Consider the following 51509-nt stretch of genomic DNA (forward strand, 5'->3'; position numbering starts at 1 on the left):
AAGGTCATCAAGCGGATGGCCTACGGCTTCCGCGATGACGCCTACTTCTTCCTCAAGATCCGCGCCGCCTTCCCCGGAATTCCGTGATGAACCAAAAAAGTGGGGCTATACGTCTGACGCGGGAGGGACAGGTCGTGCCGGATGCGGCGTGCTCGCAAGTCTGCGACCAGATCGAGCCGTCCGGGACCGCGCGCCTCGACCGGCTGGGCTGGGGTGTGGCCGAGGCGCCGTTCCGGTCGACGGCGCTCCAGGTGTTGGAGCGGGTCGGGCGCGAGGGGTGGACCCCGGTCGTGGTCGAGGGCACCGACGGCCTTCTTCTGTTCGGCCGCGGTCGGGCAGCGGCGGGTCCGGACGCCGTCCTGGCCTGCCATCTCATCTGGGGAACCACGGCGACCGTCGTCGGCGTCCGGCTGGATCGGCGCAACCGGCCGCTCTCGGACCGGGGCGGCCCGCCGATCCGCGCCGTGCTGCCGTCCATCCGGCTGTGCCTGACCTGTCCCGAGGGACCGTGGCCGCTGCCCGAACGGCAGCGGCAGTGCCTGGCCCTGCTGGCGGCCGGTCTGCGCACGGGGGAGATCGCGGCTCGCCTGGGCATCTCGGCATCCGCGGTGGAGCATCATGTCCGCGCGGCCCGAGGGCGCTTCGCGGCGCGCACACGCGCCGCGGCCGTGGTGGCGGCGTTGCGCCAGGGGGCGTTGCGCAGCGGCGGGGTGTTCGAGACCGTGGAGCGCCTGCGAAGGGTCTCCTACCTCGACGCGCCCCAGCCGGGGGAGACCGATCCGGAGGAGCCGACCGCATGAACAGCGCGGACCTGCACGACCTGTTTCATGGGCTGACCGAGGCCGGCACCGCGGCGGACGCCTACGGCATGACGGTCCGCCTGTTGCGGCGGCAGGGCGTGAGCTGGGTGAACTATACCTACCTTGACCATGACTGGGCGACGGACGGACCCGGCCTGGACTTCTGGACCAACATGCCGCGGCACTGGATGGAGACCTATGACCGCGAGAACATGGTTCAGGATGACTATTCCGTACGCTGGGTGCTGGGCGGCCGCGTGGAGGCCCGGTTGCTGACCGGCAGCGACTATCTGGCCGACATGCCCGATCTGCGCGCGGGCGAGGCTGACGTCCTGGCCGCCGCCCGCGACTGCACCGGGCTGCGGGCCGGCTACTGCGGCCGCCTGGCCGACCTGGTGCCCGGTCGGACGACGGGGTTCATGCTCGGCATCGAGAGCCGGCGTGCGGACTCGGTGCGGCTGGTCGCGACCCATGGCGATTGGTTCGCGTTTATCATGACCGCGCTGCACGAGCGGGTGGCGGCGCTGCGCGAGAGCGGCGGCGCGCCGGCCGAGCGGCCGCTGACGCTCCGCGAGCGCGACGTCTTGTGCGGGGTCGCGCGGGGCGAGGACGGGGCGACCATCGGGCACCGGCTGCGCATCGCCGAGGGGACCGTGGCCGCCTGCCTGGCGAGTGTCCGACGCAAGCTCAAGGCGCGCACCACGGAGCAGGCGGTGGCGAAGGCCGTCCTCGCGGGGTTCCTTGACCCATAGCGGGAGAGGCGTCCGCGGGATGCGGCTCCGGTCGATGGGCCGTCCGCAACATATCCGTAAGATAAAGGAATCCGCAGGATGACCGCGCCGCCGATCCGGCGCATGGTGAAGCCCCGTGGTGTAGGACGGGGTCGCGCCGCCGCGCCGCCGCGCCGGAAGACCGGATCGGTGAGGCGTCGGTGCCCGACGTCGTGCGTTCGGGTGGTGCGTTCGGATGGAGAGGAACGATCGTGGACAGGGGTGACGGACGGGCTGGCGGCGGTGCCGGGGCGGCGGAGCAGGGGGAGGAGAGCGAGGCCGACGCCGAGCGACAGGGGCGCGGAAGCACGGCGCAGGCCGCCGTCGGCGCGCTGTTCGCGGCCTTGTTGTATGCGGTGACCGATGCCTACACCGCCGCCATTCAGGCCGGTGACACGGAGGCGGTGCGCCGGATCGCCCGGTTCCGCGCGGCGCTGATGGCGCTGGAGGCAGCGCTCCTGCGCGACTCCGCGCGCCGCGGTCCGCCCGGGGGGGCCGCGTCACGCGCGCTGCACTGAGGCGCCCGGAGTCCTACAGCCCCATCAGGCTGCTGGCGAACTCGTCGGCGCGGAAGGGGCGCAGGTCCTCCACCGCCTCGCCGATGCCGACGAAGTGGATCGGCAGGGTGAACTCCTGCGCCAGCGAGATCACCACGCCGCCTTTGGCGGTGCCGTCCAGTTTGGTGACGGCGAGACCGGTCACGCCCACCATCTCCTGGAACACCTTGACCTGCTGAAGGGCGTTCTGGCCCACCGTGGCGTCGATCACCAACAGCACGGTGTGGGGCGCGGTCTCGTCCAGCTTCTTGATGACGCGGACCACCTTCTTCAACTCGTCCATCAGTTCGGTGCGGTTCTGCAGCCGCCCGGCCGTGTCGATCAGCAGCACGTCGTCGCCGCGCGTGCGCGCCTCCTGGATGGCATCGAAGGCCAGTCCGGCGGCATCGGCGCCGGTCTGGCGGGCCACCACGGGGCAGCCGGTGCGCTCGCCCCAGATCTTGAGCTGCTCGACGGCGGCGGCGCGGAAGGTGTCGCCGGCGGCCAGCGAGACCTGGATATCCCAGTCGGTAAGCTGGTTGGCGATCTTGCCGATGGTGGTGGTCTTGCCGGAGCCGTTGACGCCCACCACCAGCACCACGTGGGGCTTGGGCTGCTTGCGGATGGCGAGCGGGACGGCGACCGGCTCGATCAGGTGGGCCAACTCGCCGGCGAAGTGCTCGCGCACCTCCTGCTCGGTCGGGTTGGCGGAGAAGCGGGCGCGGGACAGCGACTGGATCAGGTCGGACGCCGTGTTGACGCCGAGATCGGACTGGATCAGGACGTCTTCCAGGTACTCCAGCGCCTCGTCGTCCAGCCGGGCGGTGACCATGTGTTCGGTGATGCCGCGCGAGATCTTGGTCGAGGACCGCGTCAGCCCCTCGCGCAGCCGGGCGAAGAAACCGCCACCGCCCTTCTTCTTTTTCGGGGTCTCGCCCCATTCGATGTGGTGGAAGGCCGCGTCGGGTTCGGCGGCCGGGGTCGGTTCGGCCTTCTCTTCGGCTTCGCGCCGGGCCAGCTCTTCGGCTTCGCGGCGGGCCTTCTCTTCGGCCTCGCGCCGCGCCTTTTCCTCGGCCGCGCGCCGCGCCTGCTCTTCGGCCTCGCGGCGGGCCTGCTCTTCGGCCTCGCGGCGGGCCTGGTCTTCGGCCTCGCGGCGGGCCTGCTCTTCGGCCTCGCGGCGCGCCTGCTCTTCGGCCTCGCGGCGGGCCTGTTCTTCGGCCTCGCGGCGGGCCTGCGCTTCGGCCTCGCGCCGCGCCTGCTCTTCGGCCTCGCGGCGGGCCTTCTCTTCGGCCTCGCGGCGGGCCTGCGCTTCGGCCTCGCGGCGCGCCTGCTCTTCGGCCTCGCGGCGGGCCTGCTCTTCGGCCTCGCGGCGGGCCTGTTCTTCGGCCTCGCGGCGGGCCTGCGCTTCGGCCTCGCGCCGCGCCTTCTCCTCGGCTTCGCGGCGGGCCTGGTCTTCGGCCTCGCGGCGGGCCTGGTCTTCGGCCTCGCGGCGCGCCTGCTCTTCGGCCTCGCGGCGGGCTTGCTCTTCGGCCTCGCGGCGGGCCTGTTCTTCGGCCTCGCGGCGGGCCTGCGCTTCGGCCTCGCGGCGGGCCTGCGCTTCGGCCTCGCGGCGGGCCTGGTCCTCCGTCTCGTGAGCGGCCGCCTTCTCGGCCGTACGTCTTGCCTGCTCTTCGGCCTCGCGGCGGGCGCGGTCCTCGCGGGCGCGGGCGCGGGCCTCGTCTTCCTCGCGGATCCGGCGCTCTTCTTCCTCGCGCTGCTGCTGTTCCCGTTTCTTTCTGCCGAAGCCCCAGATCACGCGGACATCCTTTCCTCAGTCTCTGCGGCCGAAGTCGTTCCGGTCAGCCGCTCCGGGCCGGCGCCGGTCAGGCGCACCCGGACCACGCTGCCGGGCGGCGCGGCCATGGTCGCGGGCAGGTCCACCGGCAGGTAGTCCTCGGTGTGGCCGAAGCCGGGCGTCTCGACCAGCACGTCGGCCCGGCCGCCGACCCGCGCCGCCAGCCGCGCGGCAAGCCGGCGGGCCCCGGCTGCCCGCAGCGCCGCCGCCCGCGCCCGCGCCACGTCGCCGGGCACCGGGGGCATGCGCGCCGCCGGGGTGCCCGGGCGCGGCGAGTAGGGGAAGACGTGCAGGTGCGACAGGTCGGCCTCGTCCACCAGCGCCAGGGTGTTGTCCGCCTGGGCATCGGTCTCGGTCGGGAACCCGGCGATCAGGTCGGCTCCCAGCGCCAGTCCCGGCCGCAGGTCGCGCAGCCGGGCCGCCAGATCCACCACATGGTGGCGCAGGTGGCGGCGCTTCATGCGCTTCAGGATCAGGTCATCGCCGGCCTGCACCGACAGATGCAGATGCGGCAGCAGGCGGGGGTCCTCCGCCACCAGCCGCAGCAGGTCGGCGTCCACCCCCACCGGGTCCAGCGACGACAGCCGCAGCCGCGGCAGGTCCGGCACCAGCGCCAGCAGGCGCCGCACCGCCTCGCCAAGGGAGGGGCGGCCGGGCAGGTCGGCGCCGTACGACGTGATGTCAACGCCGGTCAGCACCACTTCGCGGGTGCCGCCGGCGACCAGGGTGCGTACCTGCTCCACCAGCCGGCCGAGTGGCACCGAGCGGTTCGGGCCGCGTGCATAGGGAATGATGCAGAAGGTGCAGCGGTGGTCACAGCCCTGCTGCACCTGGACGAACGCGCGGGTGCGGGTCTCGAACCCGGTCAGCAGGTGCCCGGCGGTCTCGCGCGCCTGCATGATGTCGGTGACCAGCAGGGGCGCGGTGTCCTCGCGGAAGCTCTCCGCCTCCAGCTTCTCGGTGTTGCCCAGCACCCGGTCCACCTCCGGCATGGCGGCGAAGCGGGCGGGGTCGAGCTGGGCGGCGCAGCCGGTCACGATCAGGCGCGCGCCCGGGTTGTCGCGGCGTAGCCTGCGGATGGCCTGGCGGGCCTGACGCTCCGCCTCCTTGGTGACGGCGCAGGTGTTGACGATGATGGCGTCGTCCAGCCCGGCCGTGCGGGCGTGGTCGCGCATGACCTCGCTCTCGTAACCGTTCAGGCGGCAGCCGAAGGTGACCACCTGCGGTCCGGTCCGGGATCCGGGGGCGCTCATGGCAGCAGGCTTTCGTCCAGGACGCCGGTGAAGGCGGTGGCCACCGGGCCGGTCATCAGCACATGGTCGTCGGCGTCGCGCCAGTCGATCAGCAGGCGGCCGCCGTCCAGCGCGACGGTGGTCGGCGCCCGGGCGATGACGCCGCGACTGACCGCGGCGACGACGGCGGCGCAGGCCCCGGTCCCGCAGGCCCGGGTGATACCGGCGCCGCGCTCCCACACCCGCATGCGCAACAGGCCGGCGTCGCGGCGCGAGACCACCTCGGCGTTGACGCGGTCGGGGAACAGGTCGTGATGCTCCACGATCGGGCCGACGCCGCGCAGGTCCACCGCCTCCGCGTCGTCGACGATGGCGACGACGTGGGGATTGCCGACCGAGACCGCAACGGCATCGGTGAATGGCGGCTGGCCCAGGTCGAGGTGGCGCGGGTCGCGCTCCGCGCTCAGGATGGCGTCGGTGACGGTGGCGCGGCCCATGTCGACCCGCACCGAGTCGCGACCGGCGCGGCGGGCGACCACCGGACCGGCCAGCGTGCCCAGGATCACCGTGTCGGTCCCCGCCTCCTCCATCAGCAGATGGGCGACACAGCGGGTGGCGTTGCCGCAGGCTTCCACCACGCCGCCGTCGGCGTTGCGGATGCCCATGAAGGCGGCGCTGCCCGGGTGTTCGGGGCGCGGCGGCTCGATCGTCACGAGCTGGTCGCAGCCGACGCCGGTGCGACGGTCGGCGATGCGGACGGCGCGGGCGGTGGTCAGGGCGAACGGCCGGGTCCGGGTGTCAACGACGACGAAATCGTTGCCCAGCCCATGCATCTTGCGGAACGGAATCCCTCGCCCTGTCATGGCGCGGGTTATAGGGCGGGGCGGGGAGGCCGTAAAGAGCCGGGGTCGACCCCAACATTAGGGGGATGGCCCCGGGTGCGCGAATCGGGTCCCTAAGACGTATGGCCGATGACCGCACCACCGTTTTCGACCCGGCCAAGGATGCCGTGAACCGGGCCAAGCATGGCGTCTCGTTGGCACTGGCCGCGCAGATGACCGCTGGTGAGGTGATCACCTTTTCCGACCGTCGCTTCGACAACAGCGAGATCCTCAATGTGACATCGGGTGCTATTCGATGTGTGTCCAGAAACCCCCTGCGTTATTGCCGGGAACGATTATTGCCAGCAAAAGCAATTTCGAACAGCGCCGTCAGATGTTGAGCGTTGTGTCTAATGAATTAATAAACTTGGCCAACTATCATCGCATAAGGCTTTGTGTTATAATATGTTTATTTTAACGGTGTAAAATGAAACATAACACTTGTAACACTGCTGCAGGTCATCGTTGTTCCCATTTTTTGCATATTTTTTCAAGTTCTATCCAAGCATTCGGTGAATTGTTTCTGTACCGGCGGCACAGAATGTAAGGCTCGAAAGCTTTGAATGCTCTTTTCATAGCGCCTTCTCTTCCACTCCTAATGACTGTTTCGTCGTATATGCCTGTATGTATTCCACGGGCTAGGCCTTCGTAGTAGTTTAACAAAGCATGAAGCTGCTCTCTTAGGCTGTCGTTGCGATCCAAGTGATTTTCCAATTCTTCAACGCTGATGGTTCTTGGTTCTTCAATGTATTTTAAATCCTTTTGTAGTTCCGTTAATATTACTGAGTTCTTATACAGGCCTAGTGCATCTTGTGCATACTTCTTTTTGTTCCATTCATAGCTATGCTTATTTACTCGGTAGTTCTGCCAAAGGCTAATAATTGTAAACAATAACCCAACTGCCAAAACAATTAGCTGTGCAAGTCCGATGAAAACCTCATATGTCACAGTCCCGTCTATCATGACACTTCTCGCATTATCATGGATCGTGACTCTGATGAAATATATTCATAGATTGCTTTCTGGCTCAAGGTCAACAGCGAGCGTGGCCTGCACCGAATTTCGCAGTCCTCCCCATGTTCCTCGCCATCCGGGCCGGGGTCTGATACAGGCTGGGGCGCCGCCCGATCCCCGCCGCCGCGTGATCCGCCATGACCACCCCCCAGTCCCAGGCCTTTTCCGCCGTCGAGGCCCCGTCGGGCAAGCATGCCGGCACCGAGAACTTCCCGGTCGGCTCCCTCCTGCTGCCGAAGCGGGTGCGGCCGCATGTGGCCCGGTTCTACGCCTTCGCCCGCGCCATCGACGACATCGGCGACGCCCCCGGCCTGAGCCCGGACGAGAAGCTCGCCCGCCTCGACGGCTTCGAGGCCGCCATCACCGGGCGCGACACCGCGACGCCGGGCTACGATAAGGCCCACGCCCTGCGCGAGAGCCTGCGCGAGACCGGGGTGCCGGCGCGGCACTGCGTGGATCTGATCGCCGCCTTCAAGCAGGACGCGGTCAAGGGCCGCTACGCCGACTGGGCCGATCTGATGGGCTACTGTCGGCTGTCGGCGGCCCCGGTCGGGCGCTACCTCATCGACCTGCACGGCGGCTCGCGGATCGGCTACGGCCCGTCGGACGCGCTGTGCCACGCGCTCCAGGTCATCAACCACCTGCAGGACTGCCAGGACGACTACCGGACGCTGGACCGCGTCTATCTGCCGCAGGACTGGATGGCGGCCGCGGGCGCGCGGGTGGACGACCTGGACGGCGCCGCCGCGACACCGGCGCTGCGCCGGGTGCTGGACCGCTGCCTGGACGGCACCCGCGCCCTGCTGGCGGAGGCCCGGGCGCTGCCGGGCGGGGTCATCGACCGCCGGCTTGGGCTGGAGAGCGCCGTCATCCTCGACATCGCCGAGACCCTGGTGCGCACGCTGGCGCGCGCAGATCCGCTCGCCGGACCGGTGAAGCTGTCCAAGGCCCAGGCCGCCGGCTGCGCGCTGCGCGGGGTGGCGCGCGGCCTGTTCGGGCGCTAGAACGGACGGGCAAACCCCCACAGACACTGACCCCCAAGGGACGGGAGGACTCCGAGGTGATGGGCATCGCCGAGACACTGACCCCGGCCGCTGGGGTCTCGCTGGCGGCGGTTCTGGTGTGGCTCGGCCTGCTGTTGGGGCGGGGCGGCTTCTGGCGCGCCGACCAGAAGCTCGACAACACCGGCGCCACGCACGACGAGGCCGAGCCGGTCGTGGCCGTGATCCCGGCCCGCGACGAGGTCTACACCATCGGCCGCACCGTCCACTCGCTGTTGCGCCAGGACTATCCCGGTCCGCTGACCATCGTGGTGGTCGACGACAACAGCAGCGACGGCACCGCCGAGGCGGCGCGCGCCGCCGCCGAACGCGACGACGAGAAGGCGTGCCTGCATGTGATCCAGGGCCAGCCGCTGCCGCCGGGCTGGTCGGGCAAGCTGTGGGCCGTCCACCAGGGCCTGGAGCATGCCCGCCGGGTGGCTCCGGAGGCGCGCTACGTTCTGCTGACCGATGCCGAGATCGAACACAACCCCGGGAACGTCAGCCGGCTCGTGGCGCGGGCGGTGCGCGAGAATCGGGTCCTGGTCTCTCTGATGGTGCGGCTGCGCTGTGTCTCGACGTGGGAGAGGATCCTGATCCCCGCGTTCGTGTTCTTCTTTCAGAAGCTGTACCCGTTCCCGAAGGTCAACGACCCCAAGTCGCGGATCGCGGGCGCGGCCGGCGGTTGCATGTTGATCCGGCGCGATGCGCTGGACGCGGCCGGCGGCATCGACGCCATCCGGCACGAACTGATCGACGACTGCGCCCTGGCCCGCAACCTCAAGCACCAGGGCTCGATCTGGCTCGGGCTGGCGACGCGCACCCGCTCGCTGCGGCGTTACGAGGACCAGGGCGAGATCTGGCGCATCGTCACCCGCACCGCCTTCACCCAGCTCCATTACTCGGCCCTGTACCTGCTGCTCATGATCCTGTTCATGGCCCTGGCCTATCTGTGGCCGCCGGTGGCGGTGGTCCTGGGACTGGCGACCGCGGATGTGGCGGCCGCCGGCCTGGGGCTGGTGGCGTGGCTGTTGATGGCGGTGGCCTACTGGCCCACGCTGAAGGTCTACCACATGCCGCGTTGGCGCAGCCTGACGCTGCCGCTGGCCGCACTGCTGTACAGCGGCATGACCCTGGATTCGGCGCGCCGGCACTGGATGGGTCAGGGCCGGGCCTGGAAAGGGCGCGTCTACCGATGACGGACACCGCCGCTGCCGCCGCGCCCGCGGGAGGGCCGGCGGTGCTGGACGCCGAGGCGCGCGCCGTCGTCACCCGCATCACCACCGAGGCCGGCACCTCGTTCGGTGGCGCGATGCGCATCCTGCCGGCGGAACGGCGCCACGGCATGTTCGCCGTCTATGCCTTCTGCCGGGTGGTGGACGACATCGCCGATGAGCCGGCCCCGATCGCCGACAAGCGGGCGCGGCTGGCGGACTGGCGCGCGCGCGTGGCGGCGATCTGTGCCGGGCGCCCGCGCGCCGGCGTGCCGCTGGACCGTGCGTTGGCCTGGGTGGTGGCCCGGTTCGGCTGTGCCGAGGCCGACTTCCAGGCCGTGCTGGATGGGATGGCGATGGACGCCGGCGATCGGGTGCGCATCGCGGACATGGCCGAGCTGATGCTGTACTGCGACCGTGTGGCCTGCGCCGTCGGCCGACTGTCCAATCCGGTGTTCGGCATTCCCCCCGCCGACAGCGCGGCGCTGGCCGGGGCGGTGGGGACCGCCCTGCAACTGACCAACATTCTGCGCGACGTGGCCGAGGACGCGGCCCGCGACCGCATCTACCTGCCGGCCGACCGGCTGGCCGCGCATGGCCTGGACCCTCTGCCCGACGATGCCGCTGCGATCCTGGACCACCCGGCGGTGCCGGCGGTGCGGGCCGAACTGGCGGCGCGGGCGGCGGCGGCGTTCGCCGAGGCCGATGCCCTGTTCGCCCGCCTGCCGCGCCGGCCGGCGCGACCGGCGCGGGTCATGAAGGAAGTCTACCACGCCCTGTTCCGCCGGCTGGCGGCGCGCGGCTGGGACGCGGTGCGCCGGCCGCCGGCGGTGCCCAAGCCGGTCAAGCTGTGGCTGGCGCTGCGCCACGGGGTGATGCCGTGACCCCGGCGCCGATGGGCCCGCCGCGCGTCCATGTGGTGGGCGCCGGCCTGGCCGGTCTGGCCTGCGCGGTCGCCCTGGCCCTCAAGGGGCGGCCGGTGCATCTGTACGAGGCGGCGGGGCAGGCCGGCGGGCGGGCGCGCTCGTTTGCGGACGCGACGCTGGACCGGCGCATCGACAACGGCAATCACCTGCTGCTGTCCGGCAACCGGTCGGTGTTCCGGTTCCTGGACGCCATCGGCGCCCGCGACCGGCTGGTCGGCCCGCGCGAGAGCCGCTTTCCGTTCATGGACCTGCGCACCGGTCGGCGCTGGGTGGTGCGCATCGGCCCCGGGCGCTGGCCCGGCTGGGTGTTCGATCCCGCGCGGCGGGTGCCGGACACGCGGCCGGCCGACTACCTGGCGGGGCTGCGGCTGGCCCGTGCCGGGGCGCGGGCCACGGTGGCCGACGTGCTGGGGGGGCTCGGCCCGCTGTACGATCGCTTCTGGCATCCGCTGGCGGTCTCCGCGCTGAATACCGAGGCCGAGCGGGCGCAGGCGCGCCTGCTGTGGCCAGTGCTGACGGAGACCTTCGGGCGCGGCGGCCGGGCGTGCCGGCCGCTGTGGGCGCGCGAGGGGCTGAGCGAGACCTTTGTGCGTCCGGCCCTGGGGGCGCTGTCGGCGCGCGCGGCGACGGTGCGCTTCGGCTGCCGGCTGAAGGACCTGGAGGCCGTCGACGGCCGCGTGACCCGGCTGGTGTTTCCCGACGGCACCGAAGAGATTGCGCGCGGCGAGGCGGTGGCGCTGGCGGTGCCGCCATGGGCGGCCAACCTGCTGCTGCCCGGCCTGAAGGCGCCCGACGAGACGCGGCCCATCGTCAATCTGCACTTTCGGTTGCCGAACCCGCCGCCGGCCCGGTTCGCGCAGCCGCTCGGACTGCTGGGCGGCACGGCGGAGTGGCTGTTCCTGCGCGGCGACGTGGCCTCGGTGACCATCAGCGCCGCCGGCCACGTGGTGGACCTGCCGCCGGACGCGATCGCCGCCCCGGTCTGGCCGGAGATCGCGCGCGCCCTCGGCTGGCCCGCCGACACCCCGCAACCGCCGGTCAAGGTCATCAAGGAGAAGCGGGCCACCTTCGCCCAGACCCCGGAGCAGGTGGCGCGACGACCCGGGCCGCGCGGGCCGCTGCGCAACCTGGTGTTGGCCGGCGACTGGACCGATACCGGGCTGCCGGCGACCATCGAGGGCGCGGTGCGCTCCGGTCACAGGGCCGCGGAAACCGTCATTGCAGTGCAACGCGCGCCTTGACGCCGCCAGCCCCGCACGTCACAAGGCGAGGGGTTGCGCGGGGATTGTCTGTTTCGCGTCCCGCTCGGGGTCCTGCTTGCCTGCGCGCGTCGGCGCGATCTCCCGTCGTGAGGGCGCGGGTCAGACAGACACGCCGGGGGCGCTGTGCAGGGGACGCCGCGGAGAACCGGTGCGGAGGAGGGTCGGGGGGATCCTCGTCCGGGCGCGGCCGTTGCGACCGTCTCGTCCGCGCGCGCGCCGGAGGAGTTGACCGATTGAAAAGGCGCAATGCCGTGCACGCCCCTCTCCTGCCATAGCCCCATCCTGTCGACGGTGCCCCGGCTTTTCTGTCTCCAGACCCAGGCCGGTGCTGCGCCGCCCGTCCTGTCCCGCGTCAGTCAAGGGAACGTCGTCACCGATGAATCAAACGCTGCACAAGACACCGGTCATCGACTTCGACACGCAAACCCCCTTCGATGCCTTGATCGCGCACGGCCCCGACGTTGCCGGCGACCCCGCCCGCACGGGCGCGGGCGGCGACCCGGCGGGCGCCGGCGCGACCACCCCGGACAGCAGCGCGCTCGATGCCGCCATCGGCGAGGCCGCCGGGTGGCTTCAAACGCGCCAGCGCGACGACGGCCATTGGATCTTCGAGTTGGAGGCCGACGCCACCATCCCGGCCGAATACGTGCTGCTCAACCACTTCCTGGACCAGATCGACGCGCCGCTGGAGCGCAAGATCGCGGTCTACCTGCGCGGCATGCAGGGGGCGCACGGCGGCTGGCCGCTGTTCCACGACGGCGACTTCGACATGAGCGCCTCGGTCAAGGCGTACTACGCCCTCAAGCTGGTCGGGGATCACCCGGACGAGCCGCATATGGCGCGGGCGCGTGAAGCCATCCTGAAGCGCGGCGGGGCGGCGCGCACCAACGTCTTCACCCGCTTCACCCTGGCCATGTTCGGCCAGGTGCCGTGGCGGGCCTGTCCCGTCAGCCGGGTCGAGGCCATGCTGCTGCCGCGCTGGTTCCCGTTCCACCTCGACAAGGTGTCGTACTGGGCGCGCACGGTCATGGTGCCGCTGTTCGTGCTGTACTCGCGCCGCGCCCGGGCGGTGAACCCGCGGGGCGTTGGCATCCGGGAGCTGTTCGTCACCCCGCCGGAGCGCGAGCGCCGCTATCACCGCAATCCCACCGGGCACTGGATCGGCACGGCGTTCCTGGGGCTGGACAAGGTCGTCCGGGTGCTGGAACCCCTGTTCCCGCGTGCGGTCGAGCGCCGCGCGACCGAGACGGCGCTGCGCTTCGTCGAGGAACGGCTGAACGGCGAGGACGGCCTGGGCGGCATCTTCCCCGCCATCGCCAACTGCCTGATGGTCTACCACATCCTCGGCTACCCGAAGGACCACCCCAACGTCCGCATCGCCCGCCGGGCCATCGACGGATTGGTGGTGGACAAGGGCAGCCACGCCTACGTTCAGCCCTGCCTGTCGCCGGTGTGGGACACCGGACTGGCCTCCATGGCGCTGTGCGAGACCAACGCCCAGGGCGGCGACGATCGGGCGGTCAGCGCCACGCGCGAGACCGCGGTGACCAACGCCTGCCACTGGCTGCGCGACCGCCAGATCCTGGATACTGTGGGCGACTACGCCGCCATGCGGCCGGGGGTGCGCCCCGGGGGCTGGGCGTTCCAGTACAACAACGACCACTATCCCGACGTCGACGATACCGCCGTGGTCAGCATGCTGCTGCATCGCACCGGCGACCCGGCGAACAAGGAGTCGGTGGAGCGCGCGGCCGAGTGGATCATCGGGTTGCAGTCCAAGAACGGCGGCTGGGGGGCGTTCGACGCCGATAACGAGTACTATACCCTTAACAACATTCCGTTCGCCGACCACGGCGCCATGCTGGATCCGCCCACGGTCGACGTGTCGGCGCGCTGCATCGGGTTCCTCAGCCAGATCGGCTACGAGCGCGACCACCCCGTCGTCGCCCGCGGCCTGGCATTCCTGCGGGCCCAGCAGGAGCCGGACGGGTCCTGGTTCGGGCGCTGGGGGACGAACTACATCTATGGCACCTGGTCGGCGCTGTCCGCCTTCAACGCCGTCGGCGAGGATCCGCAGGCCCCGCACGTTCGCGCCGCGGTGGCGTGGCTGCACCGTCGCCAGCAGGCGGACGGCGGTTGGGGCGAGGGCTGCGAGAGCTACTGGTCGGACAAGCGCGACTTCGTGAAGGCGTCGACGCCGACCCAGACCGCCTGGGCGCTGCTGGGCCTGATGGCCGCGGGCGAGGTGGACAGCGAGCCGGTGCGGCGCGGGGTGGACTATCTCCTGAAGGCGCCGCGCGAGGGCGGCCGCTGGACCGAGGACCTGTACAACGCCGTCGGATTCCCGCGTGTGTTCTATCTGAAGTACCACGGCTATCCGGTGTTCTTCCCGCTCTGGGCGCTGTCGCGCTACCGCAACCTGACCCGCGGCAACTCCAAGCACGTCTCCTGGGGCCTTTAGCGCGGTGACGGCCCGATCCGTCGGTGTCGTCACCGGCCTGACCAGCGAGGTGCGGGCGCTGGCCGACTGCCCCGGCCTGGCCGTGCGCTGTCACGGCCCGGGTCCGGCACGGGCCGAGGCGGCGGCCCGGGCGCTGCTCGACGGCGGGGCGGGCGCCTTGATCAGCGCCGGCATCTGCGGGGCGCTGGACCCGGGGCTCGCGCCCGGCGCGGTCATTCTGCCGGCGCGGGTGGTCAACCGCCACGACGACGGTGACTCGTGGCTGGCGGATGCGGTCTGGCATGCGGCGGTGGTGGCGGCTGCGCCGCCCGGGCTGCGTCTTCACACCGGGGCGCTGCTGGGCTCCGACCGGGCCGTGGGGTCGGTGGACGGCAAGCGCCACCTGGCCGCCCGCACCGGCGCGGTGGCGGTGGACATGGAGAGCCACGCCGTGGCGCGGGTCGCCACCGCGGCCGGGGTCCCCTTTCTCGTTCTGCGCACGGTGGCCGACACCGCCACGGACACCCTGCCGCCGTGGCTGGCGGGGGTGCTGAACCGCGATGGTACGCCCAACGCGGCCATGGCGCTGCGGCGGATGCTGCTGGGGCCGTGGCGCCTGCCGAGCCTGATCGCCCTGGCGCGGCGCAGCCGGGCGGCCGAACGGGCGCTCGGCACCGCCGCCCACGCCTTGCGGTTGTCGGCAGGGCCGTAGCCCGTATCGCGTTCTCGGCTTCGCTTTCTCGGTCCTACGGGGGAGCGCGGGACCGCCGGCCCGTGCCTCAACGCCGCGCCGGCTTGCGCAGCACCAGCGTCATCCACTCCGCGATCGGATAGCGCCGCTCCAGCACCAGCCCGTGCCGCCGGTAGGCGTTGGCGACTCGGGCCTCCTGGCTGGCCAGCAGACCCGACAGCACGATGCGCCCACCCGGCGCCAGCGTCCGGGCGGCGGACCGCGCCATCGCGGCCAGCGGGCGGGCCAGGATATTGGCGAGGATGAGGTCGTAGGGGCCGCCGGCGCGCACGCGGCGGTCGCGGAAGCCGTCGGAGCGCAGCACGTCCACACAGGCCGCCAGGCCGTTGCGGCGCACGTTGTCGCGCGCCACTCGCACCGCCTCGGCGTCCATGTCCACCGCCAGCACCGGCCGGTGCCACTGCGCGGCCGCGGCCATCGCCAGCACCGCCGTGCCGCAGCCCATGTCGAGCACGCGGCGCGGCCGGCGCCGGTGTCCCCAGCGCTGTTTGCCCAGGTCATCCAGCGCCCGCAGGCAACCTTCGGTGGTCGGATGTTCGCCGGAGCCGAAGGCGGTGGCGGCATCCACCACCAGGCGGCGGGCGCCGGCGGGCGGCGGCGTGGTGACGTGCGAGCCGCGGAGGTGGAAGCGTCCGACGTCCAGCGGCGGGAAGGCGCGCAGGTTGTCCGCCACCCAGTCGCGCGGCCCCAGCCGCTCCACCGTCACCGGCGGGGCATCGGGCAGGCCGGCCGCGCGGGTCGCCAGCGTCAGTGCCAGGTCCAGGCGGGCGCGGTCGGGGGCCTGCGCGCTCACGCCCTCCAGCCGCCAGGCCCCGCGCTCGGGACCGTCGTCGGCGATCTCGAAACACAGCAGCGCGTCACACTGGTCGTCCAGGGCCGCCTCGAACGTCGGCACGGCCGCCGCCGGCACAACCACATCCACCCGCCACAGGTCCGCCACGCTCGGGTCCTCCTTTTCGGTCAGTGTCCGCCGGGGTCGTCCTCGCCATCCTCGGCGCGGCGGCGACGATGCATCGTCAGGCCGATCTCGTCCAGCACCGCCTGGTCCTTGCGGGCGCGCTCGCGCGCGGTCCGGGCGTCGCGGGCCTCCTGCGCCAGTTCGTAGGTCTTGCGGGTGCGGTACAGCTCGGCCAGATCGTCGCGCATGCGCTCGATGCGCTGGCGCAGGTCGGCCAGGGCCTGGGCCAGGGCGTCCTTACGCTGGCGATGGGCGGCGAGGTAGCCGGGAAAGGTGAAGGCCGCCTCCGGATGGGCGTCGACGTGACCCGACTCGCGGGCCAGGTCGGCGTCGAGCCGGCGGTCCTCCGCCTGGAGCGCCGCCTCCTCCTGGTGCAGCACGCCGAGCTGGCGGCGCAGCTCGTCGATCTCCAGCTTGTTCAGGCGGATGACGGTGTGCAGGTCGCCCTTGGCCATGGCGGCGTGCCCTTCCTGATCGGGGTCGGGCGCACCATAGGGGACCGGCGCCGGCCCCGGCCAGCCCTCACCCCGCCGGGGTCAGGAACGGGACCCGGCGGATCAGCCGGAAGGGCGCGGCGCGCTCCGGCTGGTGGAACACCGCCAGCCCGTCGACCGGCACCGGCGCCGCGATCGCCGGCCCGAACAGGGCCCGCAGGGCCTCGATCACGGCGGCCCGCTCGCCGTCATCGGCGATACGCCCGGTCAGCGTCATGTGGAAGCGGAATGCGTCCATCACGTAGGGGTAGCCCCAGCGCTCCAGCAGCGCCTGTTCCCCGGCGGTCAGCCCGGCGGCGCGGCGGCGCGCCAGCTCGTCCGCCGACGGCGGGGCGCGGAAGGCATCGAAGGTCTCGACGCACGCGGCGGCCAGCTCGTCCAGCGCCGGCGCCGGGGCCGACGGCACCAGGGCGACGAAGCCGCCCAGCGGCGCCACCATCAGCGCGGGCAGATCGAACCCGGTCCGGGTGGCGGCGAAGGTCTCCACGGCGGCCATCAGGTCGTCCGCGGTGGTCCCGGCGCGCAGCGCGAACGGGGCCTTCAGGGTGCCGTGAAAGCCGTAGAAGCGGGGGCTGTCGGTCAGGGTCTCGGCCCGCGCCGGGTCGAGACCGGGCACCATCGGGCGGTCGAGCGCGGCCCCGCTGCGGGCGTCGCGGCCCAGCCATGCCGATCCGAGCCGGTCCAGCGCCGACCCCTCGGGCGGCGCGAAGTAGAGGGCAAAACGATCGTCAACCATAATCGCGAGCCCTAGCACACGCGCCGGCCGTCGCGCCACACCTCGCGCGGCAGCGGCACGCCGTCCGCTCGGGTCACCCGCACCAGGTCGGCGCGCTGGCCGACGGCGATGCGGCCGCGGTCGGGCAGGCCCACCATGTCGGCCACGTTGGCGCTGACCATGGCGACGCCGGTCGGCAGCGGCAGGTCGATCTCGTCCGCCAGGTGAAAGGCCGCCTGCAACAGGCTGGCCGGCACGTAGTCCGACGACAGGCCGTCCAGCAGGCCCTCGCAGGCCAGGTGCACGGCCGAGACGTTGCCGGAGTGCGAGCCGCCCCGGACCACGTTGGGGGCCCCCATAATGGTGCCCAGGCCGGCGGCATGGGCCGTGGCGGCGGCGGTCTCGGTGGTGGGGAACTCACTGATGGTGGCGCCTTCGGCGACGGCCTCCGCGACGTGGGCCTCGGTGGTGTCGTCGTGGGTGGCGAGGACGATGTCGGTGCGGCCCCGCACCATCGCCAGCACCTGCGCCCGGTGCTTGTGGGCATAGCGGGCCTGGTCCTCCAGGCGTTCGCGGATGCGGGCCTCGAACTCGGCGTCGGTCCACCCTTTGTCGCTGTCGAACTGGCGCAGCTTGGAGATGTCGGACCATTGCCGCTGGCCCGGCGTGTGGTCCATGAGCGAGACCAGCCGCACCATCGGGTCGGTGTGGTAGGGCTCGAAGATCTCGACCACGCAGGGGTCGGCGACCTCGCAGCGCAGGTGCAGCCAGTGGTCGGCGCGCAGCACCCCCTCGGCCCGGGCGTGCTTCACGGCGGCGATCTGGTCGGCCAGCATCTGCCGGCGCATGGAGCCCTCGGAATACTGGCCGCAGGAGATGGCGTCGAACACCGTGGTGATGCCGCTGGCGGCGATCTGGGCGTCGTGGGCGACGACGGCGGCCAGCGGCGACGGCCACAGCACGCCCGGCCGCGGCATGAAGTGCTTTTCCATGTGGTCGGTGTGCATCTCGACCAGGCCGGGCAACAGGTAGTCGTCCGCCAGGTCCACGGCGCCGGGGACGCGCGAGGGGGCGTCGTCCACGGCGGCGATGCGGCCGTCGCGCACCACCACGGTGGCGCGGGTCAGAACGTGGTCGGGGGTGACCACGCGGGCGTTGGTCAGGATCAGGTCGCCGGGCGCGGCGGCGGGCGTTGCGGGGCTGCTCATGCGGCTTCGGTCCGGGGGGTCAGGGTGAACAGACGGTCGCACACCGCCGCACGCACGGCGGCGTCGTGGAAGATGCCGACGACGGCTGCGCCGGCCTGCTTGGCCTCGGTGATGAGGGCGAGGACGACGTCGCGGTTGTCGTTGTCGAGGGAGGCCGTGGGCTCGTCAAGCAACAGGATTGGGACATCGGCGACGAAGCCGCGGGCCACGTTGACACGCTGCTGCTCGCCGCCCGAGAACGTCGCCGGGGCCAGCGACCACAGCCGCTCCGGGATGTTCAGCCGGGTCAGCAGGGCGCCGGCACGGGCGCGGGCCTCGGCTTCGGACGCCCCCCGCAGACGCAGCGGTTCGGCCACCACGTCCAGCGCCGGCACGCGCGGGATGACGCGCAGGAACTGGCTGACGTGGCCGACGGTGCGGCGGCGCACGTCCAGCACGACGCGCGCCGGGGCGGTCGCCATGTCGACCCAGTCCGGGCCGTGGCGCACCCACACATGGCCGGTGTCGAGGCGGTAGTTGGCGTACAGGGCGCGCAGCAGGGTCGACTTCCCGGTGCCCGAGGGACCGTGCAGGCCGATGCATTCGCCGGCGTGCACGGTCAGGTCGAGGCCCTCGAACACCGGGATGCGGGCGCCGCCCTGGGTGTGCAGCACGAAGGTCTTGCCCAGGCCCTCGGCCCGGATCATGGGGCGGGCGGCGGCGGGTGTCGGGTCGTGGGTCATGCCTGCAGCACCGAGGAGACGAGGAGTTGGGTGTAGGGGTGGTGCGGGTCGTCCAGCACCTGGTCGGTCAGACCCTCTTCGACCACGCGGCCGTCCTTCATCACCATCAGCCGGTGCGCCAACAGCCGCGCCACCGCCAGGTCGTGGGTGACGATGACCGCCGACAGGCCGAGGCGCGCCACCAGGTCGCGCAGCAGGTCGAGGAGGCGGGCCTGCACCGAGACGTCGAGGCCGCCGGTGGGCTCGTCCATGAACACCAGCCGTGGGCCGTTGACCAGCACGCGGGCGATCTGAAGGCGCTGCTGCATGCCGCCGGAAAAGCTGGCCGGGCGGTCGTCCAGGCGGGCCGGGTCGATCTCCACGCGGCTCAGCCAGTCCAGCGCCCGGGCGCGGATGTGGCCGTAGTGACGGGCGCCGACCGCCATTGGCCGTTCGCCGATGTTGGCGCCGGCGGAAACGCCCAGGCGCAGGCCGTCGCGCGGGTTCTGGCGGACAAAGCCCCATTCGGTGCGCATCAGCAGCCGGCGCCGGCCCTCGGGCAGGGCGTGCACATCGGCCGGGCCCCACGCCTCGCTGTGGTAGGCGACGCGGCCGGTGGTCGGGGTCAGGCCGCCGGACAGGCAGCCCAGCAGGGTGGTCTTGCCGGAGCCGGACTCGCCCACCACGCCCAGGACCTCGCCGGGATGGAGGGTGAACGAGACGTCCCGGCAGCCGAGGCGGGGGCCGTACCACTTGCCGAGGCCCTCGACCGCCAGCAGCGGGGCCGCGGCGGTGGCGGGCACGGCCTGGGGATCGCGCGTGGCGGCGCAGGCGGCGGTCATGCCCGGTCCTCCGTGCGGTCGCGCGCCACGGCCGACAGGGTCGCGCCGAGCGCGCCGGCGGCGGTGCTGTCGGCGGCCGGGCCACGGTGTCCGGCGTCGCGCCGGGTGGTGCAATACTCGCTGTCGGAGCACACGAACAGGCGCCCGCCGGTGTCGTCGGTCACCACCTCGTCCAGGTAGCTGTCGCCGGCCCCGCACAGGTCGCAGACGCGGTCCCAGCGCTGCACCTCGAACGGATGATCCTCGAAATCCAGGCTGACCACCGATGTGTAGGGCGGGATGGCGTAGAGGCGCTTTTCGCGGCCGGCGCCGAAAAGCTGGAGGAACGGGGCGTTGTGCATTTTCGGGTTGTCGAACTTGGGGATCGGCGACGGCGCCATGACGTGGCGGCCGTTGACCCTGACCGGATAGTCGTAGGCGGTGGCGATGCGGCCGTGGCGGGCGATGTCCTCGTAGAGCTTGACGTGCATGACGCCGTAATCGGCCAGGGCGTGCATCTTGCGGGTCTCGGTCTCGCGCGGCTCCATGGACCGCAGCGGCTCCGGGATCGGCACCTGATAGATCAGGATCTGCCCGGTGGTCAGCGGGGTTTCGGGGATGCGGTGGCGGGTCTGGATCAGGGTGGCCTCGGCCGTCTTCTCGGTGGCGGCAACCCCGGTGACACGGCGGAAGAAGCGCCGGATGGAGACGGCGTTGGTGGTGTCGTCGGCGCCCTGGTCGATCACCTTCAGCACGTCGTCGCGGCCGATGATGCTGGCGGTGACCTGGATGCCGCCGGTGCCCCAGCCGTAGGGCAGCGGCATCTCGCGGCCGGCGAACGGCACCTGATAGCCGGGGATGGCGACCGCCTTGAGCAGGGCGCGGCGGATCATGCGCTTGGTCTGGTCGTCCAGGTAGCCGAAGGTGATGGCGTCGGCGCTCATGGCGTGGTCTCCGCGCTGGTGTTGTGCGGGGCGTCTTCCGGAGCGCCCTCCGGAGCGTCGTGGGAGACACCTTCGGCGGCGGCCCGGCGCAGCCGGCGCACCAGGTCCAACTCGGCCTGGAAGTCCACGTAGTGCGGCAGCTTGAGGTGTTGCACGAAGCCGCTGGCCTCGACCACGTCGGCGTGGGACAGCACGAACTCCTCGTCCTGGGCCGGGGCGGTGGCGGCCTCGTCCAGCTCGCGGTGGCGCAGGGCGCGGTCCACCAGGGCCATCGCCATCGCCTTGCGCTCGTTGTAGCCGAGTGTCAGGCCGTAGCCCCGGGTGAACTGGGGCGGCGCCGTCCGGCTGCCGGTGAACTGGTTGATCATCTGGCACTCGCAGACGGTGATGTCGCCGATGACCACCGGGAAGCCCAGGTCCTCGGGCACGATCTCCACCGCGACCTCGCCCACGCGGATCTCGCCGGCGAAGGGGTGGGTGCCGCCGTGGCCGCGCTGGGTGGAGTAGGCCAGCGACAGCAGAAACCCCTCGTCGCCGCGCGCCAGCGCCTGGAGCCGCGTGGCCCGGTCGGCCGGATAGGTGAGCGGGTCGCGGGTCAGGTCCGGCACCGGGGCGGTGGCCTCGTCGGCGGGCGCGGTCTCGGGCTCGATCAGGCCTTCGCCGCCCAGGATGTCGGCGACCCGCGGCATCGGCGCGTCGGGCGCGCGGCCGTCGTCCGGCGCGGCGGGCGCGGCCTCGGACGCCTGACCCTCGGCGGCCAGCGCGAAGTCCAGCAGGCGGTGGGTGTAGTCGAAGGTCGGCCCCAGCACCTGACCGCCGGGCAGATCCTTGAAGGCGGCGGAGACGCGCCGGCGCACCACCATGTGGGCGGTGTCCACCGGTTCGCTGGCGGCCAGCCGGGGCAGGGTGGTGCGATAGGCGCGCAGCAGGAAGATGGCCTCGGCCACATCGCCCCACGCCTGCTTGAGGGCCAGCGCGGCCAGGTCGGGGTCGTAGAGCGCGCCCTCGGCCATGACCCGGGCGACCGCGAACCCCATCTGCGCGCGGATCTGCGCCACCGTCAGGGGCGGCACGGCGGGGTCGCCGCGCCGGGCGGCGGCCATCTGGCGGTGGGCGGCGTCGATGGCGGCTTCGCCGCCCTTCACGGCCACGTACATGGGCTCAGTCCTCCACCATCACGGAGCGGGGCAGGGCGGCCAGCCCGTCGGGGGCGGCCAGGACCACGTCCACCCCGTCGGGATAGAGCGCGGCGTTATCGGCCAGGGCAGGCCAGAACCCGTCCGCCAGTCCGACCGCCGACAGGCGCGCGTGATCGCGGATGCCGGGGCCGCTCAGGCGGTGTCCGTCCGGCCCGGTGCCGAGTCCCGCGACCTGGACGATGAGGGTGGCGGCCCGGTCGGGGTACTCCGGCGGGCCGAGCCGGAAGGGGGTCAGGTCGTCGAGGCTGGCGGCGTCCCCGATCAGGGCGAAGGCGGCGGCGCCGGGATCGTCGACCAGCGGACACCCACAGTGGAAGCGCAACCAGGTGCGCACCGCCGGCCGGTCCAGCACCCGGTCCAGCCACACCGGGGTGTCGCCGTCGATCAGGGTGAGGGCGAGCGCGCCGGCCCAGGGGACCAGCGGCGGCGGCGGCGCCACTGGGACGGGGAGCGGCTGCACGGTGCCCGGCCGGCTCATGGCGTCCAGTGCGGCGCGGAACAGGCGTTGGGTGTCATGCACCGGATCGGCCAGACCCGGGGCGGGGATGGCGGCGGCGTCGGCGTCGGCGAGATCGTGCATCGGGGCCTACTCCCCTCGGACCAGGGTGAAGAAATCGACCCGCGAGGCGGACGCTGCGGCTTGTGCCTGTCGCCGCGCGGCCGCCTGCGCTTCGGTCAGGGGCGTCACCAGGGTGGCGTCCAGCGTGGCGTGACGGGCCGGGTCCTGAAGCAGGGCGTCGAAGCAGGCGGCCAGTTCGGCGTGGCGCCGGTCGCGCCCCGCGACATAGCCGTGCCCGATCAGGGGGGCGCCCCCGACGGCGGGGAGGCTGACCGAGCAGCGGGTCAGGGTCACCTCGCCGAGATTGAAGCGGGGGCCGGTGCCACCGGTGCGGCCGCGGACCATGGCACTGCCGATCTCCGGGGGCCGCAGCAGGGTGACCGCCGGCGGGTCGGCCAGGGCGGCCCAGGCGGCCTCCAGCCGGGCGCGCGGCGCCCGCGCCAGCGCGGCCATCCAGCGCTGGCGCGTCGCCGTCGCCATCGCCATCGGTGCGGCGGGCTCGTCATGTGGGGACAGGGTCATGCCTCGGGTCCTGGCACAGGGGGCCTCCATAGCGGGTGGTCTGGATCGAGCCGGTCGACACGGGGGCATCGCGGCCGGTGCGATGGATGACCGACCATATTTGTATAGACATCCGGTCCACTGGTGATTACCGTAAACGTCCGACGGCCCGGCCCACAAGGACGGGGGTGTGAAGCTTTTGTGGAACGGGGGCGGCCGGCCCGTCGCCCGTGGAGAGTGCGGTGCGATGGTCTTGCCCCGGCGCAGCGGCGTCGCCCTGTGGCGACAGGTCCAGATCCACCTCGAACGCCAGATCTCGGACGGGTCGCTGCAACCGGGCGATCAACTCCCCACCGAGGCCCAGCTTGCGGCGCGATTCGGCGTCAACCGCCATACCGTCCGGCGGGCCCTGGCGGGCCTGGAGGACCGCGGCCTGATCCGGGTGGAGCAGGGCCGCGGCACCTTCGTGCAGGAGCCGGTTCTGGCCTACCGGGTGTCGGTGCGCACCCGCTTCACCGACAATGTGGCGGCCCAGAACCGGGTGCCCACGCGCTCGCTGGTCGAGGTGGGCGAGGGTCCGGCCGGCGCTTCGGTCGCCGCGGCCCTGGACGTTGCGCCACAGACCCGGCTGACACGCATCGTCATCGTCGGTGAGTGCGACGGGCACCGCATCAGCCACGGCGAGCACCTGTTCCCGGCGGCGCGGTTCCCCGGCCTGGCGGAGGCGTTCCGGGCCGAGCAGTCGATCACGCTGGCGCTGCGGCGCCTGGGGGTCCCGGATTACCACCGCAAGTGGACACGGGTGATGGCCCGGATGCCGACGGGGCGCGAGGCCGACCTGTTGGAGCAGCCGCGCTCGCGCCCGGTGCTGGTGAGCGAGAGCGTCAACGTCGACCCCGAGGGCCGGCCGATCGAGTACGGACTGACCCGGTTCAACAGCGATTGGGTGCAGATCGTGTTCGAGCCGTGAGAGGGGCGGCGGGGCGGTGTCTTGCCTTTGGCGGCGGCGGTGCCCACGTCCCTTGCGGTGTCCGCCGAGGCGCGCCGCGCGGCAATCCAACCGGGATGGCGGGCCGTACATGTCGGAACCCTGATCGCAGCCCCTGGAGGCGCTCGCCGGAAGCGCCCGCTCAAGCGAAGGACCCGCCACCATGAGCCTCGACCGACCGATGGGTGCCCCTCGCCCCACCCTGGACTACCGCGACCCTGCTGGTGCCCCCGCCACGACCGACGCGGGCGACGTGGGGCCGCCGTCCCGTGACGAGGCCGAGCGGGCCGTGCGCACGCTGTTGCGCTGGGCCGGGGATGATCCCGACCGCGAAGGGCTGGTGGACACGCCGAAGCGGGTGGCAGCGGCCTTCGAGGAGTTCTTCGCCGGCTACCGGGAGGATCCGGAGGACATGCTTCGGCGTACCTTCGAGGAGGTCGAGGGCTACGACGAAATGGTCGTGCTCCGGGATATCCGGCTCGAATCCCACTGCGAGCACCACATGGTGCCGATCATCGGCAAGGCCCACGTGGCCTACCTGCCGAACACCCGGGTGGTGGGCATCTCCAAGCTGGCGCGGGTCGTCGATGCCTATGCCAAGCGGTTCCAGATCCAGGAGAAGATGACGGCCCAGATCGCCAACACGATCGCGGACGTGCTGCAGCCGAAGGGCGTCGCGGTGGTGATCGAGGCCGCGCATCAATGCATGACGACGCGCGGCGTGCACAAGCCCGGCGTGACCATGGTGACCAGCCGCATGTTGGGCGCGTTCCGCACCTGCTCCGACACCCGCCGCGAGTTCCTGTCCATGATCCACGGCCGCGACTGACCGGCCGCTGGCGCTGGGGCGCCTGCGGCCCCGGCCCACTCCTTGGGCTGTGCCCAGGCTGCTCCACCCTGTTCAAGCGTCCTGCGTTTGGGTAGACTGACGGTCCCCGGTACAAGCAGGATCGCCATGAAAAAGTCAGTCTTCGCCGCCGACCTGCGCGTCCTTGGGGACGTGGTCAGCAAGGGGGACCTGGACGTTCACGGGCACGTCGAGGGGACGATCAGCGTCAAGGACCTCGTGGTCGCCCGTGGCGCAACCGTCGACGGTCGTGTTCGGGCCGCGTCGGCCGATGTGGCCGGCCGGATTCACGGGCGGCTCGACTGCGACCGCGCGGCGATCGAGTCGTCGGGCTGTGTCGAAGGCGACGTCGCCTATAAGAGCCTGTCCATGGTGGCCGGCGGCATCCTGAACGCGCATTGCGTGCCGACGCAGGGCAACGCCACAGTTGCTGAATCGGTGGCCAAGGCGGCCGCGTCGACCGACGCGGCCGATGCAGCCGGCAGCCCACGCGCGCGCTCCGACCGGCCGGGGGCCGCCGCTCCGGTCCAGGCCGCGGTCGGCGCCACGCTCTGATCCACCCGCTGATCGACCGGCAAAGTGGTGAGCGGGGTGGGTCGGCCGTGTGGCGCGGGGCCGCGCCGCGATTCCCGGTTTCGGCGCGCCCGCGCCCGTGATAAGTCCACGCTGCGGGGCCGGGTCCGCGCATCCCGTGTCCGGTCGCCGTTCACCGTCTGACCTCACAAAGGAGGGAGGGGGCGGCTCTCGCGCCGACGATGCCTGCGGGTCTCGGTGTGGCAGGGGCCGGCGCCGCTCCGTCAAGCGCCGATGCGATTTCTGGACTTCGAACGCCCCATCGCCGAACTGGAAGGCAAGATCGCCGAGTTGCGCCACCTGGGCGACGCCGACGGCATGAACATCGTCGAGGAGGTGGGCCGCCTTCAGCAAAAGGTGGAGAAGCAGCTTCATGCCACCTACGCCCGCCTCACGCCGTGGCAGAAGACGCATGTGGCCCGCCATCCGGACCGGCCGCACTGCCGGCATTACATCGCGCGCCTGATTGAGGACTTCACGCCCCTGGCCGGTGACCGTGCGTTCGCCGAGGATCAGGCCATCATCGGCGGTCTGGGCCGTTTCCGGGGTCAGGCCGTGGTGGTGATCGGCCAGGAGAAGGGCCACGACACCGAAAGCCGCGTCGCCCACAACTTCGGCATGCCGCGCCCGGAGGGCTACCGCAAGGCGCAGCGCCTCATGCGCCTGGCGGAGCGCTTCGGGCTGCCGGTGATCTCGCTGGTGGATACGGCGGGGGCCTTCCCCGGCAAGGGGGCCGAGGAGCGCGGCCAGGCCGAGGCCATCGCGCGCGCCACCGAGACCTGCCTGGACCTGCGCGTGCCCCTGCTGTCCTGCATCATCGGCGAGGGCGGCTCGGGCGGCGCCATCGCACTGGCGGCCGGCAACGTGGTGCTGATGCTGGAGCATGCCATCTATTCGGTGATCTCACCCGAGGGCTGCGCTTCCATCCTGTGGCGCAGCGGCGACAAGGCCCAGGACGCCGCCGATGCCCTGAAGCTGACGGCGCAGGACCTGGAGACGCACGGTGTGATCGACGGCATCGTCAAGGAGCCGCTGGGCGGCGCCCATCGCGATCCCGAAGGCGCCATCGACGCCGTCGGTGCCGCCCTGGAGCAGCACCTGGGCACGCTGCTGCCGCTGTCCGGCGATGCCGTGCGGACGCGGCGGCGGTCGCGTTTCCTGGCGATCGGGCGCCAGGGCGTCGCCTGAGGCGGCGTCTCGCCGGTCAAGGAGGTTCCGCCATGGGCGAACCGGTCCGTCTGTCGATCCTGGAGCGGCGCCGCATCGAGGCCGCGTTTGCGCGCCGGATCTTCGAAACGCTGGTCGAGCACGTGGGCGAAGAGGCCGCGCGTGCCGCGCTGCGTGACGCGGTCACGCGCATGGCCGAGGAGACCGGCGCCGCCATGGCGGCCGAGGACCGCGCCCGGGGACCGGTGACGCTGGAGACCTTCGCCGAGCGTCTCGCGCTCTGGCAGCAGGACGATGCCCTGACCCTGGAGGTGCTGGAGCGTCGGCCCGACCGGCTCGCCTTCAACGTGGTGCGCTGCCGCTACGCCGAGGTGTACGAGGACATGGGGGTGCGGCACATCGGCGATCTGCTGTCCTGCAACCGCGACGGCCAGTTCATCTGCGGCTACGATTCCCGCATGACACTGACGCGGACCCAGACCATCATGCAGGGGGCGGACCACTGCGATTTCCGGTATCGCATGGCGCCCGCCGGCGACGAGGACCGGACCCCCGAACAGACAGACGACCGGACGGAGGGGAGTCGATGACCCACACCGGACCGCTCGACCGCCTGGTGGCGCTGCAGTCCGAGATGCAGGCGTGGCGGCGCGACCTGCACGCCCATCCCGAGATCGCGTTCCAGGAGGAGCGCACCAGCCGGATGGTGGCCGAAAAGCTGGCCGCCTGGGGGCTGGAGGTGCACACCGGCCTGGCCCGCACCGGCGTCGTGGGTACGCTGCGCGGGCGGCGGCCGGGCGACCGGGCCATTGGCCTGCGCGCCGACATGGATGCGCTGCCGATCCAGGAAACCAACGGCTTCGCCCATCGCTCGCGCCACGACGGCCGCATGCATGCCTGCGGACACGACGGCCACACCGCCATGCTGCTGGGGGCCGCGAAGGCGCTGGCCGAGGCGCCGGACTTCGCCGGGACCGTGCAGTTCATCTTCCAGCCCGCCGAGGAGGGCGAGGGCGGTGGCCGGGTGATGGTCGAGGAGGGCCTGTTCGAGCGCTTCCCGGTGGAGTCCGTCTGGGGGCTGCACAACTGGCCCGGCCTGGAGGTGGGCCGGTTCGACGTGCGGGTCGGCCCCATCATGGCCGCGTTCGATACCTTCGATATCACCCTGACCGGTCACGGCACCCATGGCGCCATGCCGCACCTGGGCACCGATGTCATCACCGCCGGGGCCGCGGTGGTGACCGCCCTTCAGACCATCGTCGCGCGCACGGTGAACCCGCAGGACGCCGCGGTCGTGTCGGTGACGCAGATCCACGGTGGCGACGCCTACAACGTTATCCCGACCCAAGTGGTGTTGCGCGGTACCACACGGGCGCTCTCCGATGCGGTGCAGGACACCATCGAACGGCGCATGCGCGACATCGTCCAGCATGTGGCGGCGGCCCACGAGGTGACCGGCGCGCTGCACTACCAGCGCCGCTACCCGGCCACGGTGAACAGCCCGGCCGAGACCGCGCGTGCCGTGGAGGTGATGCGCGGGCTGGTGGGTGCGGCCCACGTGGATCCGGACGGTCCGCCGACCATGGGGGGCGAGGACTTCGCCTTCATGCTGCGCGAGCGGCCCGGCTGTTACGTCCGGCTGGGCGCCGGACCGGGTCAGGCGGGGTGCGGGCTGCACAACCCCGGCTACGACTTCAATGACGCCATCCTCCCGCTCGGGGCCAGCTACTGGGTGCGGCTGGTGCACCACCTGCTCGGTGACGGCGCCGCCGCCTGAGCCGGGTCGCTCCCCCCGCGATCCGGGGCGTCGGGCTGGCGCGACGGGTCTCATCTCGCGGCCTCGTACTGGCCGGCCTCGATCCTGACTCGTCAGGATCATGGCCCTACGCGGCTTCGCCGCGCCGGCCGCCTCATCTGGTCAAGCTAGCATCTGGTCAAGCTGGCATCGCAGAGCGATGCCAGAGTCGCGCCGGCCGGCCGACGGAGAGGTCCGTCCTTCCGTCGGCCGCTCTCAGTGCAGCCTCCAGCGGTTCGCCCGGCCCGCTCGGTGGGCGGTGGGCGCTGGCCGGGCGCCGGCGACGGTCGTTGTGCCCTGGGTGCCTCTCCCCCTGGTTGATGGGCGGTGTTGCGGCGAAATCACACTCGGCGCGAACGGATTGCATTCGCATCCGTATAGATCGCTGTCTGGTTGACCCGACCTGAGGCTTCATGAGCTTATCCGTATGAGTACTGCGGGTTTAGACGGCGCCCGTGGTGGGGTCCCCGCGCGGATCCGATCGCCCGCGCCCCAGAGGCCCGTGCAGGACTCCCATCGTGTTGGGTTTTTGAGAGGATATGACATGAAGAAGGTCCTATTCGGGACGACCGCCTTGATCGCGGCCGCCGCCTTCGCCGGCACCGCGCACGCCGAGCGGATCAAGCTGAGTATCGGCGGCAAGCAGGAGGTCTGGTTCGGCGTGGCCGACGTCGAGGACAACGCCGGCGAGACCTATGCGTCCACCGGGATGGCCACCGATACCGAGCTGTACTTCACCGGCGATACCACCCTGGACAACGGCCTGACGGTGCGCGCGGTCATCAGCCTGGAGGCGGATGCCCGCGGGGCCCAGAATGCGGACGAGACCTACATCGTGATGTCCGGCGGCTTCGGCGCCGTGCAGCTCGGCGCCCGCGAGGACGTCGTCATGGGGCAGAGCTGGGCCGCCGTCGAGCTGGGCGGTCAGGACTGGGATGAGGCCTTTGGCTGGAGCCCCGATTTCGAGGATCACTTCGCGCCCACCTACTACTCGGTCGATGACCTCAGCATCGGCTACACCTCGCCGTCGTTCTTCGGCTTCAGTGTCGCCGGCTCGTACGCGCCGGATCTGGCCGAGCCCAACGATGCCACCGGCTTCCAGGACTGGAACAACACGGACGCCGCGTACAAGGATGCCTTTGCGGTCGGTGCGGCCTTCAACAACGAGTTCACCGGCATTGGCATTCATGCCGACGTCGGCTACTGGGATCAGCAGGGCACGCGTGGTGTCAGCGACCGCAATCTGGTCCGCGGTGCGGTGGCCCTGAGCTACGCCGGCTTCGAACTGGGCGGCGCCTATGGCGTCTGGGACTACGAAGACACCGACACCGAAGTCGACACCTGGCTGGTCGGCGCCGGCTATGAGAACGGCCCCTACGGCATCGACGTCAACTACGCGCGTTCGGAGACGGACGACAACGCCGGCGACGTCGAGGCCGACTACTTCAAGGTGGCTGGCAAGTACATCCTCGGCCCGGGCGTGAATCTGAGCGCCTCGGTCTTCCACACCACCTATGACGACGATGCCGGCGACGACCGCGAGGTCACCGGCGGCATCATGGGCGTGGCCCTCAGCTTCTGAGGAAAGCGACCGGTGTCCGGCCGTGGCGGTCCGCCCGAGGCGGGTCGCCACGGACCCCGGACAGGGTGTGTTGCGCCCGCGCCACGCCCTGTCCAATTGCGTGCTTCCGCGGCAGCAGTGCGTTGACGGCGGCGGTTCGTACATGGCTTTATCCGAAAGCGAACCCGGCGGGATCGGCGGGAAACTAGGTTTTCGGTCCTCAGGTGTGGGCGGTCCATCGGTGCCGTCGGCACCGGGCCGACAATACTCAGGTCTCACGAGAGGAGAAGTCATGAAGAAGGTCCTTTTCGGCACGACGGCCCTGATCGCCGCGGCCGCCTTCGCGGGCACCGCGCACGCTGACAAGATCAAGCTGAGCATCGGCGGCAAGCAGGAAGTCTACTTCGGCGTGGCCGACGTCGAGGACAACGCCGGCGAGACCTATGCGTCGACCGGCATGACCACCGACACCGAGCTGTACTTCAGCGGCTCGACCACGCTGGACAACGGCCTGACCGTGCGGGCCATGATCAGCCTGGAGGCTGACGCCCGCGGCGCCCAGAACGCCGACGAGACCTACATCACCATGTCCGGCGGCTTCGGCGCCCTGCAGCTCGGCGCCCGTCAGGACGTCGTGATGAACCAGACCTGGGGCGGCACCAGCCAGGGCGGCCAGGACTGGGACGAGGCCTACGGCAACACCTGGACGCCGAGCCCGGATGGCCATTCCGGCGGCATGTACAGCTACTACTCGCAGGACGACATCAGCGTCGGCTACACCTCCCCGTCCTTCTTCGGCTTCAGCGTCGCCGCGTCGTACGCGCCGGACCTGGCCGAGGCGAACGTCACCGGCTTCCAGGACTGGAACAACACCGGTGCGGCCTACAAGGACGGCTTCGCCATCGGCGGCGCCTTCAACAACGAGTTCAGCGGCATCGGCATCCACGCCGACGTCAGCTACTGGTACCAGCACGGCGTCAGCACCCCGGATCGTGACCTGATCCGCGGCGCCCTGGCCCTGACCTACGCCGGCTTCGAGTTGGGCGGCGCCTACGGCGTGTGGGATCGCGACGGCGACGACAACGACACCCACGTGTTCCAGGTCGGCGCCGGCTACGAGAACGGCCCGTACGGGATCGACTTCAACTACGCGCACACCGACAACTCCTGGGTTGCCGGCGGCGATGAGACCACCGACTACTTCAAGGTGGCCGGCAAGTACATCCTGGGCCCGGGCATCAACCTGACCGCGTCGGTCTTCCATGAGACCAACGACAAGGACAACAGCAACATCGACCGCGACACCACCGGCGGTCTGATGGGCGTCGCCCTCAGCTTCTAAGCGCGGGCAAGCCTGCTGGGTGCGGTCGTCCGATCGCGCCGCGAGAGGGGAGAGGCCACGGCCTCTCCCCTTCTCGTATGGGAGCCGTGCATCCGGCGGGACGCGGGCAGTTTGACCCCGTGCACAGCGGCGGAGGACATGCTATATGGCCAGGAGGTGCCGATGCCGCGCGGCCGTCGCCGGCCGGTTTGACGGGGTCGCACCGCCGCTGTAGGCAGACTGATCAGACGACCATGCGTGATTCCTTTGGGCCGGAACGGGACGGCACCCCGCTATCGGCGCCGGAGCATCGGACTCGGGCCGGCCGGACGTACGGGTGGTGGCGCCAAGGGGCGCGGATGGCGCGCTACCGCTTGGTGATCCCCGTCCTGCGCAGTCCGCATGCGCCGGAGCATACCGCGCGCGGCGTGATGATCGGCCTGCTGTGGGCGATGACGCCGCTGGTCGGGATCCAGATGATGCTGGTTCTGCTCACCTGGATCGTCGCCAGCCGTTTGTTTTCCTGGAACTTCAGCCTGGTTCTGGGCCTGGCCTGGACCTGGGTGACCAATGCGGTCACCATCCTGCCATTCTACTACGGCTATTACGTGACCGGGCAGGTGCTGCTCGGGCACTGGGATGACCTGACCGGATTCGACGCCTTCGCCACCCTGTGGACGAGCACCTTCGCGGCCGACATCGGGTTCTGGGAGGCGGTGCGGACCTACGTCGTCAACATTGTGGCCGGCTGGGGCCTGCCGCTCCTGGTGGGGTCGCTGCCGTGGGTCGTGGTCTCCGCAGCCACCGGCTACTGGATCAGTCTGCGCATCTCGCGCCGGCGGGTGGCGCTGCGGGCGGCGCGCAAGGCCGACGCGGATCGCCGGCGGACCGAACGGGCGCCCGCGGCCCCCACAGATTGACGGCCCGGCGGCGGGACGCCAAGATCGGGCCGCTTCGCAATGGCCCGGGCCGTCCGGGCTCTCATGTGATGGGTGCGCGTCATGCCCTTGGGTCGTCCACGCCGGCGCCGGCGTTCGGGACCGTCCGGTCTTGTCTTCCTTTCGCTGCTCCTGGCCGCGGCGGCCGTGGCGGCCGGCCTGTGGTACGGCTACAGCCTGTTGAGCCAGGACCTGCGGGACCGCCTCGCGGCGCAGGAGCGCCGCCTGCAGGAGGCGCGGCAGACCCTGGCGGCGGCCGAGGCGGCCCGCGGGCGCCTGTCGGTGGAGCTGGAGGAGGCCCGCGCCCGCCTGCGCTACATGGAGACGCGCTACGAGCGTGACGTGCCGTCCGGTGCGGCGCGCCGGCTGCACGACCTGGTGGTGCGGATGCTGGATCAGGGGGTGCCGGCGGACCGGCTGGCCTTCCTCATCGAGGCCTCCGAGGCGGCGCCGCAGTGCGCCGAGACGCCGGAAACCCGCCAACTGCCCGTCGCCCTGCCCGTGACCCTGCCGGGCGGGGTGGTGCCCGCCGAGGCGGTCACGTTCGCGGACCGTCGCATCACGGTGACGGCCGAGGGCGTCATCGCCACCGACGAGCAGGGCCGTCTGGAGGCCTGGTTCGACCCCGCCGAGCCGGTCCAGGTCCGCTTCAGCCGGCTGGGGGGCGAGACGGCGGTTGTCGACGGCCTCCTGCCGCTGCACCATTCCATGGTGGTCGACGGCGCCGAGTACCGGTTCACGGTGACGGCCGGCCGGCCGGGCCTGATTGAGGTGACCGGTCTCGCCTGCGCTTTTCCGTGAGGGCGGCTGGTCCGTGAGGGCTGCCAGCGTCTCCGCCCCGGAGCAGCCCCGGAGCAGTCCCGGCTCAGCCAAGCATCAGCCAAGGGTCAGGCAGAGATGCCCTGCTGGATCGCCATGGCCACGGCCTGGGTGCGGTTGGCCGCGCCAATCTTCTTGAAGATGCTGCGCATGTGCGACTTGACGGTGATCTCCGTCAGGCCGAGGTGCAGACCGATTTCCTTGTTCGACTCGCCGCGCACCAGCAGCGACAGAACCTGCACCTCGCGGTTGGTCAGGTCGGCGAACCGCCCGGTGGGCTGCTGGGCCGGTGCCGCGTCCCCGTCGCCACCGCCGGGGCCGAGCAGGTGCGCGGAAAAATAGGGCTGACCGCTCAGGATCAGGCGCAGGGCATGCACGAACGAGGCCCCGCTCATCGCCTTCGGCAGATACCCGGAGGCGCCGAGTTCCATGGCGCGCAACACGTCCTCGCGGACCACCTGTCCGGTGATGATGACCACCGGGACCTCGGGGCAGGCCTTGCGGAAGGCGCTGACGGTCTCGACCCCCGCCATGCCCGGCATCTTGAGATCGAGCAGAAGCAGGTCCGGCGAATGCTCGGACGCCATGCCGAGGGCACTGTCGAAGTCGACCGCCTCCATGATGTCGACATGGTCGGCCAGGTCGGTCAGGAAGGGGCGGATGCCGTCCCGCAGCAGAGCGTGGTCGTCGGCCAGCAAGACGCGGATGGTCGCTACCTTGTCCATCGCGGGCTCGTCAGGGGGCATTCCCTTGGCGTCCTTTCCTGCTGAAACCGCCGACTCTGCGTCGACACGATAATGCGGGTGGACCGCACGGACGATCGAAAGTGTAACAAATGCCGCCCCATATATCCACCTTTCGCATTGCAGCGTCAAGCCTGATGGCGGATCAGAGGGCGCGGGGCAATCCATCTTTGGAACGGGTGTGTCATGCGGAGGGCGCGAGGCCGCGCCGGTCGTCAGGCGGCCTTGGCGCGCGCCGCCTCGGCCTTGATGCGCTCGATCATGGCGGTCACGCCGTTGCGGCGGTTGGGACTGATGTGCTGGTCCAGCCCCAGCCGCTGCATCTCCGCCTCGGCGTCGGTGGCGAGGATCTCCTCGGGCGTGCGATCGTTGAACAGGATCAGCAGGATCGCGATCAGGCCCTTGACGATGTGGGCGTCCGAATCGGCGCAGAAGTGCAGCCGCGCGGCCGACTCATCGGTCGGGCGCACGGTCAGCCACACCTGACTGAGGCACCCGCGCACCCGGTTGGCGTCGATCATGTCCGCCTCGGGCAGTGGCTCCAGGGTGCGCCCCAGGTCGATGATGTAGCGGTAGCGGTCTTCCCAGTCGTCCAACAACTCGAACGTCTCGGTCAACTCGTCCAGGGTCGTGGTCATGATGGATCGGGTCCGCGTGGCCATGGCATGGGATCGGTTCCCACCCGATGTAAGGCGCGGGCGCCGGTGCGGGAACCCCGAACCTGCATCGGACGGAGGCCGGCACCGGGCGGCCGGATGGCCACCGCCTTGACAAAGCGCGTGGTTCGGTGTGGGTTCCCCCCCGACCAACGCCGACGCCGCCCCCCGGGCCGCGTCCGCTTTCGCCTGTCAGGGGACTCCATCCGTCATGCATGCCTATCGCACGCACACCTGCGGCGCGCTGCGCCGTTCGGACGTGGGCCAGACCGTCCGACTCTCGGGCTGGATTCATCGCAAGCGCGACCACGGCAACCTGCTGTTCGTCGACCTGCGCGACCACCACGGCCTGACCCAGTGCGTGCTGGACGTCTCGTCGCCGGTGTTTCCGGCCCTGGAGGCGGTGCGCGTCGAAAGCGTGGTGACGGTCACCGGCCGGGTCATCGCCCGCAGCGACGAGACCGTCAACCCGCGCCTGCCCACCGGCGAGATCGAGGTCGGCGTGGACGCCGTGGACGTCCTGTCCACCGCCGACGTCCTGCCCCTGCAGGTGGCGGGTGAGCAGGAGTATCCCGAGGATCTGCGCCTGACCTACCGCTTTCTGGATCTGCGCCGCGAGCAGATGCACCGCAACATCGTGCTGCGCGCCCAGGTGATCCAGTCGATCCGCCGGCGCATGACCGATCAGGGCTTCCTGGAGTACCAGACGCCGATCCTGACGGCGTCGAGCCCGGAGGGAGCGCGCGACTTCCTGGTGCCCTCGCGGTTGCATCCGGGGCAGTTCTACGCGCTGCCGCAGGCGCCGCAGCAGTTCAAGCAGCTTCTCATGGTGGCCGGCTTCGACCGCTATTTCCAGATCGCGCCATGCTTCCGCGACGAGGACAGCCGCGCCGACCGCTCCCCCGGCGAGTTCTACCAGCTCGATTTCGAAATGAGCTTCGTCACCCAGGACGATGTCTTCGACGCCATCGAGCCCGTGCTGGCCGGGGTGTTCGAGGAGTTCGCCGACGGCCGCACGGTCACTAAGCCGCCGTTCCCGCGCATCCCCTATGACGAGTCCATGCTCAAGTACGGCACCGACAAGCCGGACCTGCGCAACCCGCTGATCATCCAGGACGTTACCGATCAGTTCCGCGGCGGCGGGTTCGGCCTGTTCGCCAAGCTGATCGACGGCAAGGGCGCCGTCGTGCGCGCCATCCCCGCGCCCGGTGCGGCGGACCGCCCGCGCGGCTGGTACGACAAGCTGAACGACTGGGCGCGCGACACTGGCGCCGGCGGCCTGGGCTATATCATTTTCGGCGCCGAGGGGCCGAAGGGACCGATCGCCAAGAACCTGGAGGCCGATCGGGTCGAGGCCCTCCGGGTCCAGATGGACCTCAAGGCCGGCGACGCCGTGTTCTTCGCCTGCGACAAGCCGCTGGCGGCGGCCAAGTTCGCCGGCCTGGTGCGCACCAAGGTGTGCCACGAGCTGGAGATGCTGGAGACCGGCGTCTTCAAGTTCTGCTGGACCGTCGACTTCCCGCTGTACGAACTCGACGAGGACACCGGTAAGGTCGAGTTCAGCCACAACCCGTTCTCCATGCCCCAGGGCGGCCTGGAGGCGCTGGAGACGCAGGATCCGCTGACCATCAAGGCGTTCCAGTACGATATCGTCTGCAACGGCGTCGAGCTGTCCTCGGGGGCGATCCGGAACCATCGCCCGGACATCATGATCAAGGCGTTCGAGATCGCCGGCTATTCGCGCGAGCATGTGGAAGGCCACTTCGGCGGCATGCTGAACGCCTTCCGCTACGGCGCCCCGCCGCACGGCGGCGCTGCCCCGGGCATCGACCGTATCGTCATGCTGCTGGCCGACGAGCCCAACATCCGCGAGGTCATCCTGTTCCCGATGAACGGCCAGGCCCAGGACCTGCTGATGCAGGCGCCCGGCGCGGTGACCGAGAAGCAGCTCAAGGAACTGCACATCAAGCTCGACCTGCCCAAGCCGAAGCCGCAGGCGAAGACCGCCGGCTGACGGACCGGTCATGGGGGAGCGGGAGCCCGTGACGGCCGTGCCCGCGACCAGCGCCGTGACGGTCGAGTTGACCGCGGTCGTGATCGCGGTCGCGGATGAGAGGCCGGTGGTGCTGGTGCGGCGTCCGCCGGAGGGCGGGTGCGCGGCCCTGCCGGCGGGACCGTTGCAGGCGGAACACGGCACCCTGCAAGCCGGGTTGCGGAGCTGGGTGGAACGCCAGACCGGCCTTCATCTGGGCTACGTCGAGCAGCTTTATACCTTCGGCGACCGACCGCGCCCGCCCGACGAGGGGGGCGGCGCGGACGACCCTGGCCGGCGGCTGTCGATCGCCTATCTGGCGCTGGTGGCCGGGGCAGGGCGGGCGCCGGCGCCGGACGGGCGCACCGCCTGGATGCCGTGGTACGACGCCTTTCCCTGGGAGGATGCGCGCGACGGCCCGGGACCATGGCGCGCCCGCCTCGCCGCTGGACTCGACGCCTGGGTGGCGGCCGCGCCCGACCCGATGCGGATGGCGCGGGACGAGCGGGTCCGTCTGACCTTCGGGGATGAGACAGGCGGGTGGGATGGCGAGCGGGCGCTGGAACGCTACGAGTTGCTGTACGAGGCGGCCCTGGTGCCGGAAGCCTGGTGGGATGGCGCACGGACCCCGCCGTCGGACGTGGCAGCGGGCGGGGGGCGGCCCCTGGTGCTGGACCATCGCCGCATGCTCGCCACCGCCATCAGCCGCCTGCGCGGCAAGATCAAGTACCGCCCGGTGCTGTTCGAGTTGCTGCCCGAGACCTTCACGCTGTTGCGCCTGCAACGCACCGCCGAGGCGATCTCCGGCGTGCACCTGCACAAGCAGAACTTCCGCCGCGTGGTCGCCCAGCAGGGCCTGGTCGAAGAAACCGGGCAGGTGGAGACCGGCACCGGCGGCCGCCCGGCCAAGCTGGTCCGCTTCCGCCGCGAGGTCGTCTCCGAGCGGCCGGCCCCCGGCGTGCGGGTGACGGCGACCCGGCGCGGCGGGTACCCTTGAGAGAGCCATGAGCCGGCCGGGGCGGGGTCAGACCCCGGACCCGGCCGATCCGCGAGACCCGTCGTCGCACCCCCGCCACCCGATCGCCCGCCGCCCCGACAGTCGCATGGTCATGCCCCCCGAGTCCGCGCGCCCGCGCCTCCTGGTCATCAAGCTGTCCGCGCTCGGTGACGTCGTCCTGGCCCTGGGGCCGATGGCGACCATCCGCCGCCACCACCCGGACGCCCATCTGACGGTCCTGACCACGCGGCCGTTCGCACCCCTGCTGCGGGCCAGCGGGCTGTTCGACGCCGTCCACCTCGACCCCCGGGGCGGCGCCGGGCGGCCCCTGGCCTGGGTCGGCCTGATCCGGTGGCTGCGCGCCCAGCGGTTCGAACGCGTCTACGACCTCCAGACCTCGGACCGCTCGTCCGGATACTTCCGCGCCCTGCGGGGGCTGGGCGCGGCGCCGCCGTGGAGCGGCATCGCCTCCGGCTGCGCCTTCCGCCATGCCACGCCGGAGCGCACCCGGCTGCATACGATCGAGCGCCAGGCCCAGCAACTGGCCCTCGCCGGCATTCCCGAGACGTGCTTCCCGGATCTGTCGTTCGCCTGGAGCGGACCGCAGGCGGCGGAGGTGGACCGCTTCGGCCTGCCGGCCCGGTTTGCCCTGCTGGTGCCCGGCGGCTCCGCCCACCGGCCCGAAAAGCGCTGGCCGGCGGACCGCTTCGCCGCGCTGGCGCGGGGGCTGGCGGCGGAGGGGCTGACGCCGGTGTTGCTGGGGACTGCCGCCGAAGCCGCCGTCATCGACGCCATCCGCGCCGCCTGTCCCGGGGCGGTGGCACTGGTGGACCGGACCACGCTGCTCGACATTCCCGCCCTGGGCCGGCGCGCCGCGCTGGCGGTGGGCAACGACACCGGCCCGCTGCACATGATCGCGCTGGCCGGGTGCCCCACGGTGGCGCTGTTCTCGGCGGCCTCGACCCCGGACAAGCACCGGCCGCGCGGGCCGGCGGTGGTCTGCCTGCGCCGTGACCGCCTCGATGCGCTGGCGGTCGACGACGTGCGCGCGGCCATCACCCGGGCGATGACCGACCCGCCGCCCGAGCCGGCGCTGGGCGGGGTGCGGGGGTAGCCGCGCGCCCTCTTCCGCGTCCGCCCGGGATGAGCTATGCAGCGCGCCATGGCCCTGCTTCGCTCCATCGCCACGGTTGGCGGCTACACCCTTCTGAGCCGCGTCACCGGCTTCGCCCGCGACATCCTGGTCGCCGGGATGCTGGGCGCCGGCACCGTCTCGGATGCCTTCTTCGTCGCCTTCCGCTTCCCCAACCTGTTCCGGCGACTGTTCGCCGAGGGCGCCTTCCAGGCCGCCTTCGTGCCGATCTTCGCCGGCCTGCTGGAGACCGAGGGCCGCGACCAGGCGCGCCAGTTCGCGCGGCGGGCGTTCAGCGTGCTGGCGCTGATCCTGCTGGCCTTCACGGCGCTGATCGAAGTGCTGATGCCGGTCGCCATGTACGTCATCGCGCCGGGCTTCGACGCCGTGCCCGGCAAGATGGAGCTGGCGACCGAGCTGACCCGCATCGCCTTCCCGTACCTGCTGTTCATCTCCCTGGTGTCGCTGCAATCCGGGGTCCTGAACTCGCTGGGCTACTTCGCGGCACCGGCGGCGGCGCCCATCCTGCTCAACCTGACCCTGATTGCCGCCCTGGTGGGGTTCACCCCACTGATGGAGACGCCGGGCCATGCCCTGGCCTGGGGGGTGTTCGCCGCCGGGGTGATCCAGTTCGCGTGGCTGGTGTGGCACTGCCGGCGGGCGGGCATGTCGATCCCGCCGATCCGGCCGCGCCTGACCCCGCGCGTGCGCCTGCTGGGGCGGCGCATCGTGCCCGTCGTGCTGGGCGGCAGCCTGTACCAGATCAATCTTCTGGTCGGCACCATCCTGGCCTCCCTGGTCTCGGACGGTGCGGTCTCGTGGCTGTACTACGCCGACCGGGTCACCCAGTTGCCGCTGGGCGTCGTGGGGGTGGCGGTCAGCACGGCGCTGCTGCCGCTGCTGTCGCGCCGCCTCAAGGCGGGACAGTGGGATGCCGCCCGCCACGACCAGAACCGGGCGCTGGAGGTGGCCCTGCTGTTGACCCTGCCGGCGGCGGCGGCCTTGATGGTGATCCCCGGGCCGATCATCGGCACGCTGTTCGAGCGCGGCGCCTTCACCGCCGCCGACACGGCGGCGACGGCGGCGGCGTTGGTCGCCTTCGCCAGCGGACTGCCGTCCTATGTGCTGGTCAAGATCCTGGCGCAGGTGTTTTTCGCCCGCGAGGACACCGCCACCCCGGTGCGGGTGGCGGCGGCGGCGATGGCGGCCAACGTGATCCTGAACCTGATCCTGATGCAGGTGTGGGGTCACGTGGGCATCGCCCTGGCCGCCGCGCTGGCCAACTGGGGCAACGCGGTGGCGCTGGCGGTGATCCTGCACCGGCGCGGCCAGCTCGGTCTGGACGACCGCTTCCGGGCGCGGCTGCCGCGCATCGCGGTGGCCACGGCGGTCATGGGCGGCGGCCTGTGGGCCGGCGCCTGGGCGCTGGCCGACCCGCTGGCGGCGGGCGACGCGGCCCGCATCGGCGCGCTGGCGGCGCTGGTGGTGGGCGGGATGGCCGTCTACGGCGGGGCGGCCCAGCTCACCGGCGCCGCGCGCGTCGGCGAGATCCGCGCCATGCTGCGCCGGCGCACGGTCACCGACCAGGCGCCGGCCGCCGACTGAGGACGGCCGATGCGCCCTTCCGAGCGCCCGCTATGACGGCTTGGTGCTGTCGGAGACCGGGGCCTCCGCCGGGGCCGGAGCGCGGCCCGTGACCTCCTGCACCAGCTTGCGATGCCGGTAGATGGCATAGACGGCCAGCAGGGCGTAGGCCCCGAGTTCGATGAACAGGTATTCCTTGCCGGTCAGCATGGCGGGCGCTCCCCTGGCGGGCTGTTGCGACTGAGAGCGCATATCATGTCGCCGGCGGCACGGATCAAGGCAGCCGCCGGCCGTCGGCGAACAGATTGGTGGCCGCCGGCTCCCAGGTCAGCCCGATGGTCTCGCCCACGGCCCCCGCCGCAGCGGGGGCGAGGCGCGCCACCACCGGCTCCTCCGTGCCCACCTCGACATGCCACAGCACCGACTCGCCCAGGTGCTCGACCAGCAGGAGGCGGCCGGCCAGCAGTCCGTCCGCCGGTGCACAGGGGGTCAGGGCCTCCGGCCGCACCCCCGCCAGCACGGCCGCGCCCGCCGCCACGCCCGCCGCCCGCGCCAGCGTCCCGCCACCGGGCAGCACGACCCCGCCCTCTGCCACCGTCGCCGGCAGCAGGTTCATCGGCGGCGTGCCCAGGAACCGGGCGACGAAGGGGGTGTCGGGCCGCGCATACAGGTCCAGCGGCGGCCCGGCCTGGACGATCCGCCCGGCCTCCATCAGCACCATGACATCGGCCAGGGTCATGGCCTCCGTCTGGTCGTGGGTGACGTGCACCATGGTGGTTCCCAAACGCCGGTGCAGCGCCGCCAGCTCGCGCCGCACCGCCAGACGCAGGCCGGCATCCAGGTTGGACAGCGGCTCGTCCAGCAGCAGCACCGCCGGGTCGCGCACCACCGCGCGGCCGATGGCGACGCGCTGGCGCTGCCCCCCGGACAGCGCGGCCGGGCGGCGGTCCAGCAGGTCCTCCAGGTGCAGCATGCGCGCCGCCTCCTGCACCCGCGCGGCGATGGCCGCCCTGCCCTTGCGGCCGTCGCGCAGGCGCAGGCCGAAGGCCATGTTGTCGAACACCGTCATGTGCGGATAGAGCGCGTAGGACTGGAACACCATCGCCACGTCGCGCGTCCTGGGCGGCAACCCGGTGACGTCGCGCCCGCCGAGGCGGATCGTCCCGGCGTCGGCGTCCTCCAGACCGGCCAGCAGGCGCAGCAGCGTGGACTTGCCGCAGCCCGACCGCCCGACCACCACCGCATAGGCCCCGTCCGGCACCGTCAGCGACACCCCGTCGAGCGCCGTCACCGCGCCGAACCGCTTGACCAGTCCCTCGACCGCGACCCCTGCCATGCCGCCCCCTATCCCTTGACCGCGCCGGCGGTCAGGCCGGAGACGATCCAGCGCTGGAACACCAGCACCAGCGCCACCATCGGCAGCGTCACCACCACCGACGCCGCCATGATGCGCCCCCACGGCAGCTCGAACGCGCTGGCGCCGGAGATCAGCGCGATCGCCACCGGCACCGTGCGGGTCTCCGCCGTCAGCGTGAAGGTCAGCGCGAACAGGAACTCGTTCCAGGCCACGATGAAGGCCAGCAGCCCGGTGCTGACCAGCGCCGGCCACAGCAGCGGCAGGAACACCCGGCCGATGACGGTGAGCGGCCCGGCGCCGTCCATGATCGCGGCCTCTTCCAGCTCCTTCGGGATCTGACGCAGGAAGGTGGTCAGCATCCACACCGTGAACGGCAAGGTCAGCATGAGATAGCTCAGCCCCAGCCCGGCCAGGCTGTTGTACAGGCCGAGCGAGCGGATCAGCAGGAACATGCCCGACAGAACCGCCACCTGCGGGAACATGGCGACGCACAGGATGGTGCCCAGCAGCAGCCCGCGGCCGCGAAACGCCACCCGCGCCAGCGCGAACGCGGCCGTGACCGCCAGCGACAGCGACAGCGCCACCACACCGCCGGCCACCAGGACCGAGTTCAGGATGTTGCGGGCGAACGGCTGTTCTGCGAACACGGCGGTGTAGTTCGCCAGCGTCGGCGCCTCGGGCCACACCCCGGGCGAGACCAGCGCGCTGCCGGTCTCCAGGCTGGTGACCAGGGCATAGCCCAGCGGGCCGATGGAGACCGCCACGATCAGGACCACCGCCAGCGCGAACCCGAGGCGGGCGATCAAGGCCTGGGCGATCATACCGCCCCCTCCCGCCCGCGCAGGCGCGCCGCGGTCAGGATCATGGCCGCGATCAGCGCGATGATGAACACCACCAGCGTCGCCGCCGCCGAGCCGGTGCCGGCGGCCTGGAAGTCGATCAGCTCGCGCCGGGCATAGACCGACATGGTCATGGTCGCCGGGCTGTTGGCCGTCAGCACATAGACCAGATCGAACACGCGCAGGGCATCCAGGGTGCGGAACACCACCGCCACCACCAGCGCCGGCGCGATCAGCGGCAGGGTCACCCGGAAGAACACCCGGACCGGGTGGATGCCGTCCACCCGCGCGGCCTCGTAGATGTCGCGCGGCAGCATCTCCAGCGCCGCCAGCACCAGCAGGGCCATGAACGGCGTCGTCTTCCAGACGTCGACGCCGATGACCGCGATCATCGACAGCAGCGGGTCGGCGGTCCAGGCCAGGGGGGCGTCGATCAGGCCCAGGCCCAGCAGCGCGGCGTTCACCACGCCGACCTGATCGTTGAGCATCCACGCCCACATCTTGGCCGACACCACGGTGGGGATGGCCCAGGGCACCAGCACGGCGGCCCGCACCCAGGCCCGGCCCGGGAACCGCCGGTGCAGCACCAGGGCGACCAGCACCCCCAGCACCGTCTCCAGGCTCACCGAAGCGGCGGTGAACACCAGCGTGTTGGCGACCGCGCGCCACCACTGCGGATCGGCCAGCACGCCGAACGCCTGCCCGTCGAAGACGGCGTAGTAGTTCTCCCAGCCGACGAACGCCGCATCGCCCCCGCCGGCGAGGCTGGCATCGGTGAACCCCAGCCATACGGTGCGCCCCAGCGGCCACGCCGCCACCGCCAGCAGCACCAGCGCCATGGGCGCGATCAGCCCCCAGGCCGCGCGCGCCCGCGCGCGGGCCAACGGACCGGCGGCGCGCCCGCTCACCAGCCGCCGCGCTTGATCCGCTGCACGCGGGCGGCGATGGCCGCCACCCCGGCGGCGCCGTCGGCCTGTCCGCTCAACACCCGGTGCACGCCGGTGAAGATGGCCGTGCTGACCTGGTTGTAGCGCGTGCCGGTCACGGTCGAGGGCCGCGCCACGGCGTAGTCGAGGGCCGGGCGCATGTCGACCAGGATCGGCACGGCGGACAGAACCTCCGGCGCCGTGTACAGGGCCGGGCGCGACGGGTTGAACGAGCCTTGCACGGCGCGCCGGGTCTGCTCTTCGGCCGAGGTCAGATGGCGCACCAGGTCGATGGCCTCGTTGACGTGGGCCGAGTAGCGCGACACCGCCAACTGGGCGCCGCCCAACGTGGCCGCCGGCTGGTCGTCCGGCGCCGCGGGGCCGGCGGGCAGCGGCACGACGCCCACCTTGCCCCTGACCGGGCTGTCGTCGCCCTGGGCCAGCGCCCAGGCGTAGGGCCAGTTGCGCATGAACGCCGCGTTGCCGGCCTGGAACAGGCCGCGCGCCTCCTCCTCGGCGTAGTTCAGCACGCCGGGCGGCGAGATGGTGCCAACCCAGCCGGCGGCGCGGTCCAGCGCGGCGGCGGCCTGGGGGGTGTCGACGGTGATGGCGCCGTCGGGGGCCACGACGGTGCCGCCGCCGTGGCTGGCGATCCATTCCAGGGCGTTGCAGGTCAGGCCCTCGTAGGCGCGCCCCTGCCAGACGAAGCCCCACAGGTCGCTGTTGCCGGCCGCGCGCTCGGCCTCCTGGATCGCCCGGGCTGTCTCGGTCAGCTCGGCCCAGGTCTCGGGCACGTCGAGGCCATGGGCGTCGAGCAGGTCGGCGCGGTAGTACAGTAGGCCCATGTCGATGAACCACGGCATGGCGACCAGGCGGCCGTCGACCGTGTTGTTGGCCACCAGCGCGCCCAGGTGGTCGCCGGCCTGGCCGCCCAGCACCGGCCCCAGGTCCACCAGGTGCTCGGCCAGCAGGCCGGGCCAGACCACGTCGATCTGCAACACGTCGATGTCGCCGGCGCCGGCCGAGAGGAGCTGCTGGTACAGCCCCAGGCGCTCGGTGGCCGAGTTGGGGATGGCGACCAGATCGACGGTGTGGCCGGTCTCGGCGGCCCAGGCCCGGGCGCCCTGCTCGCACAGGACCCGCTCCTGGCCCAGCGCGCTGCACGCGATACGCAGCGTGGCGGCGCTGGCAGCCTGGGCCAGCATGAGCGTGGCGAGGGCGGTGACGACGGCGACGGCGCGGCCGGCGCGGCCGGCGCGGCGGGCACGCGAGGGGCGGGGCGCGGCCATGCAGGGTCCTCCGTGTGCGATGACGGCCGGGGGCGAGCGGTCGCAATGATAGGGCGATCGGACCGGGTTGGGAACCATGCGGTCCGGCTACGCGGCGTCGCGTCCGATCAGGATGGCGGCGATGCGGTCCTGTTGGCGCGCGGCCTCGGCGGCATCGCTGGTGGGCGACAGCAGGTTCTGACCGAACACATAGGCATAGAACAGGCGCGCCCGCGCCTCGGCCTCGCACGGCCCGGCGCCCAGGGACTCGAACAGGGGCACCACATGGGCCAGACGGGCGCGGTCGACCTCCGCCACCGCCGCCGCGGCACCGGGATCGTGGCGCGCCCAGTCGCGCACCGCCATCTCGATCGCCGCCCCGCGCGGGTTCGGGTGGTCGAGGTAGCGCCCCAGCAGCCGCCGCAGCACGGCCTCGGCGTCCTCGTCCGCCTCGGGCGTGACGTGGCGCGCGATCACGGCCATGCGCCCGTCGCGCCAGTGCGTCAGCAGGGCCGCCAGCAGTTCGGCGCGGTCCTTGAAATGCCAGTAGAATCCGCCCTTGGTGACCCGCAGGCGACGGGCCAGCGGCTCGATGCGGACGTGGTCCACGCCGCCCTCGGCGAGCATGGCGAAGGCGGTGTCCAGCCAGGCTTCCCGGTGTGTCTTGGCCTCGCGCAGGGGGAATCTCCCGGGTCGATTCAGGGGATGGGGAGGGCGAGGGTGGGGCCGCTTGACGCGGCGGGCCGGTCTCCATACGCTGCCGTATACTCAGCCCGCGATCAGGATACGCCCCATGATGGATGCCGCACCGCCCCCCACCTTCTCGCCCGGAAGCCCGGACTATGTCCAGCGCGTCCATGACAGTTTCGCCCAGCAGGCGTTCATGCGGACGCTGGGGGTGCGGATCGTCGAGGTGGCGCCCGGAACGGTCACGCTGGCACTGCCGTTCCGCGCCGACCTGACGCAGCAGGACGGCTTTCTGCATGCCGGGGTGACGGCGTCGCTGGCCGACAGTGCGGCCGGCTATGCCGCCTATACCACCATGCCGCCGGACAGCCGGGTGCTCAGCATCGAGTTCAAGCACAATCTGCTGGCCCCGGCCGTGGGAGAGTCTTTCGAGGCGCGCGGCCAGGTGATCCGCGCCGGCAAGACCATCGTGGTGGTCCAGGCGACGGTGTCGGCGCTGCGGGGCGGGCAGGCGAAGGCGGTCGCGCAGATGCAGGCGACGATGATGCGGGTGGAAGCGTGACGGCACCCGGGCCGTGTCCGCGACTCCCGGGACGGCTGTCTATCGCCCTGGACGGCGTCGGCGCTGCGCACCGCGCACGACCGGGGCCCGCCTGACAATCTGGCGCGATGGCCCGGCCGGCGTCCCCCCGGGGTCCGGCGATGCCACGAGGAGGGGTCGGCTCGGGCGTGGACGCAGCGCGATCCAAGGTGGCCCCAGAACCGAAGCTTCGGCCGCAATGCGTGCCGACGCCGCGCGAAGGTAGAGCGCATCGCCAGAATAGGTATCCCGACTCCCGGGGTGGGCGGGGCGAAACGCGTCTGTGTCTTTCGCCCAAACTTTCTGTTCCTCAGGCCCCGTCCTTCAAAGTATTGTAATTACGGGGGAGCTTTTCGGGGTGCCTTGCGGCGACGTGGGGCGGGACGGGTAGTTCTTGGCCTTTCTCTCCAAATTCTGGTGGCCCAGATCCTGGTGGCCGATGCGTCGGGTTCCGGAGGGACGATCGGCCGGTCCCGGGGCGGCGGCATCGGCGGATCTGGCCGAGGGCGCCGGTCGGGTGTCGGGCTGGTCGGTGCGGACCAAGGTACTTGTGGTCTCGGCGCTGCTCCTGATCGCGCTGGTGGGCCTGGCGGAACTGGTGCTCCTGCGGCTCGTCGGTCCCGAGTTCGCGGACCTGGAAACCGCCCGGGCCGAATCCCATGCGACCCGCATGGCCAAGACGGTGACGACCGAGCTGGCGGCGCTTGAAGGCCTCACGGCGGACTGGGCCCAGTGGGACGACACCTATGACTTCATGGTTACGCGCGACCCCGACTATGTTTCGACCAACCTGATCGAGGGCACGCTGGAGAGCCTGCGGCTCACCATGATGCTCATCGTGGACACGGACGGGCGGATCGCCTGGGCGGGCCAGCGTCTGCCCGACCGCCCCGGGCTTGCGGTCGAGGCGATCCTGGAGCAGGACGGCCCTGACCTGCCACGACTGATGGCCCTGTCGCAGGACGGCACCACGGGGGTAACCGGTCTGATCGGCACCGCCCGGGGGCCAATGCTGGTGGCCGCCCAGCCGGTGCTGACCAGCCGGGAGGGCGGACCGTCGCGCGGTCTGTTCCTGATGGGCCGCCTGGTCTCCGGCGACGTGCTCGCCCAGTACGGCGACATGCTGGGGCTGACGATCCGAACGTGGTCCGCCATGGATCCGGCGTTGCCGCCCGGGGCGCGCGCGGCGCTGGAGACCCCGGGACAGCCGGCCATCGCGTCGATCCCGGCGGACCGCGCCGCTCTGGGAGCCTATGTGGCCCTGAACGATCTATTCGGGGAGCCGCTTCTGGTGCTCGGCACCCGGATCGTCACCACCATCTGGGCGCAGGGCCAGGCCGTGCTCTACACGGCGGCGCTGACCACTGCGATCGCGGGCGCCGCACTGATCGTGCTGATCCTGACGAGTCTGGAGTACATGGTTCTGCGCCCGCTGGCGCGACTGTCGGCCCACATGCGGGACATCGCCGAGAGCGGTAACCTGAGCGCCGCGCTCGACCTGGAGCGCCGCGACGAGCTGGGGGCGCTGGTCGGTGCCTTCCGGCGCATGCAGGAGCGGGTGGCCCAGCTCGCCTATTTCGACACCGTCACCGGTTTGCCGAACCGGCGCCTGTTCGAGGACCGGGCCGAGCAGATCCTGCGCTACGCCCGCCGCACCGGGCAGCGGGTCGGCATCCTGTTCCTGGACCTGGACGGCTTCAAGCTCATCAACGACACGCGCGGCCATGCCGCCGGCGACGTGCTGCTCCGGGCGGTGGCGCACGAGCTTCACGGGCTGGTGCGCGAGTCGGACACCATCGCCCGGTTCGGCGGCGACGAGTTCGTCATCGCGTTGCAGGATCTGGAGACCGTCGAACAGGCCCGCGAGCTCGCCCATCGCATCCTGGCGCGGTTCGCGCATCCATTCCGCATCGGCACCGCCACCGTGTTCTCCGGAACCAGCATCGGGATCGCCATGTTCCCGGACGACGGCGAGACCGTCGAGGACCTGGTCCGCGCCGCCGACGCCGCCATGTACCAGGCCAAGAGCGCGGGCGGACACAGCGCCACCTTCCTCGACCGCGGTCGCCACGCGGAGACGGAAACCCTCGTCGACCTGGGCCAGGCGTTCCGCCAGGCCCTGCGCACCGGGCAATTGTTCCTGGTCTATCAGCCCCAGGTCGATCTCGGCGGCGGCGGCGTCATCGGCTACGAGGCGCTGGTGCGCTGGCGGCATCCCACACGCGGCCTGCTGCCGGCCGGGTCGTTCATCCACCAGGCCTACCGGGGTGGCCTGTACGTCGAACTGGACGCCTGGGTGCTGCGCACCGCTTGCGCCGCCCTGGCCGGGCGCGGCGGCGAGACGGCCCCGCCGGCCCCCATCACTCGCCTGTCGGTCAACATCTGTGCGCGCCACATCGAGCGGCCGGGCCTGGCGGATCTGGTCGAGCGCACCCTGCGCGAGACCGGCGTCTCGCCGCATCGCCTCGTCCTGGAGATCACCGAATCGGTGCTGGTCAACCGGCCCGAGGAGGCGCGCACGGCCGTTGCCGCGCTGCGGGCGCTGGGCGTGCGGATCGCGGTCGATGACTTCGGCATCGGCGCCGCGTCGCTGTCGGCTCTGCACCGGTGTCGCGCGGACATCCTCAAGATCGACCGCACCCTGGTGGACGGCCTGCCGGGCGACCCGACGGCGGCCGCCATCTCGCGCTCGATCATCACCCTGGCCCGCACGCTCGGCCTCCAGGTGATCGCCGAGGGGATCGAGACCGAGGACCAGCGTGCGTTCCTGGTGGCCGCCGGGTGCCCGGTCGGGCAGGGCCACCTGCTGGACGGCTGACGGTCCGGCCGCCACGGTTAGGGCAGGTCGCGCCAAAATGGACTCGCGCCGCGGTCCCGTTTTGGCGCGTGAATCTGCTCTAAAATCAATAATGTAGAGCCGATTGTTCGAAAACGGAACCGGAGGTGCGGTCCGATTTCGAACGTGAATCGGCTCTATTCTGTCGTGGCGCCGAACACCCGCCGGAAGATGGTGTCCACGTGCTTGGTGTGGTGGTCCAGGTTGAACAGCTCGGCCAGCGTGGCCTCGTCCAGCGCCGCGGTCACCTCGGCGTCGCGACCGAGCAGGGTCAACAGGTCGCCCTCGCCGTCCCACACCTTCATGGCGTTGCGCTGCACCAGGCGGTAGGCGTCCTCGCGGCTGACACCGGCCTGGGTCAGCGCCAGCAGCACCCTCTGGGAGAACACCAGGCCGCCCATCTTCTCCACGTTGGCGGTCATGGCGTCCTCGTGCACCACCAGCTTGTCGACGACACCCGCCAGCCGGGCGAGGGCGAAGTCCAGCGTGATGGTGGCGTCCGGGCCGATGACGCGCTCGACCGACGAGTGGGAGATGTCGCGCTCGTGCCACAGCGCCACGTTCTCCAGCGCCGGCGTGACGTAGCCGCGCACGACGCGGGCCAGGCCGGTCAGGTTCTCGGTCAGCACCGGGTTGCGCTTGTGCGGCATGGCCGAGCTGCCCTTCTGGCCGGGGCTGAAGTACTCCTCGGCCTCGCGCACCTCGGTGCGTTGCAGGTGGCGGATCTCGGTGGCCAGCCGCTCCATCGAACTGGCGACGACCCCCAGCACGGCGAAGAACTGGGCGTGGCGGTCGCGCGGGATCACCTGGGTGGACACCGGCTCCGGGGACAGGCCCAGCTTGCGCGCCACATGCACCTCCACCGCCGGGTCGATGTTGGCGAAGGTACCGACGGCGCCGGAGATGGCGCAGGTCGCGACGTCGGCGCGGGCCGCCATCAGGCGGTCGCGGGCGCGCTCGAACTCGGCGTAGAAGCTGGCGAACTTGAGGCCCAGGGTCACCGGTTCGGCGTGGATGCCGTGGCTGCGCCCCATGGTCACGGTCAGGCGGTGTTCCAGGGCGCGCCGTTTCAGCGCCGCCAGCACCGCCTCCAGGTCCTCCAGCAGCAGGTCGGCGGCCTGGGTGAGCTGCACCGCCAGGCAGGTGTCGAGCACGTCGGACGAGGTCATCCCCTGGTGCACGTACCGCGCCGGCGCCCCCACATGCTCGGCCAGCTCGGTCAGGAAGGCGATGACGTCATGCTTGACCTCGGCCTCGATGGCGTCGATGCGGGCGATCCTCTCCGGGGTGTAGGGCTTGTCGCCGTGGGTCCACATCGCCGCGGCGGCGTCCGCCGGGATCACCCCCTGCGCCGCCAGCGCGTCGCAGGCGTGGGCCTCGATCAGGAACCAGATGCGGAACTTGTTGGCGGGCTCCCACAGGGCGGTCATGGCCGGGCGGGCGTAGCGTGGGATCACGGGCGGGGCTCCTCGGGACGATGGCGACGCGGATGCGGCCGGTTATAAAAGACCAGAGACCGCGCCGCCAAGCCCGGCGGCACGCCGCGCCGTGACGTCCGGCGCAGACAGCATTTCTTGAACTTCTTGCCGGAGCCGCAGGGACACGGGTTGTTGCGGCCGACGTGGCGGTGCTGGTTGACGGCCGTTTCTACGGGGGGCGGTCCGCTCGCGGGTCCACCCGCGGTCGGCGAGGTCCGCCGCGGCGGCGTCGCCCCAGGCGTCCGCGTCGTCGAGGATACCCCCGGCCTGGGCCTCCAGAACCAGCCCCTCGATCGCCTGGTCCAGCAGTTCAGGGTGATCGGCCAGCCGCTCCGCCATTCCTGGTGCGTCGAGACTCGCGTCAAGGCGGCTGGAGAGCAGCGGCACCGGATCGCGCTCGCCCGCGCGCAGGTCCTCCTCGGTGTAGGCGTGCCAGTGCCGAAAGGTCTCGATGACGATGTCGAACGGCACAAGGCGTTCCTTTCGCAACAGGTCGGCGCGTCCCTCCAGGGCGTCCAGGTCACCGTCTCCGGCGCGGCCAGGCAGGCGCGCACCGCCGCCTCGGGGAAGCGGCCGACGGTGGTCAGGGCCTCGACGATCTCGTCGCTGGTCATGGCGTGGGTCATCGCTTCGGGATCCTCGCTGGTCGTCATCGTCCCGTCGGGACCGCCACATCGGTTTCGTGGCAGCGTAGGGCGCGGATGGACCGGCCTTCAATCGTCCCGTGGCGGCCGTGTTCGCCGTCCGCCCGCACCATCGGACACCGGATCGGACACGCCAACGGACACCGCGCGATTTACTGGCACAGTGCTGACACGAACGACAAAGCCCCGGAACCGTGTCCGGGGCTTTGCTGTAAGCAGCTGATTTTACTCTTAAATCTGGTGCCCCCGGCAGGACTTGAACCCGCAACCCCCTGATTACAAATCAGGTGCTCTGCCAGTTGAGCTACAGGGGCTCGTACCAGGACCCTCTCTACCCGCTTTCGCGCGGCGTGACCAGAGCCCTGGCAGAAGCTCCACGGCATCGAGTCCAGGCGACCGGGCCGGGGGCGCAACGAGGTGGGCGAGGACGGACGGGGTCCGTCCGGCGGCCATGCGGGTGGTCTTGATGGACCGTTTGAGGACGGTGCGCAGACAGTCTGACGTTGGTGTTCATAAATAGAGCCCTCTTTAGTTGCGGATAAAATCCAGGTGATGAACACCCCAGTCCGCGATCTCATCATAATCATCACAGCCCGCAATGCTGGCGCACATCCCCAGAAACAGAACCTGCGGCATCGGATACATGACCTCTGCCCGATCACGCGGGTCCTTCACCTCGCCGAAATGCTTGAGAAGAAGGCGGCGGCGATCCTTGACGACCATCTCTTCCATGGGCGTCCGGCTCCGGCTGGTGATCCTCCGACCGTTGAATCACGCCCGATTCCGCAACGCCAAACAAAGCCGTACCCGAAACATGAACCTGGGCTCGTTGCCGTGAGAACGGCTGCAGGGCTCCGAATCCAGGTTACGGGATTTTCATGTTCAGGATTTGGGCGAGGTAGTTTGTGTCCCATGCGGCGCGTTTGCGTCTGGTCTTGAGG

Annotated in this window: 51 protein-coding genes and 1 tRNA gene; 26 read left to right on the forward strand and 26 right to left on the reverse strand. The window is 71.3% G+C overall.

Annotation, left to right across the window (positions count from 1 at the left end; translation table 11 throughout):
* Positions 1-134: 134 nt before the first annotated feature.
* From GGD88_RS13435 to GGD88_RS13445, 3 genes are all read left to right on the forward strand, one after another.
* Positions 135-800 (forward strand): helix-turn-helix transcriptional regulator, encoded by a 666-nt coding sequence (locus GGD88_RS13435; RefSeq protein ID WP_343056364.1) that lies wholly within the window; start codon positions 135-137, stop codon positions 798-800.
* Positions 797-1552 (forward strand): helix-turn-helix transcriptional regulator, encoded by a 756-nt coding sequence (locus GGD88_RS13440; RefSeq protein WP_184436292.1) that lies wholly within the window; start codon positions 797-799, stop codon positions 1550-1552. The genes GGD88_RS13435 and GGD88_RS13440 overlap by 4 nt, the downstream gene beginning before the upstream one ends.
* A 230-nt stretch (positions 1553-1782) precedes the next feature.
* The gene (locus GGD88_RS13445; protein ID WP_184436294.1) at positions 1783-2088 is read left to right on the forward strand and encodes a hypothetical protein; all 306 of its coding nucleotides are present in this window, start codon (positions 1783-1785) and stop codon (positions 2086-2088) included.
* A 13-nt stretch (positions 2089-2101) separates the two neighbouring features.
* Here GGD88_RS13445 and ftsY read toward each other — a convergent pair whose 3' ends face one another.
* From ftsY to dapF, 3 genes are read right to left on the reverse strand one after another with little or no spacing between them, the layout of a single operon-like run.
* Positions 2102-3901, reverse strand: a complete 1800-nt coding sequence (ftsY, locus tag GGD88_RS19325; protein ID WP_184436296.1) for a signal recognition particle-docking protein FtsY — start codon at positions 3899-3901, stop codon at positions 2102-2104.
* Positions 3898-5193, reverse strand: coding sequence for a tRNA (N(6)-L-threonylcarbamoyladenosine(37)-C(2))-methylthiotransferase MtaB (mtaB, locus tag GGD88_RS13455; protein ID WP_184436298.1), 1296 nt, complete (start codon positions 5191-5193; stop codon positions 3898-3900). Before mtaB ends, ftsY begins: the two co-directional genes overlap by 4 nt.
* On the reverse strand, positions 5190-6035 hold the full coding sequence (gene dapF / locus GGD88_RS13460; RefSeq protein WP_184436300.1) for a diaminopimelate epimerase: 846 nt from the start codon (positions 6033-6035) through the stop codon (positions 5190-5192). The genes mtaB and dapF overlap by 4 nt, the downstream gene beginning before the upstream one ends.
* Before the next feature lie 101 nt (positions 6036-6136).
* Between dapF and GGD88_RS13465 the strand changes: the two genes are divergently transcribed.
* Positions 6137-6394, forward strand: a complete 258-nt coding sequence (locus GGD88_RS13465) for a BrnT family toxin (protein WP_184436302.1) — start codon at positions 6137-6139, stop codon at positions 6392-6394.
* A gap of 118 nt (positions 6395-6512) precedes the next feature.
* Here GGD88_RS13465 and GGD88_RS13470 read toward each other — a convergent pair whose 3' ends face one another.
* Positions 6513-7016, reverse strand: a complete 504-nt coding sequence (locus GGD88_RS13470) for a DUF4760 domain-containing protein (protein ID WP_184436304.1) — start codon at positions 7014-7016, stop codon at positions 6513-6515.
* A gap of 188 nt (positions 7017-7204) precedes the next feature.
* On the opposite strand from GGD88_RS13470, the gene hpnC reads away from it, so the two are divergent.
* The 6 genes from hpnC to GGD88_RS13500 all read left to right on the forward strand — a co-directional run bounded on the left by hpnC (position 7205) and on the right by GGD88_RS13500 (position 14661).
* On the forward strand, positions 7205-8071 hold the full coding sequence (gene hpnC / locus GGD88_RS13475; protein ID WP_184436306.1) for a squalene synthase HpnC: 867 nt from the start codon (positions 7205-7207) through the stop codon (positions 8069-8071).
* A 59-nt stretch (positions 8072-8130) separates the two neighbouring features.
* Positions 8131-9306 carry a glycosyltransferase gene (locus tag GGD88_RS18905; protein WP_184436368.1) on the forward strand — a complete coding sequence of 392 codons (1176 nt, stop codon included), beginning with the start codon at positions 8131-8133 and terminating at the stop codon, positions 9304-9306.
* A complete protein-coding gene (hpnD, locus tag GGD88_RS18910; RefSeq protein ID WP_184436308.1) occupies positions 9303-10205 on the forward strand; it encodes a presqualene diphosphate synthase HpnD in 903 nt (300 codons plus the stop codon). Before GGD88_RS18905 ends, hpnD begins: the two co-directional genes overlap by 4 nt.
* Positions 10202-11488 (forward strand): hydroxysqualene dehydroxylase HpnE, encoded by a 1287-nt coding sequence (gene hpnE, locus GGD88_RS13490; RefSeq protein WP_343056365.1) that lies wholly within the window; start codon positions 10202-10204, stop codon positions 11486-11488. The genes hpnD and hpnE overlap by 4 nt, the downstream gene beginning before the upstream one ends.
* Before the next feature lie 397 nt (positions 11489-11885).
* The gene (shc, locus tag GGD88_RS13495; protein ID WP_184436310.1) at positions 11886-13970 is read left to right on the forward strand and encodes a squalene--hopene cyclase; all 2085 of its coding nucleotides are present in this window, start codon (positions 11886-11888) and stop codon (positions 13968-13970) included.
* 4 nt (positions 13971-13974) lie between these two features.
* Positions 13975-14661, forward strand: a complete 687-nt coding sequence (locus GGD88_RS13500; RefSeq protein ID WP_184436312.1) for a phosphorylase family protein — start codon at positions 13975-13977, stop codon at positions 14659-14661.
* A gap of 67 nt (positions 14662-14728) precedes the next feature.
* Here GGD88_RS13500 and GGD88_RS13505 read toward each other — a convergent pair whose 3' ends face one another.
* From GGD88_RS13505 to phnG, 10 genes are all read right to left on the reverse strand, one after another.
* Positions 14729-15640 (reverse strand): 50S ribosomal protein L11 methyltransferase, encoded by a 912-nt coding sequence (locus GGD88_RS13505; protein ID WP_184436315.1) that lies wholly within the window; start codon positions 15638-15640, stop codon positions 14729-14731.
* A gap of 20 nt (positions 15641-15660) precedes the next feature.
* Positions 15661-16113, reverse strand: coding sequence for a flagellar export protein FliJ (locus GGD88_RS13510; RefSeq protein WP_184436317.1), 453 nt, complete (start codon positions 16111-16113; stop codon positions 15661-15663).
* Positions 16114-16180: 67 nt separating this feature from the next.
* Entirely contained in the window at positions 16181-16888 is a 708-nt protein-coding gene (locus GGD88_RS13515) for a DUF1045 domain-containing protein (protein ID WP_184436319.1), read from the reverse strand.
* Between the two features lie 11 nt (positions 16889-16899).
* Complete coding sequence (locus GGD88_RS13520; RefSeq protein ID WP_184436321.1) at positions 16900-18075, reverse strand: alpha-D-ribose 1-methylphosphonate 5-triphosphate diphosphatase; 1176 nt, start codon at positions 18073-18075, stop codon at positions 16900-16902.
* Entirely contained in the window at positions 18072-18797 is a 726-nt protein-coding gene (gene phnL / locus GGD88_RS13525) for a phosphonate C-P lyase system protein PhnL (protein ID WP_246423761.1), read from the reverse strand. The genes GGD88_RS13520 and phnL overlap by 4 nt, the downstream gene beginning before the upstream one ends.
* Entirely contained in the window at positions 18794-19618 is an 825-nt protein-coding gene (gene phnK / locus GGD88_RS13530) for a phosphonate C-P lyase system protein PhnK (protein WP_184436323.1), read from the reverse strand. Before phnK ends, phnL begins: the two co-directional genes overlap by 4 nt.
* Complete coding sequence (locus GGD88_RS13535; RefSeq protein WP_184436325.1) at positions 19615-20541, reverse strand: alpha-D-ribose 1-methylphosphonate 5-phosphate C-P-lyase PhnJ; 927 nt, start codon at positions 20539-20541, stop codon at positions 19615-19617. The genes phnK and GGD88_RS13535 overlap by 4 nt, the downstream gene beginning before the upstream one ends.
* Entirely contained in the window at positions 20538-21698 is a 1161-nt protein-coding gene (locus tag GGD88_RS13540; protein WP_184436327.1) for a carbon-phosphorus lyase complex subunit, read from the reverse strand. The genes GGD88_RS13535 and GGD88_RS13540 overlap by 4 nt, the downstream gene beginning before the upstream one ends.
* Before the next feature lie 4 nt (positions 21699-21702).
* Positions 21703-22320, reverse strand: coding sequence for a phosphonate C-P lyase system protein PhnH (gene phnH / locus GGD88_RS13545; protein WP_184436329.1), 618 nt, complete (start codon positions 22318-22320; stop codon positions 21703-21705).
* A 6-nt stretch (positions 22321-22326) separates the two neighbouring features.
* The gene (gene phnG, locus GGD88_RS13550; RefSeq protein ID WP_184436331.1) at positions 22327-22821 is read right to left on the reverse strand and encodes a phosphonate C-P lyase system protein PhnG; all 495 of its coding nucleotides are present in this window, start codon (positions 22819-22821) and stop codon (positions 22327-22329) included.
* 226 nt (positions 22822-23047) lie between these two features.
* On the opposite strand from phnG, the gene phnF reads away from it, so the two are divergent.
* From phnF to GGD88_RS13600, 10 genes are all read left to right on the forward strand, one after another.
* Positions 23048-23770 carry a phosphonate metabolism transcriptional regulator PhnF gene (phnF, locus tag GGD88_RS13555; protein ID WP_184436333.1) on the forward strand — a complete coding sequence of 241 codons (723 nt, stop codon included), beginning with the start codon at positions 23048-23050 and terminating at the stop codon, positions 23768-23770.
* 181 nt (positions 23771-23951) lie between these two features.
* Positions 23952-24617 carry a GTP cyclohydrolase I FolE gene (gene folE / locus GGD88_RS13560; RefSeq protein ID WP_184436335.1) on the forward strand — a complete coding sequence of 222 codons (666 nt, stop codon included), beginning with the start codon at positions 23952-23954 and terminating at the stop codon, positions 24615-24617.
* A gap of 126 nt (positions 24618-24743) precedes the next feature.
* On the forward strand, positions 24744-25190 hold the full coding sequence (locus tag GGD88_RS13565) for a bactofilin family protein (RefSeq protein WP_184436337.1): 447 nt from the start codon (positions 24744-24746) through the stop codon (positions 25188-25190).
* Positions 25191-25442: 252 nt separating this feature from the next.
* On the forward strand, positions 25443-26396 hold the full coding sequence (locus GGD88_RS13570; protein ID WP_184436339.1) for an acetyl-CoA carboxylase carboxyltransferase subunit alpha: 954 nt from the start codon (positions 25443-25445) through the stop codon (positions 26394-26396).
* 32 nt (positions 26397-26428) lie between these two features.
* Positions 26429-26965 (forward strand): L-2-amino-thiazoline-4-carboxylic acid hydrolase, encoded by a 537-nt coding sequence (locus GGD88_RS13575; protein ID WP_184436340.1) that lies wholly within the window; start codon positions 26429-26431, stop codon positions 26963-26965.
* Positions 26962-28152, forward strand: coding sequence for a M20 aminoacylase family protein (locus GGD88_RS13580; protein ID WP_184436342.1), 1191 nt, complete (start codon positions 26962-26964; stop codon positions 28150-28152). Before GGD88_RS13575 ends, GGD88_RS13580 begins: the two co-directional genes overlap by 4 nt.
* A gap of 562 nt (positions 28153-28714) precedes the next feature.
* Positions 28715-29752 carry a porin gene (locus GGD88_RS13585; RefSeq protein ID WP_184436344.1) on the forward strand — a complete coding sequence of 346 codons (1038 nt, stop codon included), beginning with the start codon at positions 28715-28717 and terminating at the stop codon, positions 29750-29752.
* A gap of 271 nt (positions 29753-30023) precedes the next feature.
* Complete coding sequence (locus GGD88_RS13590; RefSeq protein ID WP_184436346.1) at positions 30024-31073, forward strand: porin; 1050 nt, start codon at positions 30024-30026, stop codon at positions 31071-31073.
* A 338-nt stretch (positions 31074-31411) separates the two neighbouring features.
* Positions 31412-31972: a DUF2062 domain-containing protein gene (locus tag GGD88_RS13595; RefSeq protein WP_184436348.1), complete on the forward strand. Its 561-nt coding sequence runs from the start codon at positions 31412-31414 to the stop codon at positions 31970-31972.
* 81 nt (positions 31973-32053) lie between these two features.
* On the forward strand, positions 32054-32791 hold the full coding sequence (locus GGD88_RS13600) for a hypothetical protein (RefSeq protein ID WP_184436349.1): 738 nt from the start codon (positions 32054-32056) through the stop codon (positions 32789-32791).
* A gap of 86 nt (positions 32792-32877) precedes the next feature.
* Here GGD88_RS13600 and GGD88_RS13605 read toward each other — a convergent pair whose 3' ends face one another.
* Together GGD88_RS13605 and GGD88_RS13610 are read right to left on the reverse strand one after the other, a co-directional pair.
* Positions 32878-33555, reverse strand: coding sequence for a response regulator (locus GGD88_RS13605; RefSeq protein ID WP_246423762.1), 678 nt, complete (start codon positions 33553-33555; stop codon positions 32878-32880).
* 212 nt (positions 33556-33767) lie between these two features.
* On the reverse strand, positions 33768-34190 hold the full coding sequence (locus GGD88_RS13610; RefSeq protein WP_184436350.1) for a SufE family protein: 423 nt from the start codon (positions 34188-34190) through the stop codon (positions 33768-33770).
* A 229-nt stretch (positions 34191-34419) separates the two neighbouring features.
* Between GGD88_RS13610 and aspS the strand changes: the two genes are divergently transcribed.
* From aspS to murJ, 4 genes are all read left to right on the forward strand, one after another.
* The gene (aspS, locus tag GGD88_RS13615) at positions 34420-36222 is read left to right on the forward strand and encodes an aspartate--tRNA ligase (protein WP_184436351.1); all 1803 of its coding nucleotides are present in this window, start codon (positions 34420-34422) and stop codon (positions 36220-36222) included.
* A 28-nt stretch (positions 36223-36250) separates the two neighbouring features.
* Positions 36251-37237 carry an NUDIX hydrolase gene (locus GGD88_RS13620; RefSeq protein ID WP_343056367.1) on the forward strand — a complete coding sequence of 329 codons (987 nt, stop codon included), beginning with the start codon at positions 36251-36253 and terminating at the stop codon, positions 37235-37237.
* A 106-nt stretch (positions 37238-37343) separates the two neighbouring features.
* Complete coding sequence (locus GGD88_RS13625) at positions 37344-38351, forward strand: glycosyltransferase family 9 protein (protein ID WP_246423763.1); 1008 nt, start codon at positions 37344-37346, stop codon at positions 38349-38351.
* Between the two features lie 48 nt (positions 38352-38399).
* Positions 38400-39974 carry a murein biosynthesis integral membrane protein MurJ gene (gene murJ / locus GGD88_RS13630; protein ID WP_184436378.1) on the forward strand — a complete coding sequence of 525 codons (1575 nt, stop codon included), beginning with the start codon at positions 38400-38402 and terminating at the stop codon, positions 39972-39974.
* 30 nt (positions 39975-40004) lie between these two features.
* On the opposite strand, the gene GGD88_RS13635 is transcribed toward murJ, so the two are convergent.
* The 6 genes from GGD88_RS13635 to GGD88_RS13660 form a co-directional block, all read right to left on the reverse strand.
* Positions 40005-40163, reverse strand: coding sequence for a hypothetical protein (locus GGD88_RS13635; RefSeq protein WP_184436353.1), 159 nt, complete (start codon positions 40161-40163; stop codon positions 40005-40007).
* Between the two features lie 64 nt (positions 40164-40227).
* Positions 40228-41289: an ABC transporter ATP-binding protein gene (locus GGD88_RS13640; RefSeq protein WP_184436354.1), complete on the reverse strand. Its 1062-nt coding sequence runs from the start codon at positions 41287-41289 to the stop codon at positions 40228-40230.
* An 8-nt stretch (positions 41290-41297) separates the two neighbouring features.
* On the reverse strand, positions 41298-42131 hold the full coding sequence (locus GGD88_RS13645) for a carbohydrate ABC transporter permease (RefSeq protein WP_184436355.1): 834 nt from the start codon (positions 42129-42131) through the stop codon (positions 41298-41300).
* A complete protein-coding gene (locus tag GGD88_RS13650) occupies positions 42128-43057 on the reverse strand; it encodes a carbohydrate ABC transporter permease (RefSeq protein ID WP_343056368.1) in 930 nt (309 codons plus the stop codon). Before GGD88_RS13650 ends, GGD88_RS13645 begins: the two co-directional genes overlap by 4 nt.
* Positions 43054-44364, reverse strand: a complete 1311-nt coding sequence (locus GGD88_RS13655) for an ABC transporter substrate-binding protein (RefSeq protein ID WP_184436356.1) — start codon at positions 44362-44364, stop codon at positions 43054-43056. The genes GGD88_RS13650 and GGD88_RS13655 overlap by 4 nt, the downstream gene beginning before the upstream one ends.
* 87 nt (positions 44365-44451) lie before the next feature.
* On the reverse strand, positions 44452-45045 hold the full coding sequence (locus GGD88_RS13660; protein ID WP_343056371.1) for a TetR/AcrR family transcriptional regulator: 594 nt from the start codon (positions 45043-45045) through the stop codon (positions 44452-44454).
* Positions 45046-45136: 91 nt separating this feature from the next.
* On the opposite strand from GGD88_RS13660, the gene GGD88_RS13665 reads away from it, so the two are divergent.
* Both GGD88_RS13665 and GGD88_RS13670 read left to right on the forward strand, forming a co-directional pair.
* Positions 45137-45592, forward strand: a complete 456-nt coding sequence (locus GGD88_RS13665) for a PaaI family thioesterase (RefSeq protein WP_246423764.1) — start codon at positions 45137-45139, stop codon at positions 45590-45592.
* Between the two features lie 457 nt (positions 45593-46049).
* Positions 46050-48428, forward strand: a complete 2379-nt coding sequence (locus GGD88_RS13670) for a putative bifunctional diguanylate cyclase/phosphodiesterase (protein ID WP_184436360.1) — start codon at positions 46050-46052, stop codon at positions 48426-48428.
* Positions 48429-48583: 155 nt separating this feature from the next.
* Here GGD88_RS13670 and purB read toward each other — a convergent pair whose 3' ends face one another.
* The 4 genes from purB to GGD88_RS13690 all read right to left on the reverse strand — a co-directional run bounded on the left by purB (position 48584) and on the right by GGD88_RS13690 (position 51300).
* The gene (purB, locus tag GGD88_RS13675) at positions 48584-49903 is read right to left on the reverse strand and encodes an adenylosuccinate lyase (RefSeq protein ID WP_184436362.1); all 1320 of its coding nucleotides are present in this window, start codon (positions 49901-49903) and stop codon (positions 48584-48586) included.
* Positions 49900-50577, reverse strand: a complete 678-nt coding sequence (locus GGD88_RS18915) for an SEC-C metal-binding domain-containing protein (RefSeq protein ID WP_184436364.1) — start codon at positions 50575-50577, stop codon at positions 49900-49902. The genes purB and GGD88_RS18915 overlap by 4 nt, the downstream gene beginning before the upstream one ends.
* Before the next feature lie 229 nt (positions 50578-50806).
* Positions 50807-50882 (reverse strand) — tRNA-Thr (locus tag GGD88_RS13685).
* Between the two features lie 214 nt (positions 50883-51096).
* A complete protein-coding gene (locus GGD88_RS13690) occupies positions 51097-51300 on the reverse strand; it encodes a transposase family protein (protein WP_184436366.1) in 204 nt (67 codons plus the stop codon).
* Between the last annotated feature and the right edge of the window lie 209 nt (positions 51301-51509).

Origin of the sequence: Roseospira goensis (genome assembly GCF_014197795.1) — a bacterium.
Lineage (GTDB): Bacteria > Pseudomonadota > Alphaproteobacteria > Rhodospirillales > Rhodospirillaceae > Rhodospira > Rhodospira goensis.

What these genes read in the sequence shown, in the direction of transcription:
- GGD88_RS13670 (WP_184436360.1), top strand. Translation starts at nt 46,050, where the DNA reads ATGCGTCGGGTTCCGGAGGGACGATCGGCCGGTCCCGGGGCGGCGGCA.
- GGD88_RS18905 (WP_184436368.1), top strand. Translation starts at nt 8,131, where the DNA reads ATGGGCATCGCCGAGACACTGACCCCGGCCGCTGGGGTCTCGCTGGCG.
- GGD88_RS13640 (WP_184436354.1), bottom strand. Translation starts at nt 41,289, where the DNA reads ATGGCAGGGGTCGCGGTCGAGGGACTGGTCAAGCGGTTCGGCGCGGTG.
- hpnC (WP_184436306.1), top strand. Translation starts at nt 7,205, where the DNA reads ATGACCACCCCCCAGTCCCAGGCCTTTTCCGCCGTCGAGGCCCCGTCG.
- GGD88_RS13575 (WP_184436340.1), top strand. Translation starts at nt 26,429, where the DNA reads ATGGGCGAACCGGTCCGTCTGTCGATCCTGGAGCGGCGCCGCATCGAG.
- GGD88_RS13610 (WP_184436350.1), bottom strand. Translation starts at nt 34,190, where the DNA reads ATGACCACGACCCTGGACGAGTTGACCGAGACGTTCGAGTTGTTGGAC.
- hpnD (WP_184436308.1), top strand. Translation starts at nt 9,303, where the DNA reads ATGACGGACACCGCCGCTGCCGCCGCGCCCGCGGGAGGGCCGGCGGTG.
- shc (WP_184436310.1), top strand. Translation starts at nt 11,886, where the DNA reads ATGAATCAAACGCTGCACAAGACACCGGTCATCGACTTCGACACGCAA.
- GGD88_RS13600 (WP_184436349.1), top strand. Translation starts at nt 32,054, where the DNA reads ATGCCCTTGGGTCGTCCACGCCGGCGCCGGCGTTCGGGACCGTCCGGT.
- GGD88_RS13590 (WP_184436346.1), top strand. Translation starts at nt 30,024, where the DNA reads ATGAAGAAGGTCCTTTTCGGCACGACGGCCCTGATCGCCGCGGCCGCC.
- GGD88_RS13515 (WP_184436319.1), bottom strand. Translation starts at nt 16,888, where the DNA reads ATGGTTGACGATCGTTTTGCCCTCTACTTCGCGCCGCCCGAGGGGTCG.
- phnH (WP_184436329.1), bottom strand. Translation starts at nt 22,320, where the DNA reads ATGCACGATCTCGCCGACGCCGACGCCGCCGCCATCCCCGCCCCGGGT.
- GGD88_RS13565 (WP_184436337.1), top strand. Translation starts at nt 24,744, where the DNA reads ATGAAAAAGTCAGTCTTCGCCGCCGACCTGCGCGTCCTTGGGGACGTG.
- GGD88_RS13655 (WP_184436356.1), bottom strand. Translation starts at nt 44,364, where the DNA reads ATGGCCGCGCCCCGCCCCTCGCGTGCCCGCCGCGCCGGCCGCGCCGGC.
- dapF (WP_184436300.1), bottom strand. Translation starts at nt 6,035, where the DNA reads ATGACAGGGCGAGGGATTCCGTTCCGCAAGATGCATGGGCTGGGCAAC.
- GGD88_RS13645 (WP_184436355.1), bottom strand. Translation starts at nt 42,131, where the DNA reads ATGATCGCCCAGGCCTTGATCGCCCGCCTCGGGTTCGCGCTGGCGGTG.
- aspS (WP_184436351.1), top strand. Translation starts at nt 34,420, where the DNA reads ATGCATGCCTATCGCACGCACACCTGCGGCGCGCTGCGCCGTTCGGAC.
- GGD88_RS13535 (WP_184436325.1), bottom strand. Translation starts at nt 20,541, where the DNA reads ATGAGCGCCGACGCCATCACCTTCGGCTACCTGGACGACCAGACCAAG.
- GGD88_RS13585 (WP_184436344.1), top strand. Translation starts at nt 28,715, where the DNA reads ATGAAGAAGGTCCTATTCGGGACGACCGCCTTGATCGCGGCCGCCGCC.
- GGD88_RS18915 (WP_184436364.1), bottom strand. Translation starts at nt 50,577, where the DNA reads ATGACGACCAGCGAGGATCCCGAAGCGATGACCCACGCCATGACCAGC.
- GGD88_RS13540 (WP_184436327.1), bottom strand. Translation starts at nt 21,698, where the DNA reads ATGTACGTGGCCGTGAAGGGCGGCGAAGCCGCCATCGACGCCGCCCAC.
- GGD88_RS13635 (WP_184436353.1), bottom strand. Translation starts at nt 40,163, where the DNA reads ATGCTGACCGGCAAGGAATACCTGTTCATCGAACTCGGGGCCTACGCC.
- GGD88_RS13520 (WP_184436321.1), bottom strand. Translation starts at nt 18,075, where the DNA reads ATGAGCAGCCCCGCAACGCCCGCCGCCGCGCCCGGCGACCTGATCCTG.
- GGD88_RS13605 (WP_246423762.1), bottom strand. Translation starts at nt 33,555, where the DNA reads ATGCCCCCTGACGAGCCCGCGATGGACAAGGTAGCGACCATCCGCGTC.
- phnL (WP_246423761.1), bottom strand. Translation starts at nt 18,797, where the DNA reads ATGACCCACGACCCGACACCCGCCGCCGCCCGCCCCATGATCCGGGCC.
- folE (WP_184436335.1), top strand. Translation starts at nt 23,952, where the DNA reads ATGAGCCTCGACCGACCGATGGGTGCCCCTCGCCCCACCCTGGACTAC.
- phnG (WP_184436331.1), bottom strand. Translation starts at nt 22,821, where the DNA reads ATGACCCTGTCCCCACATGACGAGCCCGCCGCACCGATGGCGATGGCG.
- GGD88_RS13625 (WP_246423763.1), top strand. Translation starts at nt 37,344, where the DNA reads ATGGTCATGCCCCCCGAGTCCGCGCGCCCGCGCCTCCTGGTCATCAAG.
- GGD88_RS13595 (WP_184436348.1), top strand. Translation starts at nt 31,412, where the DNA reads ATGGCGCGCTACCGCTTGGTGATCCCCGTCCTGCGCAGTCCGCATGCG.
- GGD88_RS13580 (WP_184436342.1), top strand. Translation starts at nt 26,962, where the DNA reads ATGACCCACACCGGACCGCTCGACCGCCTGGTGGCGCTGCAGTCCGAG.
- phnF (WP_184436333.1), top strand. Translation starts at nt 23,048, where the DNA reads ATGGTCTTGCCCCGGCGCAGCGGCGTCGCCCTGTGGCGACAGGTCCAG.
- GGD88_RS13440 (WP_184436292.1), top strand. Translation starts at nt 797, where the DNA reads ATGAACAGCGCGGACCTGCACGACCTGTTTCATGGGCTGACCGAGGCC.
- GGD88_RS13570 (WP_184436339.1), top strand. Translation starts at nt 25,443, where the DNA reads ATGCGATTTCTGGACTTCGAACGCCCCATCGCCGAACTGGAAGGCAAG.
- GGD88_RS13665 (WP_246423764.1), top strand. Translation starts at nt 45,137, where the DNA reads ATGATGGATGCCGCACCGCCCCCCACCTTCTCGCCCGGAAGCCCGGAC.
- murJ (WP_184436378.1), top strand. Translation starts at nt 38,400, where the DNA reads ATGGCCCTGCTTCGCTCCATCGCCACGGTTGGCGGCTACACCCTTCTG.
- mtaB (WP_184436298.1), bottom strand. Translation starts at nt 5,193, where the DNA reads ATGAGCGCCCCCGGATCCCGGACCGGACCGCAGGTGGTCACCTTCGGC.
- phnK (WP_184436323.1), bottom strand. Translation starts at nt 19,618, where the DNA reads ATGACCGCCGCCTGCGCCGCCACGCGCGATCCCCAGGCCGTGCCCGCC.
- GGD88_RS13465 (WP_184436302.1), top strand. Translation starts at nt 6,137, where the DNA reads ATGGCCGATGACCGCACCACCGTTTTCGACCCGGCCAAGGATGCCGTG.
- GGD88_RS13470 (WP_184436304.1), bottom strand. Translation starts at nt 7,016, where the DNA reads ATGATAGACGGGACTGTGACATATGAGGTTTTCATCGGACTTGCACAG.
- GGD88_RS13690 (WP_184436366.1), bottom strand. Translation starts at nt 51,300, where the DNA reads ATGGAAGAGATGGTCGTCAAGGATCGCCGCCGCCTTCTTCTCAAGCAT.
- GGD88_RS13510 (WP_184436317.1), bottom strand. Translation starts at nt 16,113, where the DNA reads ATGGCCAAGGGCGACCTGCACACCGTCATCCGCCTGAACAAGCTGGAG.